Annotated in this window: 65 protein-coding genes and 2 riboswitches (1 of these 67 cut by a window edge); of the genes, 46 read left to right on the forward strand and 19 right to left on the reverse strand. The window is 39.6% G+C overall.

Translation table 11 applies throughout. From position 1 onward, the window contains the following. The first annotated feature begins 128 nt into the window (after positions 1-128). Positions 129-389, forward strand: coding sequence for a hypothetical protein (locus tag IHV09_RS19580; protein ID WP_197132099.1), 261 nt, complete (start codon positions 129-131; stop codon positions 387-389). A gap of 291 nt (positions 390-680) precedes the next feature. Here the strand turns inward: IHV09_RS19580 and modA are convergent, their stop codons facing one another. After that, positions 681-1,469 (reverse strand): molybdate ABC transporter substrate-binding protein, encoded by a 789-nt coding sequence (modA, locus tag IHV09_RS19585; RefSeq protein ID WP_197265294.1) that lies wholly within the window; start codon positions 1,467-1,469, stop codon positions 681-683. Positions 1,470-1,768: 299 nt separating this feature from the next. Between modA and nfsA the strand changes: the two genes are divergently transcribed. Together nfsA and IHV09_RS19595 are read left to right on the forward strand one after the other, a co-directional pair. Next, a complete protein-coding gene (gene nfsA, locus IHV09_RS19590) occupies positions 1,769-2,515 on the forward strand; it encodes an oxygen-insensitive NADPH nitroreductase (protein WP_197265295.1) in 747 nt (248 codons plus the stop codon). Between the two features lie 24 nt (positions 2,516-2,539). Further along, positions 2,540-3,382, forward strand: a complete 843-nt coding sequence (locus tag IHV09_RS19595) for a DUF72 domain-containing protein (protein WP_197265296.1) — start codon at positions 2,540-2,542, stop codon at positions 3,380-3,382. Positions 3,383-3,851: 469 nt separating this feature from the next. On the opposite strand, the gene IHV09_RS19600 is transcribed toward IHV09_RS19595, so the two are convergent. Then, a complete protein-coding gene (locus IHV09_RS19600; protein ID WP_066397323.1) occupies positions 3,852-4,154 on the reverse strand; it encodes a YunC family protein in 303 nt (100 codons plus the stop codon). Positions 4,155-4,277: 123 nt separating this feature from the next. Here IHV09_RS19600 and IHV09_RS19605 point away from each other — a divergent pair, with 123 nt between their 5' ends. From IHV09_RS19605 to IHV09_RS19630, 6 genes are all read left to right on the forward strand, one after another. Then, entirely contained in the window at positions 4,278-5,072 is a 795-nt protein-coding gene (locus IHV09_RS19605; RefSeq protein ID WP_197265297.1) for a thymidylate synthase, read from the forward strand. Continuing rightward, a complete protein-coding gene (locus IHV09_RS19610; RefSeq protein ID WP_197265298.1) occupies positions 5,069-5,545 on the forward strand; it encodes a dihydrofolate reductase in 477 nt (158 codons plus the stop codon). The genes IHV09_RS19605 and IHV09_RS19610 overlap by 4 nt, the downstream gene beginning before the upstream one ends. A 72-nt stretch (positions 5,546-5,617) precedes the next feature. Then, positions 5,618-6,457: a sporulation protein YunB gene (yunB, locus tag IHV09_RS19615; protein WP_197132083.1), complete on the forward strand. Its 840-nt coding sequence runs from the start codon at positions 5,618-5,620 to the stop codon at positions 6,455-6,457. A 104-nt stretch (positions 6,458-6,561) separates the two neighbouring features. Then, a riboswitch (Lysine riboswitch) is annotated at positions 6,562-6,744 on the forward strand. A 142-nt stretch (positions 6,745-6,886) separates the two neighbouring features. Beyond that, positions 6,887-8,476 carry a Na+/H+ antiporter NhaC family protein gene (locus IHV09_RS19620; RefSeq protein ID WP_231618427.1) on the forward strand — a complete coding sequence of 530 codons (1,590 nt, stop codon included), beginning with the start codon at positions 6,887-6,889 and terminating at the stop codon, positions 8,474-8,476. A 190-nt stretch (positions 8,477-8,666) separates the two neighbouring features. After that, positions 8,667-10,169: a sodium-dependent transporter gene (locus IHV09_RS19625; protein ID WP_197132077.1), complete on the forward strand. Its 1,503-nt coding sequence runs from the start codon at positions 8,667-8,669 to the stop codon at positions 10,167-10,169. Position 10,170: 1 nt separating this feature from the next. Then, entirely contained in the window at positions 10,171-10,275 is a 105-nt protein-coding gene (locus tag IHV09_RS19630; protein ID WP_137791787.1) for a methionine/alanine import family NSS transporter small subunit, read from the forward strand. 142 nt (positions 10,276-10,417) lie between these two features. Here IHV09_RS19630 and IHV09_RS19635 read toward each other — a convergent pair whose 3' ends face one another. Then, positions 10,418-11,419: a M23 family metallopeptidase gene (locus IHV09_RS19635; protein ID WP_197132075.1), complete on the reverse strand. Its 1,002-nt coding sequence runs from the start codon at positions 11,417-11,419 to the stop codon at positions 10,418-10,420. A gap of 205 nt (positions 11,420-11,624) precedes the next feature. Here IHV09_RS19635 and lipA point away from each other — a divergent pair, with 205 nt between their 5' ends. Then, a complete protein-coding gene (gene lipA / locus IHV09_RS19640; RefSeq protein ID WP_197132073.1) occupies positions 11,625-12,509 on the forward strand; it encodes a lipoyl synthase in 885 nt (294 codons plus the stop codon). A gap of 40 nt (positions 12,510-12,549) precedes the next feature. Here lipA and IHV09_RS19645 read toward each other — a convergent pair whose 3' ends face one another. Beyond that, positions 12,550-13,161, reverse strand: coding sequence for a YhcN/YlaJ family sporulation lipoprotein (locus tag IHV09_RS19645; RefSeq protein WP_197189685.1), 612 nt, complete (start codon positions 13,159-13,161; stop codon positions 12,550-12,552). 121 nt (positions 13,162-13,282) lie between these two features. Between IHV09_RS19645 and IHV09_RS19650 the strand changes: the two genes are divergently transcribed. Beyond that, positions 13,283-13,558, forward strand: a complete 276-nt coding sequence (locus tag IHV09_RS19650) for a YutD family protein (RefSeq protein ID WP_066238928.1) — start codon at positions 13,283-13,285, stop codon at positions 13,556-13,558. A gap of 80 nt (positions 13,559-13,638) precedes the next feature. On the opposite strand, the gene IHV09_RS19655 is transcribed toward IHV09_RS19650, so the two are convergent. After that, positions 13,639-13,935 carry a hypothetical protein gene (locus tag IHV09_RS19655; protein ID WP_225218678.1) on the reverse strand — a complete coding sequence of 99 codons (297 nt, stop codon included), beginning with the start codon at positions 13,933-13,935 and terminating at the stop codon, positions 13,639-13,641. 93 nt (positions 13,936-14,028) lie between these two features. Beyond that, positions 14,029-14,298 (reverse strand): DUF3055 domain-containing protein, encoded by a 270-nt coding sequence (locus IHV09_RS19660; RefSeq protein ID WP_197132069.1) that lies wholly within the window; start codon positions 14,296-14,298, stop codon positions 14,029-14,031. A 103-nt stretch (positions 14,299-14,401) separates the two neighbouring features. On the opposite strand from IHV09_RS19660, the gene IHV09_RS19665 reads away from it, so the two are divergent. From IHV09_RS19665 to IHV09_RS19675, 3 genes are all read left to right on the forward strand, one after another. Next, entirely contained in the window at positions 14,402-14,842 is a 441-nt protein-coding gene (locus tag IHV09_RS19665; RefSeq protein ID WP_197265299.1) for a DUF86 domain-containing protein, read from the forward strand. Positions 14,843-14,930: 88 nt separating this feature from the next. Continuing rightward, a complete protein-coding gene (locus IHV09_RS19670) occupies positions 14,931-15,581 on the forward strand; it encodes a helix-turn-helix transcriptional regulator (RefSeq protein WP_370569005.1) in 651 nt (216 codons plus the stop codon). A gap of 66 nt (positions 15,582-15,647) precedes the next feature. Further along, positions 15,648-16,415, forward strand: coding sequence for a TIGR01457 family HAD-type hydrolase (locus IHV09_RS19675; protein WP_197265301.1), 768 nt, complete (start codon positions 15,648-15,650; stop codon positions 16,413-16,415). 327 nt (positions 16,416-16,742) lie between these two features. Here IHV09_RS19675 and IHV09_RS19680 read toward each other — a convergent pair whose 3' ends face one another. Continuing rightward, entirely contained in the window at positions 16,743-17,240 is a 498-nt protein-coding gene (locus IHV09_RS19680) for a phosphatidylglycerophosphatase A family protein (protein ID WP_066397286.1), read from the reverse strand. 183 nt (positions 17,241-17,423) lie between these two features. Between IHV09_RS19680 and yutH the strand changes: the two genes are divergently transcribed. The 10 genes from yutH to argF all read left to right on the forward strand — a co-directional run bounded on the left by yutH (position 17,424) and on the right by argF (position 30,139). Next, positions 17,424-18,446 carry a spore coat putative kinase YutH gene (gene yutH, locus IHV09_RS19685; protein WP_197189681.1) on the forward strand — a complete coding sequence of 341 codons (1,023 nt, stop codon included), beginning with the start codon at positions 17,424-17,426 and terminating at the stop codon, positions 18,444-18,446. A gap of 439 nt (positions 18,447-18,885) precedes the next feature. Further along, positions 18,886-19,851 carry a 2-hydroxyacid dehydrogenase gene (locus IHV09_RS19690; protein WP_197265302.1) on the forward strand — a complete coding sequence of 322 codons (966 nt, stop codon included), beginning with the start codon at positions 18,886-18,888 and terminating at the stop codon, positions 19,849-19,851. 11 nt (positions 19,852-19,862) lie between these two features. After that, positions 19,863-20,639, forward strand: a complete 777-nt coding sequence (locus IHV09_RS19695) for an SDR family oxidoreductase (protein WP_197265303.1) — start codon at positions 19,863-19,865, stop codon at positions 20,637-20,639. 147 nt (positions 20,640-20,786) lie between these two features. Beyond that, positions 20,787-21,821 (forward strand): N-acetyl-gamma-glutamyl-phosphate reductase, encoded by a 1,035-nt coding sequence (gene argC / locus IHV09_RS19700; protein ID WP_197265304.1) that lies wholly within the window; start codon positions 20,787-20,789, stop codon positions 21,819-21,821. Positions 21,822-21,837: 16 nt separating this feature from the next. Further along, a complete protein-coding gene (gene argJ, locus IHV09_RS19705) occupies positions 21,838-23,064 on the forward strand; it encodes a bifunctional ornithine acetyltransferase/N-acetylglutamate synthase (RefSeq protein WP_197189677.1) in 1,227 nt (408 codons plus the stop codon). 15 nt (positions 23,065-23,079) lie between these two features. After that, the gene (gene argB / locus IHV09_RS19710) at positions 23,080-23,823 is read left to right on the forward strand and encodes an acetylglutamate kinase (protein ID WP_197189676.1); all 744 of its coding nucleotides are present in this window, start codon (positions 23,080-23,082) and stop codon (positions 23,821-23,823) included. Further along, complete coding sequence (locus tag IHV09_RS19715) at positions 23,820-24,974, forward strand: acetylornithine transaminase (protein ID WP_197265305.1); 1,155 nt, start codon at positions 23,820-23,822, stop codon at positions 24,972-24,974. Before argB ends, IHV09_RS19715 begins: the two co-directional genes overlap by 4 nt. Positions 24,975-25,054: 80 nt before the next feature. Beyond that, positions 25,055-26,107, forward strand: a complete 1,053-nt coding sequence (locus IHV09_RS19720) for a carbamoyl phosphate synthase small subunit (protein ID WP_197265306.1) — start codon at positions 25,055-25,057, stop codon at positions 26,105-26,107. Beyond that, positions 26,100-29,192, forward strand: coding sequence for a carbamoyl phosphate synthase large subunit (locus IHV09_RS19725; RefSeq protein WP_197265307.1), 3,093 nt, complete (start codon positions 26,100-26,102; stop codon positions 29,190-29,192). Before IHV09_RS19720 ends, IHV09_RS19725 begins: the two co-directional genes overlap by 8 nt. Beyond that, positions 29,192-30,139 carry an ornithine carbamoyltransferase gene (gene argF / locus IHV09_RS19730; RefSeq protein WP_197265308.1) on the forward strand — a complete coding sequence of 316 codons (948 nt, stop codon included), beginning with the start codon at positions 29,192-29,194 and terminating at the stop codon, positions 30,137-30,139. Before IHV09_RS19725 ends, argF begins: the two co-directional genes overlap by 1 nt. Positions 30,140-30,443: 304 nt before the next feature. Here the strand turns inward: argF and IHV09_RS19735 are convergent, their stop codons facing one another. After that, positions 30,444-30,689: a NifU family protein gene (locus tag IHV09_RS19735; protein WP_066238880.1), complete on the reverse strand. Its 246-nt coding sequence runs from the start codon at positions 30,687-30,689 to the stop codon at positions 30,444-30,446. A 158-nt stretch (positions 30,690-30,847) separates the two neighbouring features. Between IHV09_RS19735 and IHV09_RS19740 the strand changes: the two genes are divergently transcribed. Together IHV09_RS19740 and IHV09_RS19745 are read left to right on the forward strand one after the other, a co-directional pair. Next, on the forward strand, positions 30,848-31,171 hold the full coding sequence (locus IHV09_RS19740) for a YuzD family protein (protein WP_144698327.1): 324 nt from the start codon (positions 30,848-30,850) through the stop codon (positions 31,169-31,171). 88 nt (positions 31,172-31,259) lie between these two features. Beyond that, positions 31,260-31,568, forward strand: coding sequence for an LSM domain-containing protein (locus tag IHV09_RS19745; RefSeq protein ID WP_197132045.1), 309 nt, complete (start codon positions 31,260-31,262; stop codon positions 31,566-31,568). A gap of 40 nt (positions 31,569-31,608) precedes the next feature. Here the strand turns inward: IHV09_RS19745 and IHV09_RS19750 are convergent, their stop codons facing one another. Beyond that, positions 31,609-32,673, reverse strand: a complete 1,065-nt coding sequence (locus IHV09_RS19750) for an NAD(P)/FAD-dependent oxidoreductase (RefSeq protein ID WP_197265309.1) — start codon at positions 32,671-32,673, stop codon at positions 31,609-31,611. A gap of 237 nt (positions 32,674-32,910) precedes the next feature. Here IHV09_RS19750 and IHV09_RS19755 point away from each other — a divergent pair, with 237 nt between their 5' ends. Next, complete coding sequence (locus IHV09_RS19755; RefSeq protein WP_191752119.1) at positions 32,911-33,147, forward strand: YuzB family protein; 237 nt, start codon at positions 32,911-32,913, stop codon at positions 33,145-33,147. Positions 33,148-33,356: 209 nt separating this feature from the next. Continuing rightward, complete coding sequence (locus IHV09_RS19760; RefSeq protein ID WP_197189670.1) at positions 33,357-34,571, forward strand: NupC/NupG family nucleoside CNT transporter; 1,215 nt, start codon at positions 33,357-33,359, stop codon at positions 34,569-34,571. 351 nt (positions 34,572-34,922) lie between these two features. Here IHV09_RS19760 and IHV09_RS19765 read toward each other — a convergent pair whose 3' ends face one another. Then, positions 34,923-35,501: an ECF transporter S component gene (locus IHV09_RS19765; protein ID WP_231618429.1), complete on the reverse strand. Its 579-nt coding sequence runs from the start codon at positions 35,499-35,501 to the stop codon at positions 34,923-34,925. A gap of 187 nt (positions 35,502-35,688) precedes the next feature. Further along, positions 35,689-35,834: riboswitch (FMN riboswitch) on the reverse strand. Positions 35,835-35,933: 99 nt separating this feature from the next. On the opposite strand from IHV09_RS19765, the gene IHV09_RS19770 reads away from it, so the two are divergent. Together IHV09_RS19770 and dapF are read left to right on the forward strand one after the other, a co-directional pair. Then, positions 35,934-36,176 carry a hypothetical protein gene (locus tag IHV09_RS19770; protein WP_197132037.1) on the forward strand — a complete coding sequence of 81 codons (243 nt, stop codon included), beginning with the start codon at positions 35,934-35,936 and terminating at the stop codon, positions 36,174-36,176. A gap of 16 nt (positions 36,177-36,192) precedes the next feature. After that, a complete protein-coding gene (dapF, locus tag IHV09_RS19775) occupies positions 36,193-37,059 on the forward strand; it encodes a diaminopimelate epimerase (RefSeq protein ID WP_197265310.1) in 867 nt (288 codons plus the stop codon). Positions 37,060-37,117: 58 nt separating this feature from the next. Here the strand turns inward: dapF and IHV09_RS19780 are convergent, their stop codons facing one another. Next, positions 37,118-37,498, reverse strand: a complete 381-nt coding sequence (locus IHV09_RS19780) for a winged helix-turn-helix transcriptional regulator (protein WP_197132034.1) — start codon at positions 37,496-37,498, stop codon at positions 37,118-37,120. Positions 37,499-37,645: 147 nt separating this feature from the next. Between IHV09_RS19780 and IHV09_RS19785 the strand changes: the two genes are divergently transcribed. Next, positions 37,646-38,320, forward strand: a complete 675-nt coding sequence (locus tag IHV09_RS19785) for an NAD(P)H-dependent oxidoreductase (RefSeq protein ID WP_197265311.1) — start codon at positions 37,646-37,648, stop codon at positions 38,318-38,320. 38 nt (positions 38,321-38,358) lie between these two features. Here the strand turns inward: IHV09_RS19785 and mqnE are convergent, their stop codons facing one another. Further along, positions 38,359-39,456, reverse strand: a complete 1,098-nt coding sequence (gene mqnE, locus IHV09_RS19790) for an aminofutalosine synthase MqnE (RefSeq protein WP_197132030.1) — start codon at positions 39,454-39,456, stop codon at positions 38,359-38,361. A 310-nt stretch (positions 39,457-39,766) separates the two neighbouring features. Between mqnE and IHV09_RS19795 the strand changes: the two genes are divergently transcribed. After that, complete coding sequence (locus IHV09_RS19795) at positions 39,767-39,946, forward strand: aspartyl-phosphate phosphatase Spo0E family protein (RefSeq protein ID WP_197265312.1); 180 nt, start codon at positions 39,767-39,769, stop codon at positions 39,944-39,946. A gap of 78 nt (positions 39,947-40,024) precedes the next feature. Further along, positions 40,025-40,381, forward strand: coding sequence for a HesB/IscA family protein (locus IHV09_RS19800; protein ID WP_197132026.1), 357 nt, complete (start codon positions 40,025-40,027; stop codon positions 40,379-40,381). 58 nt (positions 40,382-40,439) lie between these two features. Here the strand turns inward: IHV09_RS19800 and IHV09_RS19805 are convergent, their stop codons facing one another. The 3 genes from IHV09_RS19805 to IHV09_RS19815 form a co-directional block, all read right to left on the reverse strand. Next, the gene (locus IHV09_RS19805) at positions 40,440-40,601 is read right to left on the reverse strand and encodes a hypothetical protein (protein ID WP_197265313.1); all 162 of its coding nucleotides are present in this window, start codon (positions 40,599-40,601) and stop codon (positions 40,440-40,442) included. Positions 40,602-40,741: 140 nt separating this feature from the next. Next, on the reverse strand, positions 40,742-40,915 hold the full coding sequence (locus IHV09_RS19810) for a hypothetical protein (protein WP_197189667.1): 174 nt from the start codon (positions 40,913-40,915) through the stop codon (positions 40,742-40,744). Between the two features lie 82 nt (positions 40,916-40,997). After that, positions 40,998-41,975, reverse strand: coding sequence for an NAD(P)/FAD-dependent oxidoreductase (locus IHV09_RS19815; RefSeq protein WP_197132019.1), 978 nt, complete (start codon positions 41,973-41,975; stop codon positions 40,998-41,000). 376 nt (positions 41,976-42,351) lie between these two features. On the opposite strand from IHV09_RS19815, the gene IHV09_RS19820 reads away from it, so the two are divergent. The 5 genes from IHV09_RS19820 (at position 42,352) to IHV09_RS19840 (ending at position 45,693) form a co-directional block, all read left to right on the forward strand. Then, complete coding sequence (locus IHV09_RS19820; RefSeq protein ID WP_197132016.1) at positions 42,352-43,551, forward strand: NAD(P)/FAD-dependent oxidoreductase; 1,200 nt, start codon at positions 42,352-42,354, stop codon at positions 43,549-43,551. Between the two features lie 77 nt (positions 43,552-43,628). After that, the gene (locus IHV09_RS19825) at positions 43,629-44,111 is read left to right on the forward strand and encodes an NUDIX domain-containing protein (RefSeq protein ID WP_197132013.1); all 483 of its coding nucleotides are present in this window, start codon (positions 43,629-43,631) and stop codon (positions 44,109-44,111) included. 252 nt (positions 44,112-44,363) lie between these two features. After that, positions 44,364-44,495: a YuiA family protein gene (locus tag IHV09_RS19830; RefSeq protein WP_171005383.1), complete on the forward strand. Its 132-nt coding sequence runs from the start codon at positions 44,364-44,366 to the stop codon at positions 44,493-44,495. Between the two features lie 81 nt (positions 44,496-44,576). Next, a complete protein-coding gene (locus IHV09_RS19835; RefSeq protein ID WP_197132010.1) occupies positions 44,577-44,900 on the forward strand; it encodes a YuiB family protein in 324 nt (107 codons plus the stop codon). Positions 44,901-45,012: 112 nt separating this feature from the next. Beyond that, positions 45,013-45,693, forward strand: coding sequence for a 3D domain-containing protein (locus tag IHV09_RS19840; RefSeq protein WP_231618430.1), 681 nt, complete (start codon positions 45,013-45,015; stop codon positions 45,691-45,693). Between the two features lie 14 nt (positions 45,694-45,707). On the opposite strand, the gene IHV09_RS19845 is transcribed toward IHV09_RS19840, so the two are convergent. Together IHV09_RS19845 and IHV09_RS19850 are read right to left on the reverse strand one after the other, a co-directional pair. Continuing rightward, complete coding sequence (locus IHV09_RS19845; protein WP_197265314.1) at positions 45,708-46,538, reverse strand: cobalamin-binding protein; 831 nt, start codon at positions 46,536-46,538, stop codon at positions 45,708-45,710. Positions 46,539-46,551: 13 nt separating this feature from the next. After that, positions 46,552-47,034 carry a divergent PAP2 family protein gene (locus IHV09_RS19850; protein WP_197132004.1) on the reverse strand — a complete coding sequence of 161 codons (483 nt, stop codon included), beginning with the start codon at positions 47,032-47,034 and terminating at the stop codon, positions 46,552-46,554. A 118-nt stretch (positions 47,035-47,152) separates the two neighbouring features. Between IHV09_RS19850 and IHV09_RS19855 the strand changes: the two genes are divergently transcribed. The 4 genes from IHV09_RS19855 to IHV09_RS19870 all read left to right on the forward strand — a co-directional run bounded on the left by IHV09_RS19855 (position 47,153) and on the right by IHV09_RS19870 (position 50,840). Continuing rightward, on the forward strand, positions 47,153-47,530 hold the full coding sequence (locus tag IHV09_RS19855) for a DUF309 domain-containing protein (RefSeq protein WP_197189663.1): 378 nt from the start codon (positions 47,153-47,155) through the stop codon (positions 47,528-47,530). Positions 47,531-47,611: 81 nt separating this feature from the next. Continuing rightward, positions 47,612-49,099, forward strand: a complete 1,488-nt coding sequence (locus IHV09_RS19860; protein WP_197265315.1) for a leucyl aminopeptidase — start codon at positions 47,612-47,614, stop codon at positions 49,097-49,099. Between the two features lie 147 nt (positions 49,100-49,246). Then, positions 49,247-50,566: a Na+/H+ antiporter family protein gene (locus IHV09_RS19865; RefSeq protein WP_197189661.1), complete on the forward strand. Its 1,320-nt coding sequence runs from the start codon at positions 49,247-49,249 to the stop codon at positions 50,564-50,566. A gap of 124 nt (positions 50,567-50,690) precedes the next feature. Beyond that, the gene (locus IHV09_RS19870; RefSeq protein ID WP_197131995.1) at positions 50,691-50,840 is read left to right on the forward strand and encodes a hypothetical protein; all 150 of its coding nucleotides are present in this window, start codon (positions 50,691-50,693) and stop codon (positions 50,838-50,840) included. A gap of 48 nt (positions 50,841-50,888) precedes the next feature. Here IHV09_RS19870 and IHV09_RS19875 read toward each other — a convergent pair whose 3' ends face one another. After that, a complete protein-coding gene (locus tag IHV09_RS19875; RefSeq protein ID WP_370569006.1) occupies positions 50,889-52,058 on the reverse strand; it encodes a CapA family protein in 1,170 nt (389 codons plus the stop codon). 103 nt (positions 52,059-52,161) lie between these two features. Between IHV09_RS19875 and kynU the strand changes: the two genes are divergently transcribed. From kynU to IHV09_RS19895, 4 genes are all read left to right on the forward strand, one after another. Next, positions 52,162-53,433, forward strand: a complete 1,272-nt coding sequence (kynU, locus tag IHV09_RS19880; RefSeq protein WP_197131993.1) for a kynureninase — start codon at positions 52,162-52,164, stop codon at positions 53,431-53,433. Between the two features lie 12 nt (positions 53,434-53,445). Then, positions 53,446-54,072, forward strand: coding sequence for an arylformamidase (kynB, locus tag IHV09_RS19885; protein WP_197265316.1), 627 nt, complete (start codon positions 53,446-53,448; stop codon positions 54,070-54,072). 157 nt (positions 54,073-54,229) lie between these two features. Next, positions 54,230-54,532 carry a hypothetical protein gene (locus IHV09_RS19890; protein ID WP_197189658.1) on the forward strand — a complete coding sequence of 101 codons (303 nt, stop codon included), beginning with the start codon at positions 54,230-54,232 and terminating at the stop codon, positions 54,530-54,532. Between the two features lie 6 nt (positions 54,533-54,538). Next, entirely contained in the window at positions 54,539-55,669 is a 1,131-nt protein-coding gene (locus IHV09_RS19895) for a conserved virulence factor C family protein (protein WP_197265317.1), read from the forward strand. A 68-nt stretch (positions 55,670-55,737) separates the two neighbouring features. Here the strand turns inward: IHV09_RS19895 and IHV09_RS19900 are convergent, their stop codons facing one another. Next, positions 55,738-56,455: the 3' portion of an alpha/beta fold hydrolase gene (locus tag IHV09_RS19900; RefSeq protein WP_197131982.1), read on the reverse strand. 167 nt of this gene lie beyond the right edge of the window; the window shows 718 of its 885 coding nt (coding positions 168-885); its start codon lies beyond the right edge, outside the window; it ends in the stop codon at positions 55,738-55,740.

Below are 56,455 nucleotides of genomic sequence, written 5' to 3' on the forward strand. Positions count from 1 at the left end.
TTAGGAGTGCTTTTTGTTTTTTAATTTAATCTGGTAAGGATAGTAGATATCAAATTTGTAATAATGTGGTAAAATATAATCAGGTTATTTTTGAAAAATTATGAAAATATAAATAGGGGGATTTTTCATTGAGAAAGCTGTTAATGACAATGCCATTAATAGGGATACTGTTAGTAGGTGAAAAAGCGATATTTGAGATCATTATTTTAACTTTAATCGCAATACCATTGAAAACTGTAAAATTCAAACAGGATATGGATATGTATAACTTTATTATTACTAATAAAGTTGATAAGAATTTATTTAAACCTGTTACGCCAGTGTTAAATACGAATCGTAATTCAGAAATTGTTACTAGATCTATGGAACATAAATCAATTGAACATTAACAATAAGTTTAACAAGCAAAAGCCATAAGGAAGTTAAAGGGTTAAATTAAGATCCTTAGGAGAAGGAAGGCTTCGTGCCAACTTTGTGCCAACTGAATTTGAAAAGCATTGAAATAGTTTAAAAATCAATACATGGAAAACCTTGAATTAACAGAGTTTTTACATCTATTTAATATGTTATGAAAGTCTTCGTTAATCAAGTTTGAGATGGAAGGTTCAATCGGTTAATAAAGAAAAGCCTTGGTGACTGCACCAAGGCTTTTTTGTGTTTACATGCTCGTAAGTGAACGATTATTCAACCTTTTTAAAACCGAACTTTTCAAACGTATTTAATGTTTCTTCTTTTTGCAAATATTTATAGAACTGCTCTGCTTCTTTTCTATGAGAAGTCTCTTTTATTACTCCGACTGGATAGATGATAGGCGAATGAGTATCTTCTTTAGCAACAGCTGCTACTTTGACTTTAGAAGAGATCATCGCATCAGTCTTATAAACGATACCAGCATCGACATTACCCGTTTCTACGTATGTAAGCACTTGGCGAACGTCTTTGGCGTAAACGATTCTTTTTTCAACTTCTTTTAATAACTCCAATTTTTCTAGCGTTTCTGTGGCGTATTGACCTGCTGGAACCGTTTCAGGAGTACCAACCGCTATTTTTTTTACCTTTATCAAATCTTCAAAACGCTTGATGTTTTGTGAGTCTTTCCCAACGACTAAGACAAGTTCATTTCCTACCAGATCTGTTCCTAGTTTCTTTTCAATGAGTCCTTCTTTAACAAGCTGGTCAAATTTATCTTCTGCTGCAGAGAAAAAAAGATCAACAGGTGCACCGTTAGAGATTTGCTGTTGAAGGGCACCAGAGCCTCCGAAATTATAAGTGATGCTGACATTCGGATTTTCTTTTTCATATTGGGTCGCAATTTTATTTAATACATCTTGTAGACTGGCTGCAGCTGAAATTGTTAATTCTACATTAGATTCTTTTTTGGCTGACTCTGAAGCTTCATTTTTTGAGCATGCAGATAATAATGTTGCAAACAAGCAGATTAGAAGTAAAATTGTATAACTTTTCTTCATCTTCTCTCTCCTCACTTAACTTTTGTTTTTTTAGTGTCCAGGTAAGAATATATAGAAAAAAGACGCCCGATTGGACGTCTTTTTTGCGTATATTGCGGCGAGAGACAGCACTCCACATAGTGCATTGCCAAAAGGCGCGTCAATCTCGTCTTATGCAATTAGCTCATCGCTAAATTAGTATACCATCTCTTTGCGTTAATGAGAAGAAGAGATTATTAAGACTTCAAATGGTTCGCATTTTTATATACGAAAAAGATATAATGCAATCAACCATTACTTTAAAGAAGGAGCAATATATGATGAACGAAATTATAGAAACAATATTAGCTCACCGATCGATTCGAAAGTTTAAAGACAAGCCGTTAGATGATGAAACGGTTGAAACACTTGTACAATGTGCTCAAGCTGCGTCTACTTCAAGCTATCAACAAGTTTGTACGATTATTGGAGTAGAAGACCGGGAAAAGAAAGAAAAACTAGCTGAGCTGGCGGGTAATCAGTCTTATGTTGCAGACAATGGATATTTCTTTGTCTTTTGTATGGATTACAACCGTCATACAATTGCAGCAAACATGAAGTCAATAGATATTCAAGAAACGATCCAATCCACTGAAGCGTTTATCGTAGGATCGGTGGATGCCGCTCTTGCTGCACAAAACCTATCTGTAGCGGCAGAGTCTCTCGGACTTGGTATCGTTTATATAGGGGGAATTCGTAATGAACTGCAGGAAGTTTCAGCGTTGTTGGATTGCCCAGAACATGTACTTCCGTTGTTTGGGGTAGCGGTTGGATATCCGGACGCAGAACCTGGGAAAAAGCCTCGTTTACCGATGGAAGCGGTTTTCCATAAAAATCAATACCAAAGTACAGAGGAAACAGAAGCTCTCCTAGATCAGTATGAAAAAGAAACTGCTGCATATTACACAGAAAGAACAGGCGGAAAACGTACAGAAGGCTGGGTCACGCAGATCACAGCATCGATGGCGACTCCTAAACGAACGTATATGAAAGAGTTTGTCCAATTAAAAGGATTAAATAAATTGTAACTCACAGGCAGGTGACTTCAAAGAATGATAAAAATCGGTGTAACAGGCTGGGGAGATCACGATTCTCTTTATCCAGATGGTACTCCTGCAAGAGAAAAGCTTGCTGTATATAGCGGCCACTTTCCTGTTGTAGAAGTTGATTCTTCCTTTTACGCGGTACAGCCTGTCAAAAACTATGAAAAGTGGGTAGCTTCTACACCACAGGATTTTTCGTTTGTTGTAAAGGCGTATCAAGGGATGACGGGACATTCAAGAGGCAAGCTGCCTTTTGAATCTGTCAAAGAAATGTATGAGGCGTTTATAGAGTCTATTCAACCTGTCATCTCGTCAGGCAAGCTTGAAATGGTCTTGTTTCAGTATCCACCGTGGTTTGATTGTAAGAAAGAAAATGTCCAGATGCTTCGCTATGCAAAAGAAATGATGGGTGATATTCCTTTAGCTCTTGAGTTTCGTAATCAAACCTGGTTCAGTGATGAAATGAAGGAGAAGACGCTTCAATTTATTAGGGAAGAGAATTGGATTCATACAATTTGTGATGAACCTCAAGCCGGACAAGGCTCGATTCCAATCGTCATGCACACAACATCGGAAAAGACACTTGTTAGGATGCATGGCCGAAACGTTTATGGTTGGAACAACCAAGGTCAACCGAACTGGAGAGAAGTACGTTATCTATATCGTTATAATGAGACAGAGCTTCAAGAATGGAGGGAGCGCATACAACAGCTTTCTTCAGAAACGAAGGATCTAACCATTCTTTTTAACAATAATTCGGGTGGAGATGCTGCCGATAACGCGAAGCAGATGATTGAACTTCTGGATATTCAATACGACTTTTTGGCTCCAAGACAATTGGATCTGTTCTGAGTTTTCCTTATATTACAAATCCATTTCAAAAAGAAGGAAACGATTCATTTTTCAAGGTAGACTGATATACTAATAGGGTGAACGAAATATCGTGAACTGGATAAAGAAAGTGGGGATCACTTTGAATTTCAAAAAATTGATTCAGATGATGTACTGCTTACAAATTGCCTTTATCATCAGTGGCGTTTACTTACTATGTGTCTACATATATATCAATGATGCGAAGCGCATACAGTTCTTATCCTTGGTCTTATGCATTAATCTTATTTCATTAAAAATAACAAGAGATCGTTTTAAAGCATAATGAAACACCCTCTGCCATTTTGGCAGAGGGTGTTGTCGTTTTATTGCAAATGTCGATATATTTCATTTTTCGCCGATATATTTGAAAAGTTGCCGATATAAATGATTTTTGGCCGATATATTCTTTTTCTTGCCGATATATTTCAAATCTCGCCGATAAAATGCTCTAAATCATTTTTAAAAGTGCTTTCCGCCCTTGCATACCAACTTCAATACCTTTTTCTTTTGCTTCAAGAGTAATAGATTCTAAAGGTGCATCCAGCAGCTGTTCGATTGTTCTTACTCCAACAGCGCGTCCTGCGATAATTTTACGGTCTGCTAACTTTTCGTTTAAAAGAGCTACGTCAAGTGCCCCACACATGATATATCCATTGTCGTTGAATACAGCCATAAAATTCGTTTTTGGCAAACGAAGGGTGACAGCGGTAAACGGATGTCCTTCGATTAAGATCGGGTTCATCTCTAACATGCTTCCACTCCTTTCTTCACTATTATTTTTATGTGTATAGAAGGGAAAAAGTGTTAGGTGTTGAAGCTATTTTTATGACTTTTCGTATGATACGATTAAAAGAAAAATAGGAGGCGATGAGGGATGAAACAATATCTGGATTTTCTTCAAGATATTTTACATAACGGTACAAAAAAAGAGGATCGGACAGGCACGGGGACCGTTTCTGTGTTCGGTCGTCAGATGAGGTTTGACCTACAGAAAGGCTTTCCACTTGTTACGACTAAAAAGCTGCATTTAAAATCGATTATTCATGAATTGCTTTGGTTCTTAAAAGGCGACACAAATATTGCTTATTTAAAAGAAAACGGTGTACGGATTTGGGATGAGTGGGCTGATGAAGCTGGAAACCTAGGTCCTGTTTATGGACATCAGTGGCGCTCATGGTCTGCTCCGAACGGTGAGACGATCGATCAGATCTCAAACGTAATTGAAGACATCAAGAAGAATCCAGATTCAAGACGATTAATCGTCTCTGCATGGAATCCTTCTGATATTCCGAATATGGCGCTGCCACCATGTCATTTATTGTTTCAATTTTATGTTGCCGATGGAAAGCTTTCCTGCCAGCTTTATCAGCGCTCAGCAGACAGTTTCTTAGGTGTGCCTTTTAATATTGCGTCATATGCTTTGTTAACGATGATGGTGGCTCAAGTGACCGGACTTAAACCAGGAGAATTCGTTCACACTGTTGGGGACGCGCACATTTACACCAATCACCTTGAACAAGTAGAGCTGCAGCTCACTCGTGAGCCAAAGCCTCTTCCTAAGATGAAGATTAATCCAAACGTGACGAGTATTTTTGATTTCACTTACGATGACTTTGAGCTTGTAGACTATGAGGCACATCCACATATTAAAGGTGTGGTGAGCGTATGATCTCGTTTGTTGTAGCGATGGATGAAAATCGCGCGATCGGTAAAGACAATGATCTACCGTGGTACTTGCCTAACGATCTCAAGCATTTTAAAAACGTAACGATGGGAAAGCCGATCGTGATGGGTCGTAAAACGTATGAATCTATCGGGAAGCCTTTGCCTGGTCGAGAGAATATCGTGGTAACAAGAGATGAGCAGTATCAAGCTGAGGGAACGACGGTCGTTCATTCTGTCCACGAAGTCATTCAAAAAGAAACAGAAGAACTATGTGTGATCGGGGGAACGGAGATCTTTAAGCTGTTCATGCCTGTTGCAGATCGCTTGTATGTCACAGAGATCCACCACACCTTTGATGCTGATACGTTTTTTCCAGAAATCAATCGTGAGGAATGGAAGGAAGTTTCCCGTAAACCAGGTGTTGTAGATGAAAAGAACAAATATCATCACGATTTTGTAGTCTACGAAAAAAATTAAAACCATAAAGTTTGAATGAGCCCCCCTCTTGTCTGCATACATATGTATATGTAGATAAAGGGGGGTTACCTTTTGCTTAAGCGCAGAAAAATGAAACTTCGAAAAGGGCCACTTCCATTCCGATTTGTACTATTGATCTCATTTATTCTGTTTACTTTTATAACGATTCAAGGGCTATGGCTTGTAAACAAAGGGATCGAACCAACACTTATGTTGATTGCTCAAAAGAAAACGGAAGAAATCGCCGCACTTGCAATAAGTGAAGCGATCGACAATGAAATTTTAGGGCCTTCGGAAATGAATGACATCATCGAATATAAGACCGATACAGAAGGAAATGTAGTCTTTGCTGGAATCAATCAGAGTGTAGTCAACCAGGTTGCCAACCAGTCACAAAAAGTCGTTCAAAAATACCTGAAGGAAATAGAAGAAGGAAAAGCACACGAAGTAATAACCAATGATGAGTTAGGAATAACAGCCTATAAGAACGAACCGGGTGTTATTATGGAAATACCTCTTGGGCAAGCAACAAGAAACTCTCTCCTAGCTAACTTAGGGCCGAAAATTCCTATCAAATTTATGTTGATTGGTGAAGCGAACACAGATATCGAAGAGAAAATAGAGAATTCAGGGATCAACAATACGTGGATCAATATTGATATTGTAGTCACAGTGAAAACGAGGATCGTTATTCCTTTTGCGACAGAAACGACTGTTGTAAAAAGACCAATAAAGATAACAGCACAGTTTATTAAAGGGGAAGTCCCTGTCTATTATAATCAATCTGGAGATCCTATTCAGCCGACTGTGCCGATTACACCAGACTTAAAAGAAAAGGAATCTCATGATGAATTGGAGCCTTCTGAAGATAGTCCATCAGAAGACACAAGTGGGGAAGAAGCAGCAGAATAAATATATTTCCTTCATTTAACAAATCCTGTTTAGGTTGACCATTCGTCCTGGTTTGTTATAATTGAAATTGAATTTAAAATTTTATATGTCTTTAAGCCTATCACCGATGGGGTAGAGGAGCGGATTTTATAAGTACTTTTTCAGAGAGTGACGTCTGTGAAGAAAAAGGAAAGGAACTTCCGCCGAAGCAAAAGTAAACCGTCTGTTCACTTTTGCTGGGTTTACACTAAACAAGTGTAAAACTGTCACTGCTTGGGAATTAAAAGCAGTGGAGGACTACTGATCGATGAGGAAAACCATAAATTACTTAAGTGATTGATAGCAGGTTATTTCCTTGTCTATTGATCGCTTTTTATTTTGTCCTTTTTTCCTCAACGTCCTGTAAGAACTCCTCAATATCGATGGCTAAATAAAAGAAGGAGGAACATCATGGAAATTGAGAATTCGATTTATTCGTTAATACCACCCGTATTGGCAATCTTGATGGTTGTTCTAACGCGAAGAGTGTTAGTCTCATTAGGAGCTGGGATCCTAGCGGGAGCCCTATTGCTTCACGATTTTAGTATTGTAGCTACACTGAAAGAAATTGGTACTATTGTGAAAGGGCATTTTATTTCAGACGGTGCATTAAATGAGTGGAATGTTTATATTCTTCTGTTCTTATTAATCTTAGGAATGATGACGAGCATTATCTCTTTAGCAGGTGGAAGCCGAGCTTTTGGAGAGTGGGCCATTTCTAGAGTGAAAACGAGAAGAGGTGCACAGCTTTTAACGGTTGTGTTTGGACTCGTCATTTTTATTGATGACTATTTTAATTCGTTGGCTGTCGGAAATGTAAGTAGACCTATTACTGACCGACACCGCATCTCGCGTGCGAAACTGGCATATTACCTTGATTCAACTGCAGCGCCAGTGTGTGTAATCTCACCTGTTTCAAGTTGGGGAGCGTACATTATCGGTATTATCGGAACGATCTTTGCTACACATGAGATCACAAATATGTCTGCGTTTAGTGCTTTTATTCAAATGATTCCAATGAATTTTTATGCAGTGTTTGCGTTAATCCTAGTATTTGCTGTAGCGTATTTTCAACTTGATTTTGGACCGATGAAAAAACATGAGGAAACAGCTCTTGCTACAGGAGAAGTGATTGCAGCTGATAAAAAAGCTGCAATTGGAGAAGGTATTAAGCTCGAAGAAAGTGACAAAGGAAAAGTAGGAGACCTTGTTTGGCCAATCGTAATCTTGATTATTTCAACGGTTGGATTCATGATCTATACAGGTATTCAAAATGTGAAGGGGCTAGAAGAACCAACGGCCATCACACTTTTATCTATTTTTGAGAATACCGATGTACCAAAATCATTAGTATATGGTGGTCTGCTTGGTTTAGCTTCTGCTATATTGTTCTTCCTTCCAAAGAAGATGGGTGCTGCATCATTAGGAAAAGGACTGGGACGCGGTATTCAGTCTATGATCGGTGCTGTTACGATCTTGCTTTTTGCATGGACGATCATCTCTATCATCGATAGCTTAGGAACAGGGACGTATCTAGCAGGGTTAGTTGATCAGCATATGAATTTAGCTTATCTGCCGTTTGTTCTTTTTGTACTGTCAGGGCTAATGGCTTTTGCGACAGGAACTTCATGGGGTACATTTGGAGTAATGCTACCGATCGCAGCAGAAATTTCAGCTTCTACAAATATTGAGTTAATGCTTCCTGTTCTTGCTGCAGTACTAGCGGGATCTGTTTTTGGTGACCATTGTTCCCCAATATCAGATACTACAATCCTTTCTTCAACAGGAGCGGGAAGTCATCACATTGATCACGTCATGACCCAGCTTCCTTATAGCCTAGTGGCTGCTGGAGTGTCTGCCGTTGGTTATCTTGCCCTTGGGTTCACAGAAAGTGTTTGGGTCGGCCTCTTCGCATCTGCTGTAATATTTATCTTAGCGCTCTTCATAATTAAAAAAGTATCTAGTAAAAATAGCATTAGTGATCAATCTTTAAAGGCTTAATTTTTGAAAGTGTCTGGTAGTTAACCAGGCACTTTTTCTTATATTTATACGACTTTTTCCCCCTTATTCCGACAAAATAACTAAAAACATTTTGACAGGTTTTCATGTTATGTAATATACTGAACACAGAATTATCAGAAAAAAGTAACAATTGTAAACTTTTCGACTTCATAAAAAGGGGGATACAACAATGGAAAATAGGCAGCAATGGGGAAGCCGCTATGGGTTTATATTAGCAGCGGTCGGCTCAGCAATCGGCCTAGGCAATATCTGGAGATTTCCAGCGGTTGCTTATGAGAACGGTGGAGGAGCATTCTTCATCCCATATCTTATAGCACTTTTAACGGCAGGGATTCCCTTACTAATCCTAGAATTTACGCTAGGTCATAAGTACCGTGGATCTGCTCCACTTTCTTATTTCCGACTTCACAAAAAAGCGGAGTGGCTAGGATGGTGGCAAGTATTTGTAGCATTTGTTATTTCTACTTATTACGCGGTTATCATCGCTTGGGCGATTAAGTATTCTATTTACTCATTAAACTTAACTTGGGGAGACAAGCCTTCTGACTTCTTCTACGGTGAAGTCCTTCAATTAAGCAAGACGCCTGGTGACTTGGGTGGTATCGTACCAGGTATTCTGATCGCACTTCTAATCGTGTGGGTCGTTACACTTCTTGTTCTTTATAAAGGTGTATCGAAAGGAATCGAGCGTTTTAACAAAATTTTTATTCCAGCTTTAGTTATTATGTTTACGTTAATTGTTATTCGTGCCGTAACGCTCGATGGTGCTGCTCAAGGTTTGAACACATTCTTCACACCTGATTGGAGCATGATGAATAATGGTAAGGTGTGGGTAGCAGCTTACGGTCAGATTTTCTTCTCATTATCGATCGCATTTGCAATCATGGTAACGTACTCAAGCTATCTGCCTAAGAAATCAGATATTAACAATAATGCATTTATTACAGGTTTCGCAAACTCAGGATTCGAACTACTTGCAGGTATTGGTGTATTTGCCGCTTTAGGATTCATGGCGATGCAACAAGGTCTGCCGGTTGATGAAGTTGTAAAAGGCGGAATCGGACTAGCCTTTGAAGTATTCCCAGCAATTATTAATGAGTTCCCAGGCGGAAATGCCTTCTTTGGAACAATCTTCTTCTTAACCCTTGTATTCGCTGGTATGACATCGTTGATCTCGATCGTTGAAACGTATGTGTCTGCATTACAAGATAAGTTTGGCATTTCTAGAACAAAAGCTGTATTGATGGGTGGAGGAGTAGCATCTGTTATCTCATTACTTTTCGCTACAAAAGGCGGACTGTACATGCTTGATATCGTGGATTACTTCATCAACAACTTCGGTATCACTTTAGCAGGTCTTGTAGAAGTAGTCATTGTTGCTTGGTTCGTCAGACAATTGGCTGGACTTCAAAACCATGCGAACGCTATCTCTGACTTACGAACAGGTTTATGGTGGAAGGTTTGTCTAGGGGTGATCACACCAATCCTTCTTGGTTACATGATGTTTGATAACATTAAACAAAACCTTGCAGAAAACTATGAAGGTTATCCTACAGAACTGATCCTTACGTATGGTGTAGCCGTGGCAGTTGGCGTAATCGTACTCGGCATCGTACTCGGTCTAGTGAAGTGGAAATCTGAAGTGGCAGTAGAGAAAAAGGAGGTCAGCTAATATGACAGGCAGTGCGATTACAATGATGGTGATTGGCATGGTTATCCTATGGGGCGGCCTCCTAGCGAGTATTGCAAACGTGGTTCGCGTTTCGAGAAAGAAATAAAGGGTGAAGCTGGTTCTTCAATTGAAGAATCAGCTTTTTTCTTATGATAGCGCTTGTAAACCAGAGCAAGGCTCGAGAATTACGAGCGCCATATAAAAAAGAAGCCCTCAAGCTTCTTTTTCAACTTTGCCACCATTTATCATTATCTTCGCCTGTTGCTAATGCGCTCCTGACGTTCCCATGCTTTTAAATAAGGGTATGGATCGAATGCCCATTCCGTATATCCGTTGTCACGGTACATACCAAAGTGCAAATGGGGAGGGAATTTTCCTGATGTTCCTGGAGGGCCGTAGCCTGAGCTGCCCACATAACCAAGCACAGTTCCGGGTTCGACGATAGATCCTTTTTCAATTGTTTTATTAAAGCTCCCTAAATGGGCGTAATAATGATACACATTATTGATATCACGGACACCGATTCTCCATCCGCCAAAACGGTTCCATCCTTTAATTTCAACAATTCCGTATGAAACGGCTTTTACCGGAACTCCATAATCTGCAAAGATATCTGTGCCTTCATGGATACGTAATCCACCAAAGCCGCGTCGGTCTCCCCAAGTGCTTCGGTAGCTATAGTTCGATCTTAATGGAACGATAAAGCTGTGTTTGTCTAGAGAAACGGTTCCATAGGTCTCATAGATCTTCGCGTTTTCCATAATAATATCCACGGCTTTATCACGCTGGTAATAGCTCCAAAGGCCGATTCTGAAATTTTCTATATCATGCCCATGCTTTTGAATGATCTCACTAAATGTATATAAAATGTCTTCATCGTTGTTTCGATCTGCAATTCCGTCGTTGTTACCGTCTTTTCCGATTCCACCAAACATGGAAATACGTTCAGGGTTCGTATCGTCCATAGTAGGGTTGATCGGTCCAGACCATTGTAAAGGAGAAAAGTAAATGCCGACTAATCCTTTTCTGGCAGGTAGATCTCTTCTCGCTTTTCTCACGCTTCTTTCATATTGGTCTACGCCTGCAAAGTAGTGCCATGGAATGAGAGTAACGGACTCCATTTTTTTATAGAGGCTAAGCCTTTCCACATCTTCTTTCGTATATCGCTCTGCGGCCGTGCTCCTGCTTTCCGGAAGAAAGGTTATTAGAAGGGCTGTCAGAGTGAGGAACAGGACTGAAAATTTCCTCATGCGTCCCAATCCACTCCTTTCTTATCATTTATCTATAGTTTGTTGAAGTTAAGAAAAAACATGAAGGAAAAATGTTGGAAAAAACTCATGTTTGGAATTTTACCCTGTCGTATGGTAGAGTATTGAGGGGACAATAATGTTTAAGTAGAAACTAAAATACGAACGTTCATTATACGAAAGACCAAGAAAATTTGGGGTGATGATGATGGCAAAGAAAGAAGAATATGTACGTAAACCCGAGTGGTTAAAAATAAAGCTAAACACGAATGAAAATTATAAAGAACTTAAAAAAATGATGCGTGAGAAAAAGCTACATACGGTATGTGAAGAAGCAAAATGTCCAAATATCCATGAATGTTGGGCTGTTCGAAAAACGGCTACTTTCATGATTCTTGGAGATATTTGTACACGTGCTTGCCGTTTTTGTGCCGTTAAAACAGGACTACCGACAGAACTTGATCTACAAGAGCCAGAACGCGTTGCAGAATCTGTCGAGCAAATGGGTTTAAAACACGTTGTAATCACAGCGGTTGCGCGTGATGACCTTAAAGATGGCGGTGCTCATGTATTCGCCGAAACCGTTCGTGCTGTACGTGCTCGTAATCCATTCTGTTCCATCGAAGTCCTTCCATCTGACATGTTAGGTGATTTTGATGCACTGAAAACATTGATGGATGCAAAACCAGATATTATGAACCACAATATTGAAACGGTGAGACGTCTTTCTCCGAGAGTTCGTGCACGTGCTACGTATGACAGAACCATGGAGTTCTTGCGTCGTGCAAAAGAAATGAATGCTAACATCCCAACAAAGTCCAGTCTAATGATCGGGTTAGGTGAGACGTGGGATGAAATTGTAGAAACGATGGATGACTTACGTGCAAATAACGTAGATATCATGACGATCGGTCAATATCTACAACCTACTAAGAAACATTTAAAAGTACAAAAATACTATACACCAGATGAGTTTAAAGAGCTGCGTGATATCGCGTTCTCTAAAGGATTCAAGCATTGTGAGTCTGGACCGCTTGTGCGTTCTTCTTACCATGCTGATGAGCAAGTAAACGCAGCTGCACAAAACAGCTAAAAAATAAGAGAACCAGAAGCAACGATCTGCTTCTGGTTTTTTATTTGCCTTCCATTTCACTACGCATATTGTTTGTTTCGCCGTTCATCTCACCGTTTTCATTTTCCCCATAGTTCCACTTTTTACCTTGAGGCGCTTTTTTCATTTGTTGGATTAACGTGTCCATGATGCCTTCGATCTGTTCCGTATCATTATTTAGTGATTGATATTGTTCGATCTTATCAATCATTCCTTTTTCGTCAGATACGTAGACGTGATAATATCTTGGAACGACAGAGAATCCAGTCATCTTTACTTGGTCAGCAGCTGCGTTTCGATCCTTGTTTGTTGTTTTGTAGCCGATCAGTACCTCTTCATCCGTAACTAATGTACCGACATCTTTAATATCCGGTAGTTGAAGGACCATATCAGAGATCATATCAGCAAGCTTTTGGCGATTTAAGTATGGAACCGCATTTCCTGTTTTTACTTTGTCCCCCGACATATGACGCATATATCCAAAGTCCCCATAGTTCATGTTGTTGCCAATTCGATTCTCATCTTTTACATTGGTTTTAGAAAATTTATATTCTTGTCCCATCTTTTTCTGATCACCGCCGCCGCATCCAGCGAGCATCAAGCCGATCAATAAGAACATTCCTAATTTTTTCACAGGTGTTTCACCTCCTTATTCTATAGAGTGCCTTAAATGGGAAGATCTTTACGAAGAAATTGTTGGCTGAAACGAGTACAAGCATGGTAAAATAAGTATCAGGAAACGAGGTGAAGCATTTTTGATTACAGTTGGTAATTATTCCTATGAAGTGATTGAAGATGTACGAGAAGCCTTTAATGAGGAACAATTTAAAGCGCGCTATAGTGAAATATTACATAAATACGATTATATTGTTGGTGATCTCGGTTACGAACAGCTTCGACTTCGTGGATTCTTTGAAGACAATCATGAAAAGGCTACGTTTGATACGAAGATCAGTACACTGCCGGAGTACATTTACGAATATTGTAATTTCGGTTGTCCGTATTTTGTAGTCAAAAAAGTAAACCCCTGAGAAAATTCAGGGGTTTTTCTTTGTCTTAGCGATGATCTTAAAATTGACGTAAAGGCTACTAAAAAGTCACCAAGGTTACTTTACGAGCCTCTAGAATCTTCATAAGGCTTTTCCGTATGATATTCTGGATCATCGTGTGTGGGATGAGCACCAGGATCTTGTCTTTCCAGACCTTCATGAAGGGTTTTGTTTTCATAGTTAAAGGCACTATAATAACGCTGTTCTTCTCTCCAAGGAGTCGATTTTCCTAAAGCTCTCTTGATTGGAGAGCCGTACGGACCTTCAGGTAAATCCTCAGGAAGTACGTAATTACGACCAGTCTCTACATTCGAAAAATCGGTATATTGTTCTTTTTCTTTTTCGAACAAAAAAACCATCCTCTCTTCGGTCATTTTAGGATAAGAAAAGTATCCTTATCTAAAGTGTCTCCAAGAAAGCATGATTCTTTTTTGGTACATTTTGATTACATCTTAAACAACTTCTGCTAAAAATTCACGAAGCTCCATCGCGTCTTCTTCGGTTAGATTAAACGCGTGTTCTAAATAGCCCTCTTCTTCTAGGTCATCTTGACCGATGATGGCATACGTACTGCCTAACATGTTCAGAACTAAAGCTTTTCCGTAATGTCTTGTTGTTTTGGTGATGGCAAGATCAAAGCGAGTGTTTCGTCCCATGAAGCTTACAAAGCGCGTTTCTGTTGTTTCTTTATCATCATATAAGAAAAATGTTTCCTCGTTCATTTTGTTCCTCCTTCGTACTAAGCAAAATTTAAATTTTGAGTCCATATGATTGCTCTTACTTTATGTTACACTTTACTTGAGAAACTTACAAAAGGTGATGACTATGTATTTTGTTGATCGAAAGAAAATCAATGAACATTTAGTGTATATGAATGAGTTAATCCATACGTTCAAGGAAGTAGCAGCCCCAGAAAATAAGCTTGAAACACTTGTGGTGGAAAGAATCGGACATATGTTGATCGAATCGATGATGGACGTAGGAAATATGATCATTGATGGATTTATCATGCGCGATCCAGGAAGCTTTGAAGATATCCTTGATATCCTGATTGATGAAAAGGTAATCCCAAATGATGAAGCACTATCACTAAAGGAAGTGGTAAACCTTCGTAAATCACTTGTTCAAGATTACACTTCGGCTGATATTAAAATCATATACGATACAATCGCTTCAAAAGAGAAAGAACTTTCAGCATTCCCAATACATGTAAAACGGTATCTAGAGGAAGAGTTGGGGCCAGTTTCTGCATTTTTACCTGAATAAGGATAAGTAGAGTTTTTATACATTTATATTTAAAAATGTACGTTTACCCTTATTTACGATAAAATGGTGACAAAGGATGGTGATGACCATGAAGAATCACACCTCAACCCGTGATGAAATCATCTATCTTTTAAAAAGGAATAAGAGGATGACTGTTACGGAAATGGCGAAATCCCTAGGAATAACCGAAATGGCGGTTCGTCGTCATCTCAACACATTAGAGCGCGACCATGTGATTGAAACGACTCTTGTGCGACAGGCTATGGGAAGACCAATTCATTTTTATCATCTTACAGCAAGCGGTGACGAACAATTTCCACGTAACTATTCAGGACTTACCGTAGATTTTTTAAAAGATATAGAAGAAGTGAGTGGCACAGAAACAATTAATGAATTGTTTAAGCGTCGTGAAAATCGTCTTCAGGATAGATACAAAGATCGAATGAACACACTCACAGAGTTTGAGCAAAAAGTAAATGAACTGTCGAACATACAAAATGAAGCGGGTTATATGGTGGACTGGGAAAGAGGCGAAGATCCAGGAACCTATGTATTAACAGAGTACAATTGCCCGATAGCTAAGGTAGCGAATGAATATCAGCAAGCCTGCTCTTGTGAACTTTCGCTGTTTAAGCGCATGCTTCAAACAGATGCCGTTGAGCGAAAGACGTGCATGGCAAAAGGCGGAGATTATTGCTGCTATGTGATAAAAGAAGAAAAGCAAACATCTGAAGTCTAAATCGCTTCAGGTGTGTTTTTTTTTGAAGTGGGTAAAATGAGAAGGTACATAAAAGGAGAGAGCATAATGAAGGCATATAAAGGATTCTTGATCGACTTGGATGGAACAATGTATCGAGGTACAGAACGAATTATTGAGGCCGTTGATTTTGTTAAAAAACTAAACGAAAAAAATCTTCCCTATTTGTTTGTGACCAATAATTCTTCTAAAACAAAAAAACAAGTGGCAGATGTGCTTGCAGGATTCGATATCCCAGCCTCATCAGAGCATGTGTATACGACGAGTATGGCAACAGCCAATTATATTTCTGAACAAAAGAAAAATGCGACTGTCTATTGTATCGGTGAAGATGGAATAAGAGAAGCGCTTCAAGAGCAAGGACTGCAACTTGTTGAAGAGAACCCTGACTATGTTGTGGTCGGGATCGATCGCTCGATCACATACGAAAAATTAGCAAAAGCATGCCTGGCAGTCCGTAACGGAGCAACTTTTATCTCTACAAATGGCGATATTGCACTTCCAACAGAAAGAGGACTTCTGCCAGGAAACGGCTCTCTAACTTCAGTCATTACGGTTTCTACGCAAACAGAACCGACGTTTATCGGTAAGCCTGAGTCCATCATCATGGAGATGGCGTTAGAGACACTCGGCACAAAAAAGGAAGAAACACTCATGATCGGGGACAACTATCAAACAGATATTTTAGCTGGTATTCGTGCCGGGGTAGATACTCTGCTTGTGCACACAGGAGTCACAACTAAGAAACACCTTGAAGAAATTGAAGTGCATCCAACGTATACCGTTAACGGATTGGATGAGTGGGAGATCAATTAAGCTAATTACGAAGTTGCTCTTAAAAGTGGTTGATTTCCGTTTCAGGATGCTCGCTTTCCGCGGGGCAGGCGGTGAGCCCCTTGCCGCTATGCGCCCTTAATGGTCTCACCTGACCGCTTGTCCCGCAGGAGTCTCGCACCTTGCACTCCAACCAACTTGCCAAGGAAGCCAAGTTAACTGAATGACTTACTAATAGTTAAGAACTGATGCAGCTTTTTGTTTCAGCGTACTTGCTTTTCCCGATGGAGACTATGTAGCAACAACCAGTTAACAAAAAATGAAAAAGGCTTAAGTCAAAGAGGATCCTCTTGTTCTTAAGCCTTATTTTTATTCTTCATTTGCTGCACGATGTGCCAATCTGCTCGATGCTGCAGCTGCAATAGCACCGACTATGTCATCTAAGAAGGTGTGAACCATACCTGTAGACTTATCATTAAGCTTTTCTAGAATACCCGGTTTTTGTTTATCAATGAATCCATAGTTGGTAAAGCCGATCGAGCCATATATATTTACGATTGAGAGTGCGATCACTTCATCGATCCCATAAAGACTTTCGTCGCGAGCCAATATTTCCTGAAGCGGCTGCTCAAGTTTTTTCTGTTCCGCTAATACATCAAGCGCTATGCCTGTAAGAATGGCATTCTGAACTTCACGTTTTGCGATGACTCTCTCAACGTTTTCTCTACATACATCCATTTTAAGATCAGGATGGTAGGGGACTTGGAGAAAATAAACAAGTTCAGCAATATCGTTTACCGTAACGCCCCGTTCGTTCAGCTGTTTGCGAGCAGTTTCTTCGACTTTTTCCACTTTTTTGTTTGGCATCCTTGTACTCCTTTTCTCTGTTAGTCTCCTTAGCTTTGTATAGTATATGTTTTCATAGTAAAGTTATGAATTTATAAAAAGTACTAACCACTTCGCCTATATGGGCATACAATGTTGTATCCAATCATGCGGTGGTGTGAAAAGATCGACCGCTGGAAAGCTGAAGGGGTGGGGGGATCGGCTTTGTTTGAAAGAGATATATTTCATCATTATCAACTAGTTTGTGAAGACAGAAGATCTGAATCAGGTTATCGGACCTTCTATTGCAAAGGAAATCAATACATCGTGATACCGCAGCAGCAGATGTCTTATGAGAAACTGCAAGAAATGATGTATATCAGTGATTATTTACAGCAGCGTGGAGAAGAGAACATTCCTGTTCTGCAGCCTACGATCACCAATATGCCTAGCGCTTATGTAGATGGTGAGTCTGTTATCATTTTTAAAGTTGAGCCTAAAAAAGGGGAAAATCGTAATATTGAAATGGGCTCTGAACTAGCAGAATTTCATAAGCGAGGAAAAGGGCTTGAACAGTATTATCCCGTTGAACAAATCGCATACGGACAATGGCCGTTATTATGGATCAATCGTGTGGATGAAATGCATAACCGATATGCAGAAATATCAGCCAGAAAGCAAAAGAACGATTTTGATCAATTATTTTTGACTACATTTCCTTATTATGAGGGAATGGCAGAAAATGCAATTCAATATATTACGGATTACCAACTAGAGAGAGGACCTAAAGGAATAGGTTCTGCTGCAATTTGTTACGATCGATTCAGTGAGCGGTCATGGATTCGGACGTCTAACAGTTTTGTGAAACTGCCTGTGGGCTGGGTGATCGATAGTCCGATGAGAGACCTTGCAGAATGCATCAGGGAGAAGATCTATCAGCCAGAATTCAGAAGTCACGAAGTATTGCAGTTGATCGACGAATATGAAAAAGTAAAGCCATTATCTAAAGGGGCTTGGAGGCTTCTATACGGCAGACTCCTCTTTCCTTCACAGTACTTTGATACGGTTGATGAACATTATAATAATGAGAGAGATATTGGAAAAGAACTGTATGTTCGCCGCTTTACTGACTTAATCTCGTATGAAAAGCAAAATGAATACTTCTTAAAAAGCTTTTACAGATCGATCGGTCTTCCGGTTCAAGAGTTAAATATTCCAATGGTCGATTGGCTCGTTCCCATGATCTAATGAAAGAGGTAGCTCAAAAAGTAAGATTTTTGAGTTATACCTCTTTTTTTGTTGTTTTCGTCTACAGTGTTGTCTTTGAAAGTAGTTGATTTCCGCTACAGGTTGCTCGCTTTCCATGGGGCGAACGGTGAGCCACTTGTCTAGTTGCAGTGAAAAGCCCCTCGAGGTCAAAAGTTGAATGGTCAAAAAGGCAAAGTGCGACTTCCAGGCCCATTCACCTTTTGCTTGTCGGGGCTGGACGAGCCACTTCCACATTTAGAACTGAACGCTCGTCCCATAGGAGTCGGCAACCTTGCGCTCCAATCAACTTGCAGAGGAAGTGAAAAAGAAAAGCAAAATTCTTTTTAGATATCTTGTACAAGAATATTACATACATAAGTACCATTTCTTTATTTTCTCACTTTCCCATGAGAAAATAGCAAGCAGGGAGTGAAAGCGTATGCAAAAACCTTATGTTTTTATTACACGAAAATTACCGAAAGAAACGGTTAGTCAACTAGAGCAAATTGCAGAGATCAATATGTGGCCACATGAAGAAAAGGCTGTACCACGCGAAGTGCTTTTAAAAGAAATCAAAAAAGCAGATGGATTGCTCACGATGCTATCAGACAAAATCGATAGCGAATTACTTGATGAAGCATCTTCAGTAAAAGTAATTGCCAATCTAGCAGTTGGCTATGACAACATCGATGTCGAAGCCGCAAAACAAAAAGGGATAACGGTTTGTAATACACCAGATGTATTAACAGATTCGACGGCGGATTTAGCATTTTCTCTAATTCTTGCAACAGCGCGCAGAATCGTTGAATCAGCAAATTATGTGAAAGAAGGAAAGTGGAACAGCTGGGGACCTCTATTGCTTGCTGGAGCAGATGTTCATCATAAAACAATCGGTATTGTTGGAATGGGAAGAATCGGTGAAGCCGTAGCAAGGCGAGCAAAAGGCTTTGATATGAAAATTTTATATCATAATCGAAATCGTAAGCCCGATGCAGAAATCTCACTCGGTGCAGAATACAAAGAACTTCATGAGCTTTTAAAGCAATCAGATTTTGTTGTCTCTCTTGCACCATTAACATCTGAGACAAAAGGAATGTTTAATAAAGAAGCGTTTCAGAGTATGAAGAATAGCTCGATATTCATTAATGCAGGCAGAGGTGCGACGGTTGATGAATCTGCGCTTATTGAAGCATTACGTAACCAGGAAATCGCGGGTGCAGGGCTTGATGTATTTCAGCAAGAGCCGATTGAAGTCGATCATCCTCTTCTGTCGATGAAACAAGTGGTAGCCCTACCTCACATCGGAAGTGCAAGTGTGGAAACAAGAATGAAGATGGCTGAACTTGCATGCAGAAACATAACCAATATATTGGATGGAAAAGGCGCAGAAACGCCTGTTACATAAGGAGGTACAAGATGTATCGTTCTTTAGAAGGTAAAACAGCCATTGTTACGGGAGCAAGCCGTTTAAACGGAATTGGCGCAGCCGTTTGTGTTGAGCTTGCAAAAAGGGGAGCTAATATTTTCTTTACGACTTGGGGTACATATGACACAACCATGCACACAGGTGACCATACAAATGACCCAGAACAGCTTGTGGAGAAACTAAAAAATTTCGGAGTAAAATCTTTGTATGAAGAAATTGACCTTAGTGCTGCAGAAGACATTCCGAAACTTCTAGAAAAAGTTGAAAGTGAATTAGGAGTAGCAAGCATACTTGTGAATAACGCCTGTATGTCACAAAATCACAGCTGGGAAGATACAACAAGTGAGATTTTAGATGCTCATTATGCAATCAACATTCGTGCAACAACTCTTTTAAGTATAGAGTTTGCCAAGCGTTTTACAGGGGACAGAGGAAGTATCGTTCATCTAACATCCGGCCAGTCGAAAGGTCCGATGCTCGGTGAGTTAGCATACGCGGCTACAAAAGGAGCCGTCGATGCGTTAACGATATCTTTAGCTGCTGAAATCGGACATAAAGGAATTACTGTTAATGCAGTGAACCCTGGTCCAACAGATACGGGCTGGATCAACCCGGATTTAGAAAAAATTCTTCTGCCTAAGTTTCCTGGAGGAAGGATTGGGAAACCAGAAGATGCGGCAAGGTTAGTTGCATTTTTAACAACACCAGAAGCAGAGTGGATAACCGGACAGATCATCCATTCAGAAGGTGGATTCTTAAGACAATAGAAACATTTTTGAGACTGACTTTAGTGGTATCTTCGAATACCCAAAAAGTCAGTTTTTTTATTAAAATTAAATTATTTATAAATATACTATTGAATTAATTTTTATACAGTCCTATAATGAACCATAACTTATTTAAGGAGTGATGGAATGAGAGCAGGAATTATTGGTGTAACCGGATATGGTGGGATGGAACTTTTCCGGCTGCTATCGGCACATACGGAGATTACCGAAGTTGTTCTCTATTCATCCTCTAAAGCGGGTAATGAGCTTTCAGAAGAAATTCAGCATCTGTCTCATGTTCATGATCAGAAGCTAAGATCACTGAAACAACTGCCATCCGATGGCTTAGATATCGTATTTTCCTCCGCACCGAGCGGCGTTTCATCAGAGTTTCTTCCTTCGCTACTCGATGGGAACTTGAAGATCATTGATCTAGCAGGGGATTTTCGTTTAAAAGATGCAGATACCTATCGAGCGTGGTACAAAAAAGAGCCTCCTCCACAATCACTCGTAAATGATGCGGTATACGGATTAACAGAATGGAAGAGAGAAGAGGTACAGAATGCGAAGCTGATCGCAAACCCAGGTTGTTATCCAACCGCAGCTCTCCTAGGTATTCTCCCGTTACTAAAAGAAAACGTGATCCATCCATCTTCACTCGTGATTGATGCAAAGAGCGGGATTTCTGGAGCGGGTGCAACGCCTGGTAAAGCAACGCATTTTGCACAAGTAAATGATAGCCTCGGCATCTACAAGGTCAATCAACATCAGCACATTCCAGAGATCGAGCAAACGATACAGTCATGTACGGATACCGAAACGAAAATAACATTCAATACACACCTTGTTCCAATGACAAGAGGCATCATGACTACGATGTATGCGGAACTCACAGATTCAGTTACCTCTTCATCTGTAAAAGAAATCTATGAATCTTATTACGACAGTGAATACTTCGTCAGAGTTCATAATGAAAAAGCAAATCTGTTTACAAAACAAGTGTACGGATCCAATTTTTGTGATGTTACGTTTGCCGTTGATGAGCGTACAAACCGTATCACGGTGATCTCTTGTATTGATAATTTATTAAAAGGAGCTGCAGGTCAGGCGGTTCAAAATATGAATGTGATGTGCGGAATGGAAGAAACGAAGGGATTAAAGTCTTCACCGATGTTCCCTTAACTAGAGGAGGCAGTATATGCAGGCAACAAAAGCAACGATTCAAAAGGTAACAGGTATCAACATCGCGACGCCAAAAGGATTTTATGCAAGCGGACTTCATTGTGGTGTGAAACATAAAAAGCTCGACTTAGGATTGTTGTATAGTATTACTCCGGCGAATGCGGCAGGTGTTTATACAACGAACCAAGTACAGGCAGCACCACTAAAAGTTACTCAGAATAGTATCTCTCAAGAAGGCAAGCTTCAAGCGATCATCGTGAACTCTGGAAATGCAAATGCGTGTACAGGAAAAAGGGGCTTGAATGATGCTCGGCACATGCAGATTCAGACGGCCGAAAAGCTGGGTATTCCTCCGCACTATGTTGGAGTTGCCTCAACTGGCGTAATCGGTGAACATCTGCCGATGGATAAGATATCAACGGGTATTGAAAACCTAGTATTAGATTCTGAGTTAAAAGGCTCGATTGATTTTGCTCAATCCATTTTAACGACAGATACTGTTTCCAAGAATACGGCTTACTCGTTGAAAATTAATAATAAGAATATAACGATTGCAGGTACGGCAAAAGGATCGGGGATGATACACCCCAATATGGCTACGATGCTGGGCTTTATCACGACAGATGCGGCTGTCCAACAAGATGATCTCCACGAGGCTTTGTCATTTGCTGTAGAACGTACGTTTAACTGTATTACTGTTGATGGTGATACATCGACGAACGACATGGTACTCATGCTTGCAAACGGAATGGGTGAGAATGAAGAGTTAAACAAAGACCACCCTGAGTGGGAACTATTCTTAGATGCACTCGTACTCGTTTGTGAAGATTTAGGCAAACTTATTGCAAAAGATGGGGAAGGTGCGAGCAAGCTGATCGAGGTTCAAGTTAGCGGAGCAGCATCCGATAAAGATGCGAGAATCATAGCTAAAACGGTAGTAGGTTCTCCCTTAGTGAAGACTGCTGTGTTTGGCTGCGATGCTAACTGGGGCAGAATTCTTGCTGCAGCTGGATATAGCGGAGTTTCGTTTAATCCGGACGCTGTAAAAATACAGATTGGTGAGCATGAAGTCGTAGTAGATGGAGAGCCAGTACTATTTTCAGAGGAAAAAATTCGTAACTATTTAAAAAGCCATGAAATTCATATCTCAGTCGAACTATCAGAAGGTTTTGGAAGTGGAAGAGCGTGGGGATGTGATCTCACGTATGATTATGTTCAGATTAATGCAAGTTATCGTACCTAAATGGAGGCGAGTGTTGTGTTTCATGTTGTGAAAATTGGAGGAAGTACGCTAGCTAACTTACAACCTGCTTTTTTTGAAGTTCTTAAAAATAGGATTCAACAAGGTGAAAAGATCGTCATCGTTCACGGAGGAGGGCCGGAAATCAATAAAAAGCTGTCAGAATCGGGGTTGCCGTTACAAATGAAGAATGGCATCCGAGTAACAAGCCCAGAATCACTTTCCTATGTAAAAACAGCGTTAAAGGACATTACCAACAAAAATCTTGTAGAGAGATTAAATAACGAAGGTATATCAGCTCAAGGACTTTCTGGAGAAGAGAATAGCTTACTCACTTGTGATTTTTTAGATAAAGAGAATTATGGTTGGGTTGGAAGTATACAGAAAGTAAATACAGAGATTATCCAAAACGTGTTAGATGCTGGCAAGGTCCCAGTCATTGCTTCTCTAGGTGTAACAGAGTCGGGTGAAACGGTTAATATTAACGCAGACACAGCGGCTGGAGAAACAGCAGCTTCTTTATCTGCTGAGTCGATCTGTTTTGTTACAGATACCCCTGGTGTTTCAGTGCTTGGAGAGTGGATGGAATGCTTAACGATCGCTGACATTTTTACCAGTATTGTCGAAGGACACATAAAGGGAGGCATGGTACCAAAGGTTGAAGCGGCTATAAAATGTCTCGATTTAAACATCAAGCAAGTACGAATCACCGATCAAACTTTGTCAGGAACAGAGTTGCTTAAGGAGGTATTGATCACATGAGTGCACTTTTTCCAACTTATAAAAGAAAGCAAATACAACTTAAAAAAGGAAACGGAAGTTATGTATATGACCAAGACAATAAAAAGTATCTAGATTTCACGAGCGGGATAGCTGTTACAAGTCTAGGACATTGTCATCCTGAAGTGGTTGCAACACTTCAAAAACAGAGCGATTGCATTTGGCATACTTCCAATCTATTTGAAATCCAACAGCAAGAGCAGCTCGCTCTGACACTTGTAAATCACACATATTTGGATTTAGCTTTCTTTTGCAATAGTGGTGCGGAAGCAAACGAAGCTGCAATCAAGCTGGCTAAGAAATTCACAAAGAAAAATAAGATCATTACGTTTAACGATTCATTTCACGGTCGAACGTTCGGTTCTATGTCGGCGACTGGTCAACAGAAGATAAAAGAAGGGTATGGACCCCTCGTGTCAACATTCATACACCTGCCATGGAACGATATTGAGCAACTGAAGAATCAAGCAGACAACGACACAGCTGCAATCATGATGGAAGTCATCCAAGGAGAAGGCGGTATCAAAATCGCTGACTTAGATTTTTATAAGGAAGTGCAAGAAATCTGTGAGAAGAACGATATCTTATTGGTCATTGATGAAGTCCAAACGGGTATCGGCAGAACGGGTAAAAGATATGCCTATGAACACTTCGGATTAGATCCAGATATCGTTACCCTTGCTAAAGGACTAGGAAATGGTTTTCCAATAGGGGCTATGCTAGGTAAAAGAAAACTAGCTGAAGCGTTTGGACCAGGAAGTCATGGAACGACGTTTGGAGGTAATCCTCTTGCTTGTGCAGTCAGCCAAAGTGTTTTGAATATCATCTTCAACGACGAATTCTTAAATGAGGTTGATCGTAAGGGAAAAAACTTTAAAGAGCAATTAGAGAAGCACTTAATAAAATTTTCATCTGTAAAAGAAATAAGAGGAGAAGGATTATTGATAGGAATTGAGTGTGAGAACGCCGGAGAACTCATAATAAACATAGAGAAACAGGGCTTATTAACCGTTCCTGCAGGCGAGCACGTTATTCGATTATTACCTCCGTTAAACGTTACGGATGAAGAGTTATCGATCGCTCTAAACACGATTCAAAGAGCATTTAACAACAAGTATGAAACAGTGACCTAAATGAAAGGTGCTATTTTTTTACACATAAATGAATAAAAATACAAATAAATATAAGTTTTATACAAGGAGAGGAACATGTTATGAAAGGCTGTATAACACTATCTAACGGTAATACATTCGATGGTGACTGGATTAGTGATAATCATTATGGTTCAGGTGAAATTGTATTTTATACAGGGATGACTGGATACGAACAAGTTTTGACTGATCCTTCCTATCAAGGACAGATCGTCGTGTTTTCTTATCCTTTCATCGGAAATTATGGATTTGATCCTAAGAGTATGGAATCCGCAAAAATCCAAGTAGCGGGAGTAGTTATGGCAGATTGCTTTGGATTTGCTGCAAAAGGAGGCCGCAAATCGATCGTGGACTTGTTAAATGCATATCAAATCCCTGCACTAAAGAATGTAGATACGAGATCTCTTATTCAACAAATTCGCATAAAAGGATCTTTGCCTGCTGTTATGCATGTACCAAGTATCTCTCCTGATTCTTTTAGTCTAGAAGAATATTGGCCAGCGACATCAATGGAAAAGACAGGTTCAGGAGATACACATATAGTATTGATCGACTTCGGATATAAAAAGTCGATTGCTGAAGCTCTTGTTAACGAAGGGTGTAGCGTAACAATTGTTCCTTTTGATCAAGAGTTAAACGATATCGAAAAATTGAATCCTGATGGCTTAGTTTTTTCAAACGGTTCTGGTGACCCTATGAGGTTCTCTAACTATTTTCATCGTTATAAAAATCTGGCCATGCGCTATCCCACATTAGGCATCTGTCTTGGTCATCAGATCCTGGCTTTATCATTCGGTGGTGAGACACAGAAGCTGAAATTTGGTCACCGTGGTGCGAATCAGCCGGTTATGAACTTGAAGACGGGTAAAGTATCAATGAGTTCTCAAAATCATAGCTATGTCGTTCAAAAAGAAAGTTTAGCAGAAACAGGCTTTAACATCTGGTTTGAAAATGTGAACGATGGAAGTGTTGAGGGATTGTGGCATCGTTCATTTAACGTTGCGAGTGTTCAATTCCACCCAGAAGCAGCACCGGGTCCGAACGAACATAAAGAAATCTTTCAAAATTTTATAAACAGTGTACAACATACAGAGAAGGTGAGAAGTTATGCCTAAACAACAAGACATCAAGAAAGTGCTCGTGATCGGATCAGGACCGATCGTAATCGGGCAGGCCGCAGAATTTGACTATTCCGGAACACAAGCATGTAAAGCATTAAAAGAAGAAGGGATCGAAGTGGTCCTGATCAACAACAATCCTGCTACGATCATGACGGACAACACGTTTGCAGACGTTATATACTTTGAGCCCTTAACAGTAGAATATGCCGAACAGATTATTCTGAAGGAAAAACCTGATGGACTTCTAGCGACAGTTGGTGGCCAAACAGGACTTAACTTAGCAATGGAGCTTCATGAAAATGGGATATTAGCGAAATATGGAGTTCGACTTCTAGGTACAGACATTGACTCTATACAAAAAGCAGAAGACCGTGAGCTTTTTCGGTCATTGATGAAGTATCTAGGAGAACCTGTACCAGAAAGTGAGATTGTTACGTCAATAGATGAAGCGATCCATTTTGCTGAAGAAACAGGTTATCCCGTGATTGTTAGACCTGCATATACGCTTGGAGGATTTGGTGGCGGGATTGCTTCAACGAAAGAAAAGCTGATCGCTTTGGTCAAACAAGGTCTATCTGCAAGTCCGATCAATCAATGCTTAATTGAAAAAAGTATTGCAGGCTACAAAGAGGTTGAATACGAAGTGATGCGTGACAAGAATGGAACATGTATCACGGTTTGCAACATGGAAAATGTTGATCCCGTTGGTGTTCATACAGGTGATTCTGTAGTAGTAGCTCCTAGCCAGACGCTAACAGATGATGAGTATCAGTCATTAAGAAAAGCATCATTGACCATTATTTCTGCGCTTGAAATCGTAGGAGGATGTAATATACAGTTCGCGCTTCATCCAGATAACTCACAGTATTATTTGATCGAAGTGAATCCGCGTGTGAGCAGGTCATCTGCTTTAGCATCAAAAGCAACCGGATACCCGATCGCAAAGATTGCTGCCAAACTTGCACTAGGGTATAACCTGCATGAATTGAAGAATCCAGTAACCGGAACGACCTTTGCGAGTTTTGAACCGGCGTTAGATTATGTAGCTGTAAAAATGCCAAGATGGCCGTTCGATAAGTTTCCTCATGCAGACCGAAACCTCGGAACACAGATGAAAGCGACAGGCGAAGTGATGGCGTTAGAGAGAAACATGGCTTCTGCCTTTCAAAAGGCGATTCGTTCACTCGAGCTGAAAACGAATGGCATGTATTTGAAAGAACTATTTGCACTAGATGAGGATACACTTCTTGATCTAGTCGTATCAGCAGATGATCGCCGCTTTTTCGTTGTGATGGAACTGTTGCGAAGAGAAGTTTCTTCAGACAAAATTCATGAATTGACTAAAATTACACCGTATTTTTTATCGGTATTTCAAGAGATGGTCTCTATGGACAATATGCTGCAAAAAACGGGATTAGAAAAAGTAGATAAACAACAACTGCAACTAGCAAAAAAATATGGTTTTTCAGATCGATACTTATCGAATATCTGGTCTGTTTCAGAAATAGAGGTACGCAACAAGAGAATAGAGTGGGGGATCACGCCGACATATAAGATGGTGGATACGTGTGCAGCAGAGTTTGAAGCAAAAACGACTTATTTTTATTCCAGCTGGAGCGGGAAGAGCGATAGAATCCCTGACACTAAGAAGAAGGTTGCCGTTATCGGGTCAGGTCCTATACGAATCGGGCAAGGTGTTGAATTTGATTATTGTTGCGTGCACAGTGCGATCACTCTTCATGCATGTGGATATGAAGCGATTTTAATCAACAATAACCCTGAGACAGTAAGCACGGATTATGAAGTATCTGACTCTCTATATTTTGAGCCTCTAACCTTTGAAGACATCAATCATGTTTTGGAGTTCGAAGGAATATCAGATGTCATTCTTCAATTTGGAGGCCAGACATCAATCAATTTGGCTAAAGAGTTAGAAGCGGCAGGATATTCTGTTCTTGGAAGTCCAGCAGATACCGTGGACCAAATGGAAGACAGAGAGCGTTTTTATCATTTTTTAGATGCATTAAATATTCCTAAAGTTCCTGGATTCTCGGCATTAAGTGAAAAAGAAGTCAAAGAATATGCAGGCAAACTAGGGTTTCCAATTCTTCTGCGTCCATCATACGTGATTGGTGGAAGCGGGATGAAGGTTCTTTATTCTGAAAGCGAACTAACAAGTTATCTGAACCATGAACAAGTGAATTATCCCGTTTTGATCGATACATTCTTAGAAGGAACAGAAGCGGAGGTAGATGTTTTAAGTGATGGTACAGAACTATTCATTCCAGGTATTTTCGAACATCTAGAAGGAACCGGGGTTCATTCAGGAGATAGTTTGACTGTTACACCACCGCAATCTTTATCTAACCATGTGATCGATCAAATAAAGTCGTACTCTAAAAAGATAGCACTAAACTTATCATATAAAGGATTATTTAATGTTCAATTTGCCATACAGAATGAGTGTGTTTATGTCATTGAAGTGAATCCAAGAGCATCTCGAACAGCACCGATCATGAGCAAAATCACGAATGTAAACCTTGTCCAGAAAGCAACACAATTGCTTCTAGGTCACTCATTACATTCACTGAACCTTGAACAAGAGCATAACGGACAACCAGAGATTACAGTAAAAGCACCTGTTTTCTCAACCATTAAACTGCCTGGTGTTTCCCCGGTGTTAAATCCGATGATGCTCTCAACCGGAGAAGTGATTGGAACGGATGCAGATTTTAATGGAGCTCTAGTGAAAGCTTTGAAAGGCTCAAGCCTTCAATTAGCAGATCTCTGGAATGATCATGGAAGTATTTTTGTGGAAGGAATCATCAATGAAGCTGCTTCAAAAGCCTGGGAGGAATGTGGGTATACCGTCCTTACAGCAAATGATCTGACATTTGATGAGTGGTTAAAAACGGATAACAAAGTCATTTATATAAACTTTTCGAATGATAGCGAAAGCCAGAATGCTAAACGTGCCGTACTAGAAAGAGTCCATGTACTAACAAGGAAAGAAACAACTAACGCTTATTTAAATGCGATACGCACCACGAATAAAATGAGAAAGGAAGTGCTGAACTGATGTCAATCGTACACCCTTTTCGCCAAACGCGAACTCAGAAAGATTTTCTAACACTTATGGATTATTCTACATCTGAGATCATCGACTTATTGAACCTTGCGAAAGACTTAAAAAAACAAGGTCCATCTGCACCACCCTTACTAAAAGGAAAGATCTTAGGAATGATTTTCGAGAAATCATCGACACGTACTCGCGTTTCGTTCGAGGCTGCTATGCTGCAACTCGGTGGTCATGCGATTCATCTATCGACTCGTGATATTCAGATGGGTAGAGGAGAATCGATCTCAGATACAGCGAAAGTATTGTCCGGATACCTAGATGCTCTAATGATTCGTACGTTTCATCAATCCACAGTTGAAGAGCTTGCGCATAGTGGATCTATTCCTGTAATTAACGGACTTACGGATGATTTTCATCCGTGTCAAATACTAGCGGATCTTCTTACGATTTTAGAATATAAAGGATCATTCAAAGGGAAAAAGCTGGCTTATATTGGTGACGGAAACAATGTAGCGCACTCTTTAATGATTGGAGCTGCAAAAGTGGGGATGGATTGCACCATTATTTCACCTGAAAACTACGAACCGAAAGAAGAAATCGTTTCTTATGCAAAGGAAGTTGCGAAACAAAACGGCTCTGTTATCGAGGTAACTCATGAACCAGTTGCTGGTGTTAAAAATAGTGATGTTATTTACACGGATGTCTGGGCGAGTATGGGTCAAGAAGCGGAAGCGGAGGAACGTCTCGAACATTTTAAGGGTTATCAAGTGAACCGAGAGCTTGTGTCCTATGCAAAGAGTGATTTTATTTTCATGCATTGTTTGCCTGCGCATCGAGAGGAAGAGGTGACCGCGGAGATTATTGATGGTCCTCATTCTGTTGTTTTTTACGAGGCAGAGAACCGTCTTCACGCACAAAAAGCACTGCTTGTTCGTTTGATGAGTTAAGTATAATCGAGTGAAGATTAGTGAGTGGTTGATTTCCGTTTCAGGTGCTCCTTTTCCGGGGGGGGGCGTGCGGTGAGCCACCTAGCGCTCTGCGCTGTTAGGTGGCTCACCTGTCCCGCTGATCCCCCAGGAGTCTCGTCCTTACACTCCAATCAACTTGTCAATGAAGCTTCTTAAAGAACTCTTAATAGCGTTCAAATAATTTGTGCGAGTATGCTAAATTACTACCTTCTATTGCAACTAAGTTTTTAAAAAACAAGAAAAAAAGAAGCCGCTCTTTAAAAGAGCGGCTTCTTGCGTTTTATTAAAATACTTGTTCTAATTCAACAACACCAGGAACTTCTTCAAGAAGTGCACGTTCGATACCTGCTTTTAGTGTGATTGTTGAACTTGGGCAGCTACCACATGCTCCCATTAGGCGTACTTTTACTACACCTTCTTCAATATCCACTAATTCCACGTCTCCTCCATCACGAAGAAGGAACGGGCGTAATTTATCAAGAACTTCTTCAACTTGTTCACGCATCTCTAAGTTTTGAGTTTCAGCCATAATAATCAAGGCTCCTTTCTTAAAAAGAACTTACTCTTAGTATACGGGATATGGAATAAAAAATCCATGAGCAAGCATCATGATATTTGCTCCTTTTTCTTTATTGAAAAATAAGGTATGATGAAAGCAAATAAGCGCATACATTGAGGTGATTCTTCATGAGTAACTCATTTAGTATTAAAGTATATGGAGCTGAACAAAAATGTGCCAGCTGTGTTCATCTTCCTTCAGCAAAAGAAACGGCTGAATGGCTAGAAGCAGCAATCTCAAGAAAGTTTCCGAACTTATTGTTTAATGTTCTTTATATAGACATGGAAAATACGGAAAATGAGATCGATCAGGCATTTTCAGAAAGAATTGTAGAAGAAGACCTTTTTTATCCTGTCGTTGTGATAGATGGAGAAGTAGTAGCAGAAGGTAATCCGAATTTAAAAACGATCTACGCAATTATAGAACAGAACGGTTATGGCGCTGTAAGTTAAGCGCCTATTTTTTTTATTTTGGGTTTGTACACACGCCTTGTTTTCTCTTAAGAATAAGATGTATAGAGAAAAAAGGAGGCAAATTGTATTGTTGAACCCTTTAAAAGGTAAAAGTCATAAAGATGAATCATCCTCATATGCAGGACATCATCACCATCATTATCATGATCTTTGTCTCGAGTACATGGGACAGAAGGTTACGATCGAATTGAATGATGGAAATGTATATCACGGTCAATTGCATAGCTATGATCAGGATAACATGTATATGATCATGCCAGGTGAGAACGCTGACCGTAATAGCCGTATCATTTTTGTCGGGCCGTTTTTTCCAGGCTTCGGAGTTTTTGGTTTTCCTTTTTACCGAATTCGTCGTTTTCGTCCTTATTATTGGTAAAAATAGAGAAAAGACCCATGCTGCTGCATGGGTCTTTTTCTTATACTTGATATTTATACAACCATAGAATTCCTGATTTTAATAAGCGTGGCACTCTACCAATAAGAGCAGTGCTACCCATCGTACCAAATCCGCTCTTCTTACCAAGAGAACCCATAACACCTTTTAGTTTAATCTCGTTCATTTCAGGAAGAGGCTGTTCGTTCCAACGAGCTAAAAGGACTTGTGAGATCTGTTCTGCTTGCTCCTCTGCTAATTGTGCACTTGGTGCATAAGGAAGGCTCGCGCAATCTCCAACAACGTATACATGCTCTTCGGTTGGAAGGTGATGATGTTCAGTTAGAACAACACGTCCTTGACTGTCTTTTTCAACATCTAAATCACGAACGATTCGACTCGGCTGTATACCTGCCGTCCAAACGATAGCATCACACTCTACCTTTTCGTCATGATTATAAAGAGCGCCTTCTTCAACCTTTGTTACATTTGAATTATTGATTACTTCAACACCGTGTTCAACGAACCAGTTTTGTACATAGTTGCTCAATCGCTTCTTATAAGCGGAAAGAATCATATCACCACGGTCAAAGAGTTTAATTGTAAGATCCGGACGGCTCTCACGAAGTTCAGATGCCAACTCAACTCCTGAAAGACCGGCACCAACTACTGCAACAACCGCATTAGCATGCAAGTTGTTTAGAATTTGATACGTTTGACGAGACTTATCAATGGTCTGAATGCTGAGCGTAAATTGGTCAGCACCAGGGACATTATGATATTTGTCTTCGCAACCTAGGCCGATAACCAAATCATCATATGAAACTGCATCTTGGTCTTTTAATAGAACTTTCTTTTCTTTTACATCAATTGAAGTAACTTCGCCATATTTAATATTTAGACGTGGGTGATCTGGAAAAGTTACACGAACATGATGATCCGATATGGTACCTGCAGCAAGTGCATAGTATTCAGTTTTTAAACAATGATAAGGTACACGATCAATAAGCGTAAGCTGAATGTTTTCAGGGAGGTCTGAGGAATTAAGAAGTCTCTTTAGCACACGCATATTTCCATATCCTCCGCCAAGTAAAACGAGGTGTTTCATTTGTCATTTCCCCTTTTCTTTCAAGACAATTCTTATCTGTTTTTAAAAATGCATATATAAGTAAATAACCTTAACTCGAAATAAGTAAACGATTACACGTTTTTGACATGTTTAAGTATAGCACTTTGCAACAATTTCACAACTCTTTTATAGAAAAAACACAGGAAGAATGAGTGTTTACATTGACTACAACTATAGAAACCGTTAGGATGGATTCATCAAGAGGTGAAGACGGAAATGAGACCGATTATAGAGTTTTGTGTAAGTAATTTAGCGAGTGGTGCACAAAAAGCGCTCGAAGAACTCGAGAAAGACTATGATCTAGACGTTATCGAGTATGGGTGTCTAGGGTATTGTGGACACTGTGCAAAGTCGATGTTTGCTCTCGTAAATGGAGATATCGTTCACGGAGAAACATCAGATGAACTTGTGAAAAATATTTACAATCATATAGAAGAAAACGGAATGTTTTAAAAAGCAGCTATTCTAAAAATGGGATAGCTGCTTTTTCTATGGATAAGGGAGTTATGATTGGGAAAAATATCTAGCATATAATTTTTTGAAAAACGATTGCATTTTTGTCGAAATTTGTTACATTAGAAAAGGGTCAGTCATTGGATGTCTGACAACTAACGTGCTAATAGTAAGCGTTTTCTTCCAAATTACAAAAGGGGTGTACGAATATGCAAATTTTATGGGGATTAGGTGGTATGCTCGTTCTTCTTGTAATCGCATTCTTACTTTCTCAAAATAAGAAAGCGATTAACTGGAGAACGGTAATCGGTGCACTAGCAATTCAAATTGCTTTTGCGTTGATCGTTCTTAAATGGGATGCTGGAAAACAAGCATTGCAAAGCGTCTCACAAAAAGTTTCAAACGTTGTTGCTTATGCGAACGAAGGAATTACTTTCTTGTTTGGAAGTATGATTCCAGCAGAAGGAAAAGGATTTATCTTTGCGTTTCAAGTTTTAACCGTTATCATTTTCTTCTCTTCTCTAATCTCAGTTCTTTATTACCTAGGCATCATGCAATGGGTTGTAAGAATTTTAGGGGGAGCATTATCTAAGTTATTAAAAACAAGTAAAGCAGAATCAATGAGTGCTACTGCAAATATTTTCTTAGGTCAGACAGAAGCACCTCTAGTTATTCGTCCATATATGAACCGTCTTACTCAATCTGAACTTTTTGCTGTAATGGTAGGTGGACTAGCATCAGTAGCAGGTTCTGTATTGATTGGTTATTACCTATTAGGAGTACCGTTAGAATACTTAATCGCGGCAAGCTTTATGTGTGCTCCTGCAGGACTTGCGATCGCTAAGATCATTGTTCCTGAAACAGAAGAGCCTGAAACAATGGGTGAGATCAAATTAGAACGTGATAAAGATACAGTAAACGTAATTGACGCTGCAGCAAAAGGTGCAGGAGATGGACTTCAAATCGCACTTAACGTTGGGGCAATGTTACTTGCATTCATCGCTCTTATCGCTTTAGTTAACGGTATCCTTGGCGGAATCGGTGGCTGGTTCGGTTATGAGATCACACTTCAACAAATTCTAGGTTATATTTTCGCTCCAATCGCATTTGTTATTGGTGTACCGTGGGAAGAAGCAGTTAAAGCCGGTACGTTCATCGGTCAAAAAATCGTATTGAACGAGTTCGTTGCTTATTCTTCATTCGCACCTCAAATTCCAGACTTAATGCCGAAAACAGTAGCGGTTGTAAGTTTCGCACTTTGTGGTTTCGCGAACCTTTCTTCAATCGCGATCCTTTTAGGTGGTCTTGGAGCAATGGCACCTACTCGTCGTCCTGACATCGCAAGACTTGGAATGCGCGCTGTAATCGCAGCTACAATCGCAAACTTACTAAGCGGTGCAATCGCAGGTATGTTTATTCTATAAGAATGGTTTCATTTTAAGATGTTCAAGCTAATGCTTGAGCATCTTTTTTTGTTAGAGAGGATTTTAGCAGATAGCGTGCGGTGCAATTCTCTGTCACACTTGGGACATAGTCCCCTGAATAATACCAGCTAGGGTATCATCATCTATAATTAAGTCTAAGCAAACAAAATTGGGTCGAAATAAGACTTAATTAAGTCGAAACGACGTTCAATTAAGTCTAAATTCTAAAATAAAGGCGGTTCGCTAAATTTCGACAAGCAATCTAACCGCCAGTCCAGCTTAATACCCCTATCATGAACAATAAAAAAACCGCAGTGGGAATCATCCCCCCTGCGGTTTTATCTTCTATATTTAGGCCTGTTGAGCGATCTGTTTCATCACCCATGGCTGCATTCGGTTGTATAATGCTACGAATAACAGTGTAATTATTGTACCTTTTATCAAGTTAAACGGCGTTATACCTTTTAATATAAGATCAAGCATCATCTGGCTAGACATCGGATCAGCACCAAGGAACCACGTATAGGCTGGTAAGATGATTAGGTAGTTGAGCAGACCCATCATAAATGTCATCAAAACCGTTCCTAAGATCAAGCCCGCTGAAAGACGTTTAACAGAATTCTTTTTGCGGAATAAGTAGGATACTGGAAGAATGAATAGAATACCGGCCACAAAGTTTGCTAATTGACCAACTGGTACTCCGGTAAAGCTTCCTACTATCCCGTAGTGTAGAACATTTTTTATGGCTTCCACCATCACTCCTGCCGCTGGTCCGAAAATGATTGCAGCTAGAAGTGCAGGCACCTCACTAAAATCAATCTTTAAAAATGGAGGTAACCCTGGGAACGGAAAGTCGAGCATCATCAGTACATAAGCAATCGTACTGAGCATCGATACCGCTACCATTTGTTTGATCTTTCCCTTTTGCATTGAAATCTCTCCTCTTTTGTGTTGCGCCATCTCATGATTTCGAATGCAGCACAGCCTGCTTCACACAAAAAATCCTTAGTCAGTTAATGAGACTAAGGGAGTTTGTAAGTATGATAAACAGCATGTAAAAGATGCACAAAATGGCATGCTTAAACAAAGGGTTCTAATTAGAGTTGAACCGCTGTACCTACATCTTCTCCCATCCAGACTATACTGTCGGCTCTGGAATTACACCAGATCAGCAAAAAAGAAAACTTTTTCGCTCACGGGCTGATGAAGAGGGAATCTTCAATTACCGCCGGTCGGGAATTTCACCCTGCCCCGAAGATGGATCGCTATTGTATTTTGTTACATCACCTATTATACTTTAAAAAATGTAAGTTGTGAACGAATATGCAATAACCATACCTTCCAAATAGAGGATGAACCGATATGAAATTAACATTTGAATATACATGGCCATATGAAAGAATGATGAAGGATATTTATATTTCGGAATGTCCGTTTTGCCAACGAGACAATGTATTGACTTCCTTTAAAGAAGAACAACTGAATCTTGCTCAAGAAGGAATTAAACAGATACTTATTATGCCTTGTTGTCATGGCAAGTTAACCATACTAAACGCCGACGATGATTATTTTTATACGGATGAAAAATTGAGAGGTCAATCATAAGGAGCAGGGTTAAGCGATGGATACGTTGAAATTCACAAAAATGCATGGATTAGGCAATAATTACATCTATATAAACATGTTTGAAGAGTGTATTGATGAAGCTGATCTGCCGAGGTTAGCAGCGGAAGTCTCAAATCCTTACACGGGCATCGGATCAGATGGGATGATTCTAATCTGCCCAAGCGAATTAGCGCCAGTTAAAATGAGAATCTTTAATAATGATGGTTCTGAAGCTAAAAACTGTGGTAACGGACTTCGATGTGTAGCCAAATATGCGTACGAAAACAGATTAGTAACAGAAACCGAATTTCAGATTGAAACACTAGGTGGTTTAGTAACTGCAAAAGTAACAATAGATAACAACAATAAAGTATCACTCGTTACGGTTAATATGGGTAACCCCATCCTTCGACCTCAAAAAATTCCTGTCACGGGATTTGACCACCTCCAACAAGTGGTGAATGAGGAAGTATCTTTTGATGGGACACCTTTAAGACTCACTGCTGTTTCAATGGGAAATCCACATGCCGTTTTCTTTGTGGATAATATTGAGAAAGCGCCTCTGCATTCGTTAGGACCAATCATCGAAAAAGATTCAATGTTTCCTGATTGGGTAAACGCAGAGTTTGTAGAAGTGGTTTCTAAAAGTGAAATGCACTTTAGAGTTTGGGAGAGAGGGTCAGGTATAACGCAAGCTTGTGGTACAGGAGCTTGTGCAGCAGCTGTAGCTGCCGTTCTAAACGAAGAAGCAGATAGAAATACGGATATTACTGTTCATTTAGCAGGCGGAGATCTCATCATTAACTGGAAAGATAATGGAGATGTTTGGATGACTGGCCCAGCAGAAATAATCTGTACGGGTGAATATCATACTAATAGGTAGAAGGTGCACACATTAAGCCTACACCTACTAAAAAAGAAAGCAGAGATGCTTTCTTTTTTTAATCCTTAACTTCAGCCTGCTCACGATGTTGAACGATTTTCTCCGTATGTTCAATTCCCCATTGAAGCATGGACTTTATAATAGGGATCAGTGTTTCACCAAATGAAGTTAGAGAATATTCCACTTTCGGCGGGACTTGTTTATAAACTTCTCGGTGTATGATGCCGTCACGCTCTAATTCTCGTAGCTGTAGGGTAAGCATTCGCTGTGTAATTCCAGGGACGAGGCGCTTTAGTTCGTTAAAACGTATCTTGCCCTCGATCAAGTGATACAAAATAACGCTTTTCCACTTACCACCGATAATATCAAGAGTCGCTTCGACTGGACATGAATAGCCGTGAGATTGCCAATTGGAAAGGTCGAATTGTTGATTAGTCATTGAATGGCTCCTTTAGTATAAAAAATGATACTATGACACAAAAATGTGCGTACTTTTCATTTTTGTTATTACTTTTATAATATATTGTGTAGGATATCAAAACAACTTTAAATTACGTTCATAAATATTGAAGGAGAGATAAACATCATGAATAAAGAAGCTAAAAAACAAGAGATCTTAGAGGCATTTCAGTTCAGACATGCAACAAAGGAATTTGATCCAGAGAAAAAGATTTCAGATGAAGACTTTGAATTTATTTTAGAAACTGGACGTTTATCACCGAGTTCCTTCGGCTTTGAGCCTTGGCGTTTTGTTGTCATTCAAGACCCAGAGCTACGTGAACAGTTGAAACCTGTATCATGGGGCGCACAAAAACAATTGCCGACTGCGAGTCACTATGTCGTGATGCTAGCACGTACGGCAGAAGATATGATGTACGATTCAGAATACATTGAGCATATCAAGAAAGATGTAAAGAATCTTCCGAAAGAAGCGTATGATGCGATCAGTGGGTTTTACAAGACATTCTTAGAATCTGACTTTAAGCTTCTTGGAAACGACCGCGCTATGGTCGATTGGGCAGCTAAACAAATCTATATTGCACTAGGAAATATGATGACAGCAGCTGCTCAAATTGGTATTGATTCTTGCCCGATCGAAGGATTTGATCAAGAGAAAGTTCAGGCTATCTTAGAAAAAGAAGGAGTACTTCAAGGAGGAAACTTTGAAGTAGCGGTTATGGTAGGATTCGGCTATCGCGTAAATGAACCACGTCCAAAAGTTCGTCAAGATATGAGCGATGTTGTGAAATGGATTAAGTAATGAACATAAAAAAGTGGAGGCACAATCGCCTCCACTTTTTAGTATTTTTGAATGATGTTATAAAATGTATCACGTTCTACAGGAACTTTGTTGGCTGTTTTGATCAAGTGAACAAGTTCTTTACGTGTAATCCCTGATGACGTTAATGCTCCAACAGCGTGAGAGATACGTTCCTCGATCAACGTTCCGTGGATGTCACTTGAACCGAACGTTAATGCCATTTGAGTTAACTGAACACCAATGTTGATCCAATATGCTTTGATATGGTCAAAATTATCTAGCATGAGTCGGCTGATCGCAATGGTTCTCATATCATCAAAAGCAGAAGTTCTTCTCATCAATCCCATAGATTGTGTACGAGGCTGCATAGCTAACGGGATGAATACCATGAATCCGTTTGTTGAATCTTGAAGTTGGCGCAAGCGGTCCATATGAATGAGACGTTCTTCTTTCGTCTCAATAGATCCGTACAACATTGTTGCATGTGTTTTTAATCCTAAACCATGAGCGATTTCATGTGCTTCTAACCACTGATCAGTCGATGCTTTGTCTGGGCTCATTTTTAAACGGTAACGTTCGGTCAGAATCTCAGCACCACCACCAGGCAGGGTATCAAGACCTGCTTTAATCAACTCTTCTAATACTTCTTTCATAGAAAGTCCAGCTATTCTGGAGAAGAACTCGATCTCTGCACCTGTATATGCTTTAACCGTTACTTGTGGATAATGCTTTTTTAACGTTCGAATCGTATCTAGATAATAATCGAAAGGTACTTCATGATTATGGCCACCTACGATATGAAACTCTCTAATGTTATCGTTCCAGCGTTTTTCAACATAGCTCAAGAGCTGCTCATCGTTCATCGTATAAGCGCCTTCTTCACCAGGCTTACGCTTAAAGCCACAGAAACTGCAAGTAGCTTCACATACGTTAGTCGGGTTGATGTACAAGTTTTCAATGAAGTAAACGTTGTCGCCGTTCTTACGCTTATTAACCTCGTTTGCTAATGAAGCAACGCTTAGCAAATCATTCGTTTCATATAGAAATAATCCATCTTCAATCGAAAGACGCTCACCGTGAGTTATCTTTTCAGCGATTGCCTCCATACGCGTATCTAGCGTTAATATATTTGCCATTACTAATCCCCCTAATTTTTCAAATGAAATGTTCGGATGATGTACACAATTTTTTAAGAGATAGGCATAAAGCGACACTCTCTCTTTACCAAATTTATACGAATACTTATGTATTATGAGAATTCAATACATGTCTTAATTGCATAATCATTATAATCCTATTCAAACTTTACGACAAGGGAAGCTGCTTTTACAGATATTTGCACATAAAAAGTTTAAGTTTTTTATTAGCGACTCGTTGTCTAATAAATAGAAAAAATGTAAAATAAAAGGAACGGATATGTTGAAAACGAAGAGTGGAGTGACGAAAATGAAAGCCACAATACCAGCCGCTAAACTTGAAAAGATCGAACAATTAGAGGCATTGCGTAATAAAATGATACAGGCGGCGAACGTGTTAGGTCTGCAGCATCCAATGGTGTTAAAATATAGTAGAAAAATTGATGAGACGCATAATAAGATTATGGAAATGCAGCAAAAAACCAACTAATCGAAAGCCGATTCCTTGAGGGCTTATTTAAGAGTCGTTATACTATAGATATAGATCCTTATAAGAGGAGTGATCACGATGATCGTTGAAATAACAGATAGTGCAGCGAGTCGAATTAAAGAAATGCTTGCTGATGAAGAAGATCAAAATCAATTTCTCCGTGTAGCGGTAAAAGGCGGCGGATGTACAGGGCTTTCTTATGGCATGGGTTTCGATAGTGATAAAAGTGACTCAGACCGAGAAGAGATGATTGAAGGAATCCGCGTGGTTGTGGATGAAGAAAGTGCAAAAGTCCTAAAAGGAACAGTTGTCGACTTTAAACAGAACATGATGGGTGGAGGGTTTACGATTACAAACCCGAACGCAATCGCATCATGCGGCTGTGGATCTTCTTTCCGAACAGCGACAAACGCTGGAACACCAGAAGAGTGTTAAATAAAGTGCGATAATAAAAGCTCCTGCCTCTTATTCAAGAGGCAGGAGCTTTTTTGAGCTAAATGATATTAAAAATAAAAAGCACCCCAAGTATATCTGATAAAATAGCAGCACCGATAAATAAGAATTTCTTTTGTTTGTGTTGCTCTTTTAAACCAAGAGGCATCAAAAAGGTACCAAGGATAAAGAAAACAATTCCAAGTATTAAATTAATCTCCATTTATGTAAGTCTCCTTATCTAAAAAAAGATATAAGAAAACCCGGCGCGCCAACACCGGGTAAAAATTCATATGAGTCAGCGGCACTTGTCCGCCTCAAATACCATGATAACAGAATTAAAGGTTGCTAACCATATGCAATTTATTCCACTGTGTATTTTTCTAGATCTTGTAGCAACTTAGATAAACGTGGAATTTCTTTTTTCGTATCTTCTAGGAAAGATTCGTCTGATATATGAAGCTGATTGATGATCCTTTGCATTTCCTGAAGGCAGTCAGCAGCATGCATTTCCTCTTCAGTAAATTGTCTGTTCATATCTACTCTCTCCCTTATATGACTATTTGAATGATTGAAAATAAAAAGGCGCAGGAGCTTGTTACCCCGCGCCAATAAAAGTTTAGAATAAGCTAGTACTGTGTAAAGGTTGTGTCTTAGCGTTTGGATCGATATATGATTTAGCATTGTTGATTGCCGTAGGCGCTTCACCAAAACCTGAAGCGATCAACTTTACTTTACCATCATACGTACATACATCACCAGCAGCATAAATCCCTTTGATATTTGTTTCCATTTTTGAGTTAACGACGATTGAGTTTTTTTGAATATCTAACCCCCATGTTTTAATTGGACCTAGAGAGGAGATGAAACCATAGTTTACAACTACAGCATCCACTTCAACGGTCTCTTTAACATCTCCATTCTCTAAAACAACAGCTGAGATATTCTCTCCATCACCGATCAACTCTGTAATTTGATATGGGGTTTTAACTGCAACTTTTGAATTCATTAACTGCTCGACGCTATGTTCATGAGCACGAAACTTATCACGTCTGTGTGTTAACGTAACTTGTGGAGAAATAGGCTCAAGCATCAATGACCAATCAAGAGCTGAATCTCCGCCACCACAAACTAAAACGCGTTTTCCTGCGAATGCATTCAAATCATTTACGAAATAATGAAGGTTTTTCCCTTCGTATTGTTGAGCGGTTGCCAGTTCTAAACGACGAGGCTGGAATGCACCTACGCCTGCCGTAATTAAAACGGCTTTGCTGTAATGCACGCTTTTATCTGTTGTTAACTCAAAGATTTCTTCGCTTTTTTCAACATTTTGAACCGATTCTTCTAAAACGACTGTTGGGTTAAACTGCATCGCTTGCTCTTTAAGATTATTGACGAGTTCTTGAGCAAGTACTTTAGGAAATCCAGCAACATCATATATGTACTTTTCAGGATAAAGAGCAGATAACTGACCGCCAAGTTGAGGCATGCTCTCAATAATTTTCACCTTCATCTGACGCATGCCACCATAGAAAGCAGCAAACAAGCCTGAAGGTCCTCCGCCAATAATCGTAATATCGTAAATCTCTTTTGTCATAACTTTCACCTCTTCTAGATTTATGACTGACGAACATGTAATATGTTCTGACCAGAACGTGCTATCTCTCATTTTTACATTCTTGAAGGAAGCCCAAAGTCCTCTTTTTGTTTGTAGATTTTGACATTGTCAAACAACGTAATGAAAGGTACTTCACAATAGAAATTGAAACATCATCATAACGAAAAAAGGGTTGAAAAAACAAGAAAAAAGGAATAAGATGAGGGTGTATGGTTAAAAAATGTCGAAATTTCGAACGTTTTTTGCATTTATTTATATCTTATTACGTGAAATATATCACAATCTATTCCTTTCCATCATATTTAATGATTGAAAAGGTCAAACTAAAAAAAATGAGAACTGGAAGTGAATTTAAATGAGTAAGCCAAAAATTCTAATATTAGGCGGCGGCTACGGTGGAATCATGTCAGCTGTCCGTTTACAAAAAGAGCTAGGTTCAGACGAAGCTGAGATCACGTTAGTAAACAAGCACAACTATCATTACCAAACGACGTGGCTTCATGAGAACGCAGCGGGTACATTACATCATGACAAAACACGTATCATGATCGATAACATTATCGACATGAACAAAGTGAACTTTGTTCAAGATACGGTTAAAGAAATCAAAAAAGATGAAAAGCTTGTTATCCTAGATAATCAAGAATTAACATACGACTACTTAATTATTGCTCTTGGTTCGGATCCAGAAACTTTCGGTATCCAAGGTCTTAAAGAGAATGCATTCAGCATTCGCAGCATCAACTCTGTTCGTAAAATTCGCGAGCATATCGACTATTCTTTCGCTCGTTACAATAACGAAGGACAACCTGATGAACTTATTACAATCGTAGTAGGTGGAGCAGGATTTACAGGAATTGAGTTCGTTGGGGAACTAGCTGACCGTGTTCCTGAACTTTGCCGTGAATATGATATTCCTCGTGAAAAAGTTCGTATCGTAAATATTGAAGCTGCTCCAACAGTACTTCCAGGATTTGATGAGGAACTAGTTGAGTATGCAATCAATAACTTAGAACGCCGTGGCGTTGAATTCCTTGTAAGCACACCGATCAAAGAGTGTAATGAAGATGGTGTAATTCTTGCAAATGGTGAAGAGATTAAAGCATCTACTATCGTTTGGACTGGTGGAGTTCGCGGTAACCACTTAGTTGAAGAAGCTGGATTCGAAACGATGCGCGGACGTGTGAAAGTTGATAAAGACCTTCGCATGCCTGGATTCGAATATATTTTTGTTGCAGGAGACTGTGCACTTATCATCGATGAAGAAGCGAATCGTCCATATCCTCCAACAGCTCAAATCGCGATTCAACAAGCTTACACGATCGGCCGTAACATCAAAGCATTGATGAACGGTGGAAAGCTTGAAGAATTCAAGCCTGATATTAAAGGTACAGTTGCGTCCCTTGGTAAAGGTGAAGCGATTGGTAAAGTTGGAAACAAGAAATTATTTGGTGCAACTGCATCTGCCATGAAAAAAGTAATCGATAACCGCTACCTGTTCTTACTAGGTGGGGTACCGATGGTTATTAAAAAAGGAAAATTAAAACTGTTTTAATAGATAGTGGTAAACTAAGAACAGAAGCGTAAAGCTTCTGTTCTTTTTTATTACGTTGAGAAAGGGCGAGCGTTCGGATGACGAAAAAAGACAGAGGAAATGTTTGGCTTGCAGCAGCTGGTCTACTGATCGATGAGGATGGAAGATGGCTCGTCGTAAAAAAGAATTATGGCGGGCTAAAAGGAAAATGGTCTATTCCAGCTGGCTTTGTAGATGCTGGAGAAACAGTTGATGAAGCGGCGATTCGAGAAGTTTATGAAGAAACAGGCATCGTTGGTGAAGTCAGTACAATACTTGGTATACGCTCAGGTGTTATTAAAGAAACCATTAGTGATAATATGGTTGTTTTTTTATTGAGGAAGAAGCATGGCGATCTTTCACAGCATTCAAGTGAAATTGAAACAGCTGCTCTCATGACGCCTGAAGAACTAAGAGCAGATCCTGATACATCATTAATGATTCATTACTTTATGGAAAGAAAAGTGAAGTTTCTAGAAGACAAAATCAATCCTGGAGACGTATTCGGTTATACGACTTATAAGGTAATGGATTGTAGATAAAAGTACATACTTATCGAAAAAGATTATTGATTCAGGGCTTCCGAAGAGCTCTGTTTATTTTAGTTAAACTTCTTAGAAAGGGGTTTTAAACAAGTAACAACAAAAATGTACGAAATATTCTGATAATTAAAGAATGTTCATGATGATTACGCTTACATTGGAGTATTTAGCTTTAAAATCGGTTTTTCATTCCCTCATTTCCTTGTTATTATTATCTGAAAATTTAAACAAAAAAAGAGGGAGTGTTACAACATGAGAAAACATGCGATTCAGAAAAAACATGATCAATGTCCATACTGTGAGGGAAAGGGTTATTTTCAGCTCTTGCTTGGAGGATCTGAAACGTGTGTGGAATGCTGCGGAAGCGGTAAAAAAAGAGCTTAAAACCGTAACGCTCTCAAACACGATTGACGTATATGCCCCCGTTTAGTAAACTAACCTAAGGATTATGGGGGTGTCTACATCATGGATTTGCTATTGCCGCAATTCATTATTTCAATGTTGCTGTTTATGGTTCTATTCTTTGGAATCGGTTTCTTGTTTAACATGCTTTTACGTGCTACTTGGTTTATGGTTATTCTATATCCAATAGTCGTCATTATGATAGTAGATGACATTCGGTTTTTCGAGTATTTTACAAAACCAGGTACGAGCTTTGGACTACTTGGAAGTGATCTTCTAAATTTGTCAGTATCTGATATTACGATTCTTGCTTGTGGATTAATCGGTGCGATACTTTCCGGAGTTGCCATTAAAATGTTGCGGGTACGCGGTTATCAGATGTTTTAAGAAGCCCCTTATTTAGGGGTTTTTTTATTTGCACTTTTTTCCTTTTATTAAGAAACGGGTATACATAATAACTAGCCTGGGAAGGAATAGATAGGAGAGGAGTGGACAATTTTTGTTGATTTTAAGAAAAATTGTAAAGAGAACCACGATCGTTATCCTATTCATCTGTGCAATATTTACGACATTTCGTTCCATTTCTGGTGTAGAAGCAGATGATCTAGTAACATGGCTAGATGAAACACAGTCAGACAACAAGATTGTTGAGGCTACACTTAGTGTTTTAACAGAGTCCCTGAAGACATTGCCTACAATTTATAACCCTAACATGATGGTTTCTTCTGCTGAGGTGAAGCAGCGATCCCTTGAAGATGAGATGAATCTTACTCAATATCCTTCAGTTAAAGTAACAGCAACTGGCTATACGGCAGGTCATGAGAGTACAGGAAAGACTAAAAGTCATCCTGCATACGGAATCACCAAATCAGGGTTAAAGGTGAGAAGAGACCTTTATTCTACCATTGCAGCAGATACTTCAATCTTTCCGATCGGCACCGTTCTATGGATTCCAGGATACGGATATGGAGTAGTGGCAGATACTGGATCAGCCATTAAAGGGAACAGGTTAGATCTCTTTTATAATACGGTAGACGAAGTGTATAAAAAGTGGGGCAAGAAAAATATTGATGTGTATATTGTCGAGCGTGGAGACGGTAAGATAACTGAAAATGAACTGAATGATCTAAACGAAGAAAAGTCCATGCAAGTATTCAGACAGCAATACTTATATAAATGATAAAAGCTTCAGGTTTAAGTGACCTGAAGCTTTTTTATGTAGCTTTCCTCTTCTTCTGGTAAGAATGCAGGAAAGTCATTCGGATGAACAAGTGCAGCTAATCGTTTCATTCCGATGATTAACCGTGGTGAGGGTCTACAAAAGAGGGATTCTTCAAGTTTGTAGATTTCAGTGCGCGTGTTAGCTTCTAGATGGTCCCATCCCTCTCTCTTCTTAATGTGGGAAACCTTCATCTTTTCTGTTTTAACACCGACCCAAACCATTCCTATGATATCTGGCTCGCGAGTTACAACATCTTCCCACGATGTTTGAACACTTGCCAATTCTACGTCTTGAAACACGTTTTCTCCGCCAGCAAGATAAGCGATCTCTGAGAGCCAGTTCACCCTACCAGGTGTAAAGATGGGCTTAGGCCACCACTCAAAATATACTTTTTTTCTGTTTTTTATGGAGTTGCTAATTTTATCGTAGTGAGTAATCTCATTCTTCATCCATTCATTTACTTTTTCAGCTTCTGGCAAATGATTTGTTACTTTACCCAAATCGAGCAGATCATTTTGGATATCAGTAAGACTTTGTGGATTATAAATGACATGTGGAATACTGCGACGCTCTAATTCCTCTATGTTTTTCTCCATTCCAGGTACACTTAAACTAGCTAGTACAAGATCAGGCTCTAGAGATTGAAGTTTATCCATATCAATCGATAAATCTGGACCTAATCTCGGAAGTTGTTCAATTTCTTTTGGCCAATCTGAAAAGTCATCGACTCCGACCAACATTGATGTTAATCCTAAAAAATGCAACAGTTCCGTATTGCTTGGGCAAATTGAAATGATTCTCAAAGAGAAGAACCTCCTATGATATGAACAACCATGATAAGAGTAATGTTTGAAGAATACCAAGAAGTCCGCCAAAGAACACTTCACTAGGACGATGTCCAAGAAGTTCTTTTAATTCTTTTCTTTGTTCTTCCACCTTTTTTTCCTGAAATTTCTCTGATTCTCTTACGTGGTTTCTGAATTCCTCTACTAAATCATTCAATACTGCTGCTTGTTCTCCTGCATGCCAACGGATACCTTTTGCATCGTACATGACGATGATCGCAAACATGGCAGCGATGGCGAAGAGAGTTGAACCTGTACCGTGCAAGGCTCCAACGGCAGTTGCTAAGGAAGTAACAGAAGCTGAATGTGAACTTGGCATTCCTCCTGTACTTATAAATAACTCCCATCTAATTTTTCTAGTATGATAAAAATGGATAGGGATTTTTAAGAATTGTGCAGAAAATACACCAAGTAAAGCTGCTATCAATGGAAAATTTAATAGAATATCTGGCATGGGGACTATCCTTTCAATATGGTGGTTTATAGTATGGCTGTTTTAGATAGTTGTTACCCGATTTAGGTACAGTTCAATCTTTTACCAATATTGAACGAAAGAGGGGGAGGGAGTAAGAATGGAGTATTTTCCTCAAGAATATTACGAGTTTTTTATTGTTTTTAACGATGGAGATTATTACACAGGACACGATTTGTTAGAAGCGATCTGGCTCACAGATCGCAGTAACTTGTTCATCAAAGGACTGCTACAGATGACGGTTGCTCTCTATCACTATGAATATGGAAACCTTAAAGGGGCAAGGCAAATGATGAGGGTAGCTAAAGAGTATCTATCTTCTTATAAACCATCGTATTGGCAGCTGGATGTAGAGAGAGTATTAATGTTTATTGAGCATTGCCTTGGAGTTATACCATCAGTTCCAGACAGGGTAAGATTTGAAGAAGTTGTTCAATTGCCAGCCCTGCCAAAACTTTATATAAATTTAGAAGAATAAAGCAACGTGAATTCGAAATATTCTAAAAGAAAGAGTATAATGAGAAGCAGAGCTTTATAACGAAAAAGGGGGAACTTTAACATGTTTACGATCAAACAACTTTGGAATACCAGCGAACAAGAAGAAGTCCTACTGGTCGGTTTATTTCAAGAACCAAAACTTACTGGTGTAATGGCAGATATGGATAATGAATTAAAAGGAATAATGACTGATCTTATAAAAGACGGTGATTTATCAAATCGCCTAAAAAGCATCAAAAAACTTAATACGCTAGGTCAGCTTGGAACGAAAAGAATCTATTTTGCGGGTTTAGGCAAACGCGAAGATTTCACGTATGACAAAGCAAGAAGCACATTTGGAAGAGCGGTACAAGAAATTACAAAAGAAAAGAGAAAACAATTTTCTATATTGCTAGATACGTTCCATACAGATCAGCTCCCTATGGAAAAGCTTGCACATGCCTTTAGTGAAGCTGCAGGTACCGCGGTTTATAAATTTGAAGACTACAAAAAGAAAACGAATGAACCACAAAAACGGCTAGAAGCGGTTACTGTATATACGGAAAACAGTGAGGCTGAAGCTGGGCTGACGAGCGGGTTTGCTTATGCGAAAGGGATTAACTTTGCTCGAGATCTTGTGAACACGCCAGCGAATCTTCTTACACCTACAGATCTTGCTGCTGAAGCAATTGATGTGGCGCTCGAATATGGCATGGAATATGAGATCCTTGAAAAGGAAGACATGGAGAAGCTAGGAATGGGAGCGATACTCGCGGTTAGTAAAGGGTCAGATCAGCTTCCAAAATTGATCACAGTAAAATATCAAGGCGGTAAGAAGGAAGATCCTTATGTTGCTTTAGTAGGAAAAGGGTTAACCTTTGATGCGGGAGGCTATTCCATTAAACCTGCTCTCAACATGCATGAGATGAAAAGCGATATGGGTGGAAGTGCAGCTGTATTAGGAGCTATGGAGACAATCGGACGACTGAAGCCTGAGATTAATATAATGTTTGTGATTCCATCTTCAGAGAACTTGATCAACGGAGAGGCTATGAAGCCAGGAGATGTGATCACTTCACTGAGTGGAAAGACTATTGAAGTTCGCAACACGGATGCAGAAGGGCGTCTTATCCTAGCTGATGCGATTACGTATGCAAAGGAACAAGGAGCAAAATATATTGTTGACGTTGCCACTTTAACTGGCGGAGTTGTTGTAGCACTCGGAGATTGTACAACAGGTGCTCTTACTAACGATGAAGAGTTCTATGAACATATTAAGCAATCTGCAGCGGATGAAGCGGAGTATTTGTGGCTCCTTCCAAGTTTTCAGCCATTTAAAGATATGCTAAAAACAAGTGATGTTGCAGACCTAAACAACTCAACAGGCAGACTGGGTCATGCCATTACAGGTGGATTGTTTGTAGGCGAGTTCGCTGAAAATACGCCTTGGGTTCACTTAGATATCGCAGGTACTGCGTATTCTGGAAAATCTACAGAGTTAGGTCCAAAAGGAGCAACAGGTGTTATGGTTCGAACACTCGTTAACTTCGTAAGAAACTTTAAAGCATAATCAATAATCGAAGCTGGTTCTCACTGATGAGAGCCAGTTTTTGTTTTGGGTTTGACAAAATCCCGTTATCCATGTTAATTTGTTAAAGGTTTAACATGTTAGTGATTTAGCGAAATAAAGCAATAAAGTTATTGAGGAGGAAATGAAATGAATGCTGTGGTATTAGCGGTAGCTGTTATGCTAGTACTTAGCCTTTTACGTATACATGTTGTCGTAGCTTTGTTAATCGGAGCCTTAGTAGGCGGGTTCGTAGCAGGAATGGGTTTAACAGAAACCATAACAGTATTTACTGAGGGGTTAGGATCGAATGCAGTCATCGCATTAAGTTATGCGTTATTAGGAAGTTTTGCTGTAGCGTTATCTCGTACAGGACTTCCAAAACTGATGGTTGAAAAAGCTATCGTATTGGTTGGAAAAGAAGGAGAATCAAAAAAGAAGTCGTTATCAAAAGTACTAATCTTATTTATCATCCTTATGATTTCTTCATTCTCCCAAAACTTGATTCCAGTTCATATTGCGATCATTCCAATCTTCATTCCACCATTGTTGCACGTTTTAAATGAACTGCAGCTTGATCGTAGGTTAGTTGCAACTGTTATTACGTTTGGATTGGTCACACCTTATATGTGGTTTCCGGTAGGATTCGGAGGAATCTTTCATGAGATTCTTCAGACGAACATGAAGGATAGTGGATTAACTGTTAAGATGGACCAGATTCCTGCTGCGATGACGATTCCTTCTCTAGGCATGATTGTAGGTCTATTGATCGCTGTCTTTATTACGTATCGTAAACCACGCAAATATGAAGATAGAACGACCGGAATGACTAAAACAGATGATGTATCTTATACAGCTCGTTCCATCATTGTAGCTGTTTTGGCTATTGTCGCTACATTGTTTGTACAATTACAAACGGACTCAATGATCTTCGGAGCTTTATCAGGGATTATCGTTCTGTATTTCAGCGGACAGTTAAAGTTGAATGCTTCAGATGCGATATTAACCGAAGGTATGAAAATGATGTCGTATATTGGATTTGTTATGATCACTGCCGCAGGTTTTGCAGCAGTAATGCGCGAGACAGGAGAAGTAGAAACATTAGTTAAAGACAGTGCTTCATTTATCGGTAACTCGACTGCTCTCGGCGTACTGTTAATGCTAGTTATCGGTCTGCTCGTAACAATGGGAATCGGTTCATCGTTCTCAACAATTCCTATCATAACAACAATCTTCGTACCCCTAGCTGGAGAATTAGGACTAAGCGTTATGGCGACGATCGCGTTGATCGGTACAGCGGCTGCGTTAGGTGATGCAGGTTCCCCTGCTTCTGACAGTACACTTGGACCTACTTCTGGTCTTAATGTTGATAATCAGCATAATCACATCTGGGATACGTGTGTACCGACATTTTTGCATTACAATATCCCATTAATCGCTTTTGGATTTATTGCAGCGATGGTACTATAAAAAAGTTTGTTTTCACTGAGAAACCGCCATGTGCGGTTTTTTGTTTATCATCAGAAATTTATCGGTTCATCGCATGCTATTTTTCAGCATAAATACACATGCTAAAAACAAGGAGGGAAAGACCATGACAAAACGGAAACACGCTTGGGATGCAGCAGCGAAAAACAACTCAACACCAACAGAAAGCATGACAAATGTAGAATTTTCTGACGAAAAATTTAGTGATGAATTACCAAAAAGAGATACCCAAAGCCCAAGATCAAAAGGAAAGTAAAAGTAAGCTGACTCCTAAAAAGCAGGAGTCAGCTATTTTTATGAAGGATTATTCAAAAAAAGTAAGTTCGGGAACCCACTGCTTCATATGTGTTTTTATTTCTTCATAAGATTTTTTCATTGCAGGTAAGTCTTTCATCGGTTGAATTACAAAAGCTTGATCTACATGGGTCGGCAGAAATTTCGGTTCTGATAATTCAATGGTTTTTTCCGATCCTTTTTGCCGTTTTGTTACCTTCAGCTGAACGATCCCACCGATGTCTTTATATTCTCGTCTCTGACCAGATAAGAAATTACCGAGAGAATAAGCGACGAACGTTTTTGATCCGTCTCTTGCGGTCTCCCATTTTACAGGCTGAAGAACATGAGGGTGGTGACCGATGATGATGTCTCCGCCTGCTTCGGTTACAACTTTTACGATATTCTTTTGAAACTCATTCGGCATCCTTTCATACTCGTTTCCGAAATGAAGAGATACCACATTCACATCAGATAACTTTCTAGCCTCTTTAATGTCTTGCTTGATCCGCTCTACTTCAATCAGATTGACAAGATGATCCTTGCCTGTAGGTACAGGAATTCCGTTCGTTCCGTATGTATAACTCAAAAAGGATAACGTAATGTCATTTCTTTTGATCAGTCTAATATTTTGTCTGTCTTTGTCTGTTAAATATGAACCGGTGTACATCACATCTATTTGATTCCAATAGTTCAAGGCACTTACGATCGCTTTTTCTCCACGGTCAAGTGTGTGGTTGTTTGCTAAGGTAACGAGATCAACACCGTTTGCTTTTAAAGCATCACCTACTTCATGTGGTGAATTGAACGAGGGATAGGACGATAGACCAAGCTGTGTACCACCAATCATTGTTTCTTGGTTAGCAATCGTAATATCAGGCTCGGTTAAATATGATTTTACTGAGGTGAAGTTGCGATTAAAATCATAGCCTTTTGCAGTTTTCGCTTTATTATAAACCGTATCATGAATCAAGATGTCACCAACTGCAGCAAGTGTGAGATCTGTTTTTATTTCTTCAGGCTCCTGAGAAATCGGCTCTGTCTTTATTTCTTCTGGCGTAGATGTGTTTTCTTGTTTCGGTATCTTTTTTTCTTCTACCGTTTGTAAATCTGCGTTATTATACATATATATAAATGCGATTGTCGAAAAGAATACGACTACAATACCTGTGAACCACCAAAGACGTTTCAGTGGTAACACCCCCTTTTTGTCTATCATAATGGAAGAAGAGGGGATATGTATATGTCAAATTACTCTGTATTGGAAACGGTTTCAATTCTTGCATTCGGGAGGAAAGTACAAAATGAGACAAATAACAGCGCAAACAGTAGACCTTATGGACCAAAATGATGAACTGGCTTCTTTTAAAGAAGAGTTCTATACAAAAGATGAATCAATCTATCTAGATGGAAACTCGCTAGGTCTTCTATCTAAACGTGCAGAACAATCTTTGCTTGATGTATTAAATGACTGGAAAGAGAATGGAATTGACGGATGGATGGGTGGTAAATACCCATGGTTTACTCTTAGTGAAAAACTTGCTGAGAAACTTGCTATATTGGTTGGAGCTGAAGCGAAAGAAGTGATCGTAACAGGTTCAACTACTGTAAACCTTCATCAATTGGTCGCTACGTTTTTTGAACCAAAAGAGGGAAGAACGAAGATATTAGCAGATGAGCTCACTTTCCCTTCTGATATTTATGGCTTACAAAGTCAATTAAAATTAAAGGGGCTCAATCCAGATACTGATTTGATTCAAGTAGGAAGCAAGAATGGTTTAACGCTGGATGAACAGGATATCATCGATAAGATGACAGAGGATGTAGCTCTTATCTTACTTCCATCTGTCCTATATAGAAGCGGGCAATTGTTAGACATAGAACGTTTAACACGTGAAGCACATAAAAGAAATATACCAATCGGATTCGATCTTTGTCACTCGATCGGAGCTCTTCCTCACGAACTCAGTAAATGGGGCGTTGATTTTGCATTTTGGTGCAATTACAAATACGTAAATGGAGGTCCTGGTGGAGTCGGTGGATTGTACGTCAATAAAAAGCATTTCACGAAAACGCCCGGACTATCTGGCTGGTTTGGGAGCAAAAAGGAAACACAGTTTGATATGGATCACCATTTTAATGCGGAAAATTCTGCGGGGGGTTACCAGATTGGAACACCTCATATGCTGAGCACAGCACCATTGATCGGATCGTTATCTATTTTTGAGGAAGCCAAGATCGACCGCATTCGTACGAAATCTTTAAAGTTAACGACTCTGCTCATGGACTTGTTGAATCAAGAGCTTGAAAACGAGTTTACGATCGTAAATCCACTAGACGATAAAAGAAGAGGCGGGCATGTTGCTCTCATGCATAATGATTCTGCGAGAATTTGCAAGGCATTAAAAGACAATGGCATCGTTCCGGATTTTAGAGCACCTAACATTATTCGTTTAGCTCCTGTGGCATTGTATAATTCTTATCGTGATGTATTCGAAGCAGTCAAAATATTAAGCAAGATCATGAAAAATCGTGAATATGAGAAGTATGAAAATAAGAGAGAAGTTATTGCATAAGGAGTGGCAGTCGTGAAATTATTTGATATATCCATGCCGCTTTACAACGGAGTACCAGGTTGGCCAGGGGATACACCGTATCACTTCAATCTTGCTTGGACGAAAGAAGATTCTGGTTCTGTAAACGTTGGAAAAGTGGAGATGAGCACACATACCGGTACACATATTGATGCACCTTATCACTTCACGAATAGCGGAGAAAGGATCGGGGGCTTACACCTCGACTTATATGTGGGACGAGCGGTCGTTATTGATGTGACGAACGCTAAAGAGATAACGGCTGAGACAGTGAAAGATAAACTGCAAGCTGGTACAAAACGAGTTCTATTCAAAACAAGATGTTGGACAGATCGGTCCGTGTTTCCAAAACAGATCGTGCCTATATTACCAGAAGCGGTTAAACTGTTTAGCGAGTGCGGAGTCGGCTTGGTCGGTGTAGATATGCCTTCCGTTGATCCACTAGATAGCAAAGAGCTATGTGCACATCATGCTCTTTTTGAGCACAACATTTATATATTAGAAGGACTTGTATTAGATGAAGTGCCTGAAGGAGAATACGAGTTAATCGCTCTTCCACTTTCCCTTGACGAGGCTGATGGAAGTCCTGTGAGAGCCGTTCTTAGAGAACTAGTAAAATAACTTTCATAAAAACAAACACGAAATGATGTGTTTGTTTTTTCTTTTTGTAATAATAATTGATGATGGGTCTCGCTGTGTTGCTGAAGTAAACCTGCATTTTTGAGATTTTACCTATTGTTCCTTATAATAGATAAGAGATATTACTTGGAGGACGGCTATGTACAAATATGGATTTACTAATTATTTTGAAGGAACCTTACACTTTACAGGGCATGATGTGGTGCAGGTTGGTCCATGGACAAATGTATATGTTTCTTTTGAGATAGACAACCTTGAGATTTTTCCTGAAGGACTTAATGAGCCGAGTGCGTTAGCTGTCTATAATGGAAATGGTGAGCTGCAAGAAATCATTGCGCACGATGAAGGTGTTGATTGTGAATATAAGTTCACGGACAAGGAAAAAGAACAGATCAACGAATATCTGCTACGCATAGATTTGAAACACGAAAATGAGGAGTGAGTGAAAATGAAAATTACAGGTATCGAACCAACTCCAAGCCCAAATTCAATGAAGATTAACCTAACAGAAACTCTGCCGGGATCTGAACGTTACAACTATAAGAAAGATGAAGCTGAGAATGCTCCAGAATTTATTCAAAAGATCCTTAAAGTGGACGGAGTTAAAAGCATTTATCATGTTGCAGACTTCATTGCACTAGAACGAAACCCTCGTGCGAAATGGGAAGATGTACTCGCAGGAGTTAGATCCGTTTTTGGTCAAGAAGAAGAGCTTGATACTTCTGATCAACAAGCTCAGCAAGAAGATGAGATAAAAGAAATTACGGTTCTTGTTCAGATGTTTAGAGGACTTCCTATGCAGATCAAACTTAAAACCGAACAGGAAGAAAGACGAGTAGGACTCGCTGAGCGATTTGGTAAAGCTGCACTAGAGGCTCAAGATTCTTCCGACAACCTTGTTATGGAAAGACAATGGGAAGATCAAGGAGTTCGTTATGGTACATTTGAGCAAGTAGGCAGTGAAGTAGCCGAAGAGCTATCAGCCGTCTATCCTCAAGAACGATTAGATCAATTAGTAAAACAAGCATATAGCACAAATACCGAACAAGAAGTTGAAGTCGAAACACTTTCCACTTCAGAAGTAGCGAAACAACTTCGCGACTCAGATTGGCAGACGCGTTATGCGGCATTAGAACGAATAAACCCATCTATTGATGATGTAATGGTATTGAAACAGGCTCTTAAAGACGAAAAACCTTCTATAAGACGTTTGGCTGTCGTCTATTTAGGAATGATCGAGGATGAAGCTGTGCTACCTCTCTTATACTTAGCTCTTGAGGATAAGAATGTTTCGGTAAGACGTACAGCAGGTGATGCATTATCTGATCTAGGAAATGCAAAAGCCATCCCTGTAATGTGTGATGCATTATCCGATAAAAATAAACTAGTAAGATGGAGAGCGGCGCGCTTCTTATTTGAAGTTGGTGACGAGACAGCACTTCCTGCTTTAAAAGCAGCTCAAGATGATCCTGAGTTTGAAGTATCTCTTCAAGTGAAAATTGCGATCGAACGGATCCAAAGCGGTGAAGAAGCAGCGGGTACAGTGTGGCAACAGATGACAAAGAGTCGCGAACAATAAAAAAGAGGTTGAGCCTGCAGAGGACATGGGCTCAGCCTCTTTTATTAATTATATTACATCAGAAATGATCAGGATGTTTCTTGTTGAAAATCAGTTCCGTGAGTGATTCCTCGCTCAATAAAACGTGTGATTTCACTGCATATTTCTTGGGGCTTTTCTTCCATCAGCAGATGTCCGCATTTATCATAGACGATAAGTTCAGCGCTAGGTAGATCATGTTTTAAACGATAACCTGTTTTAACGGGCATCACTTTGTCCTCTTTGCCCCATAACATCAATACGGGCTGCTGAATCTGATTTAAATCCTGTGAGCACATATCTCCTTCTCGTTGCCGTAATAGCCTGACTAAAGAATGGATGAACGCTACCTCGCTAATCGGTTTTCTATAACTTTCAATCATTTCTTCCGTAACCAGCTTTGAGTCATGTAAGACAGAAAGTAAATTTTCTTTTACGTCTTTTCTCTGAATCCAATTGCGCATTCCCCAACTAAACAACGGTAAGTAGGAGCATGCGATTAAAGAACGGCTTGCTCTTTTTACATATGAACAACAGCCAAGAAGGATTAATTTTTCAATTCGCTCTGGAGACTTCTTTGCTGCATGCATAGAAATTTGGCCGCCCATAGAGTGCCCGATCAATATGGCGTTTTGAATGTTTAAAGCGTCTAAGAAATCTATAATCAGTTGTCCATAGTTAGAAAGCTTGTAGATGAAATTTGTCGATTTTTCACTCTGTCCAAACCCTGGAAGATCGATAGACAATACTTTATACGTCTTCGTTAAG

Origin of the sequence: Fictibacillus sp. 23RED33 (assembly GCF_015903925.1) — a bacterium.
In the GTDB taxonomy this organism is placed as follows: Bacteria; Bacillota; Bacilli; order Bacillales; family Fictibacillaceae; genus Fictibacillus; species Fictibacillus phosphorivorans.

What these genes read in the sequence shown, in the direction of transcription:
- modA (WP_197265294.1), bottom strand. Translation starts at nt 1,469, where the DNA reads ATGAAGAAAAGTTATACAATTTTACTTCTAATCTGCTTGTTTGCAACA.
- nfsA (WP_197265295.1), top strand. Translation starts at nt 1,769, where the DNA reads ATGAACGAAATTATAGAAACAATATTAGCTCACCGATCGATTCGAAAG.
- IHV09_RS19595 (WP_197265296.1), top strand. Translation starts at nt 2,540, where the DNA reads ATGATAAAAATCGGTGTAACAGGCTGGGGAGATCACGATTCTCTTTAT.
- IHV09_RS19600 (WP_066397323.1), bottom strand. Translation starts at nt 4,154, where the DNA reads ATGTTAGAGATGAACCCGATCTTAATCGAAGGACATCCGTTTACCGCT.
- IHV09_RS19605 (WP_197265297.1), top strand. Translation starts at nt 4,278, where the DNA reads ATGAAACAATATCTGGATTTTCTTCAAGATATTTTACATAACGGTACA.
- IHV09_RS19610 (WP_197265298.1), top strand. Translation starts at nt 5,069, where the DNA reads ATGATCTCGTTTGTTGTAGCGATGGATGAAAATCGCGCGATCGGTAAA.
- IHV09_RS19620 (WP_231618427.1), top strand. Translation starts at nt 6,887, where the DNA reads ATGGAAATTGAGAATTCGATTTATTCGTTAATACCACCCGTATTGGCA.
- IHV09_RS19625 (WP_197132077.1), top strand. Translation starts at nt 8,667, where the DNA reads ATGGAAAATAGGCAGCAATGGGGAAGCCGCTATGGGTTTATATTAGCA.
- IHV09_RS19630 (WP_137791787.1), top strand. Translation starts at nt 10,171, where the DNA reads ATGACAGGCAGTGCGATTACAATGATGGTGATTGGCATGGTTATCCTA.
- IHV09_RS19635 (WP_197132075.1), bottom strand. Translation starts at nt 11,419, where the DNA reads ATGAGGAAATTTTCAGTCCTGTTCCTCACTCTGACAGCCCTTCTAATA.
- lipA (WP_197132073.1), top strand. Translation starts at nt 11,625, where the DNA reads ATGGCAAAGAAAGAAGAATATGTACGTAAACCCGAGTGGTTAAAAATA.
- IHV09_RS19655 (WP_225218678.1), bottom strand. Translation starts at nt 13,935, where the DNA reads ATGGTTTTTTTGTTCGAAAAAGAAAAAGAACAATATACCGATTTTTCG.
- IHV09_RS19660 (WP_197132069.1), bottom strand. Translation starts at nt 14,298, where the DNA reads ATGAACGAGGAAACATTTTTCTTATATGATGATAAAGAAACAACAGAA.
- IHV09_RS19665 (WP_197265299.1), top strand. Translation starts at nt 14,402, where the DNA reads ATGTATTTTGTTGATCGAAAGAAAATCAATGAACATTTAGTGTATATG.
- IHV09_RS19670 (WP_370569005.1), top strand. Translation starts at nt 14,931, where the DNA reads ATGAAGAATCACACCTCAACCCGTGATGAAATCATCTATCTTTTAAAA.
- IHV09_RS19675 (WP_197265301.1), top strand. Translation starts at nt 15,648, where the DNA reads ATGAAGGCATATAAAGGATTCTTGATCGACTTGGATGGAACAATGTAT.
- IHV09_RS19680 (WP_066397286.1), bottom strand. Translation starts at nt 17,240, where the DNA reads ATGCCAAACAAAAAAGTGGAAAAAGTCGAAGAAACTGCTCGCAAACAG.
- IHV09_RS19690 (WP_197265302.1), top strand. Translation starts at nt 18,886, where the DNA reads ATGCAAAAACCTTATGTTTTTATTACACGAAAATTACCGAAAGAAACG.
- IHV09_RS19695 (WP_197265303.1), top strand. Translation starts at nt 19,863, where the DNA reads ATGTATCGTTCTTTAGAAGGTAAAACAGCCATTGTTACGGGAGCAAGC.
- argC (WP_197265304.1), top strand. Translation starts at nt 20,787, where the DNA reads ATGAGAGCAGGAATTATTGGTGTAACCGGATATGGTGGGATGGAACTT.
- argJ (WP_197189677.1), top strand. Translation starts at nt 21,838, where the DNA reads ATGCAGGCAACAAAAGCAACGATTCAAAAGGTAACAGGTATCAACATC.
- IHV09_RS19715 (WP_197265305.1), top strand. Translation starts at nt 23,820, where the DNA reads ATGAGTGCACTTTTTCCAACTTATAAAAGAAAGCAAATACAACTTAAA.
- IHV09_RS19720 (WP_197265306.1), top strand. Translation starts at nt 25,055, where the DNA reads ATGAAAGGCTGTATAACACTATCTAACGGTAATACATTCGATGGTGAC.
- IHV09_RS19725 (WP_197265307.1), top strand. Translation starts at nt 26,100, where the DNA reads ATGCCTAAACAACAAGACATCAAGAAAGTGCTCGTGATCGGATCAGGA.
- argF (WP_197265308.1), top strand. Translation starts at nt 29,192, where the DNA reads ATGTCAATCGTACACCCTTTTCGCCAAACGCGAACTCAGAAAGATTTT.
- IHV09_RS19735 (WP_066238880.1), bottom strand. Translation starts at nt 30,689, where the DNA reads ATGGCTGAAACTCAAAACTTAGAGATGCGTGAACAAGTTGAAGAAGTT.
- IHV09_RS19740 (WP_144698327.1), top strand. Translation starts at nt 30,848, where the DNA reads ATGAGTAACTCATTTAGTATTAAAGTATATGGAGCTGAACAAAAATGT.
- IHV09_RS19750 (WP_197265309.1), bottom strand. Translation starts at nt 32,673, where the DNA reads ATGAAACACCTCGTTTTACTTGGCGGAGGATATGGAAATATGCGTGTG.
- IHV09_RS19755 (WP_191752119.1), top strand. Translation starts at nt 32,911, where the DNA reads ATGAGACCGATTATAGAGTTTTGTGTAAGTAATTTAGCGAGTGGTGCA.
- IHV09_RS19760 (WP_197189670.1), top strand. Translation starts at nt 33,357, where the DNA reads ATGCAAATTTTATGGGGATTAGGTGGTATGCTCGTTCTTCTTGTAATC.
- IHV09_RS19765 (WP_231618429.1), bottom strand. Translation starts at nt 35,501, where the DNA reads ATGCAAAAGGGAAAGATCAAACAAATGGTAGCGGTATCGATGCTCAGT.
- IHV09_RS19770 (WP_197132037.1), top strand. Translation starts at nt 35,934, where the DNA reads ATGAAATTAACATTTGAATATACATGGCCATATGAAAGAATGATGAAG.
- dapF (WP_197265310.1), top strand. Translation starts at nt 36,193, where the DNA reads ATGGATACGTTGAAATTCACAAAAATGCATGGATTAGGCAATAATTAC.
- IHV09_RS19780 (WP_197132034.1), bottom strand. Translation starts at nt 37,498, where the DNA reads ATGACTAATCAACAATTCGACCTTTCCAATTGGCAATCTCACGGCTAT.
- IHV09_RS19785 (WP_197265311.1), top strand. Translation starts at nt 37,646, where the DNA reads ATGAATAAAGAAGCTAAAAAACAAGAGATCTTAGAGGCATTTCAGTTC.
- mqnE (WP_197132030.1), bottom strand. Translation starts at nt 39,456, where the DNA reads ATGGCAAATATATTAACGCTAGATACGCGTATGGAGGCAATCGCTGAA.
- IHV09_RS19795 (WP_197265312.1), top strand. Translation starts at nt 39,767, where the DNA reads ATGAAAGCCACAATACCAGCCGCTAAACTTGAAAAGATCGAACAATTA.
- IHV09_RS19800 (WP_197132026.1), top strand. Translation starts at nt 40,025, where the DNA reads ATGATCGTTGAAATAACAGATAGTGCAGCGAGTCGAATTAAAGAAATG.
- IHV09_RS19805 (WP_197265313.1), bottom strand. Translation starts at nt 40,601, where the DNA reads ATGGAGATTAATTTAATACTTGGAATTGTTTTCTTTATCCTTGGTACC.
- IHV09_RS19810 (WP_197189667.1), bottom strand. Translation starts at nt 40,915, where the DNA reads ATGAACAGACAATTTACTGAAGAGGAAATGCATGCTGCTGACTGCCTT.
- IHV09_RS19815 (WP_197132019.1), bottom strand. Translation starts at nt 41,975, where the DNA reads ATGACAAAAGAGATTTACGATATTACGATTATTGGCGGAGGACCTTCA.
- IHV09_RS19820 (WP_197132016.1), top strand. Translation starts at nt 42,352, where the DNA reads ATGAGTAAGCCAAAAATTCTAATATTAGGCGGCGGCTACGGTGGAATC.
- IHV09_RS19825 (WP_197132013.1), top strand. Translation starts at nt 43,629, where the DNA reads ATGACGAAAAAAGACAGAGGAAATGTTTGGCTTGCAGCAGCTGGTCTA.
- IHV09_RS19830 (WP_171005383.1), top strand. Translation starts at nt 44,364, where the DNA reads ATGAGAAAACATGCGATTCAGAAAAAACATGATCAATGTCCATACTGT.
- IHV09_RS19835 (WP_197132010.1), top strand. Translation starts at nt 44,577, where the DNA reads ATGGATTTGCTATTGCCGCAATTCATTATTTCAATGTTGCTGTTTATG.
- IHV09_RS19850 (WP_197132004.1), bottom strand. Translation starts at nt 47,034, where the DNA reads ATGCCAGATATTCTATTAAATTTTCCATTGATAGCAGCTTTACTTGGT.
- IHV09_RS19855 (WP_197189663.1), top strand. Translation starts at nt 47,153, where the DNA reads ATGGAGTATTTTCCTCAAGAATATTACGAGTTTTTTATTGTTTTTAAC.
- IHV09_RS19860 (WP_197265315.1), top strand. Translation starts at nt 47,612, where the DNA reads ATGTTTACGATCAAACAACTTTGGAATACCAGCGAACAAGAAGAAGTC.
- IHV09_RS19865 (WP_197189661.1), top strand. Translation starts at nt 49,247, where the DNA reads ATGAATGCTGTGGTATTAGCGGTAGCTGTTATGCTAGTACTTAGCCTT.
- IHV09_RS19870 (WP_197131995.1), top strand. Translation starts at nt 50,691, where the DNA reads ATGACAAAACGGAAACACGCTTGGGATGCAGCAGCGAAAAACAACTCA.
- kynU (WP_197131993.1), top strand. Translation starts at nt 52,162, where the DNA reads ATGAGACAAATAACAGCGCAAACAGTAGACCTTATGGACCAAAATGAT.
- IHV09_RS19890 (WP_197189658.1), top strand. Translation starts at nt 54,230, where the DNA reads ATGTACAAATATGGATTTACTAATTATTTTGAAGGAACCTTACACTTT.
- IHV09_RS19895 (WP_197265317.1), top strand. Translation starts at nt 54,539, where the DNA reads ATGAAAATTACAGGTATCGAACCAACTCCAAGCCCAAATTCAATGAAG.